44 protein-coding genes (1 of these 44 running past the window's edge) are annotated in these 57,671 nt (G+C 67.0%); 32 read left to right on the top strand and 12 right to left on the bottom strand.

Annotated elements, in window-relative coordinates; genetic code table 11:
• Both VHS75_RS13660 and VHS75_RS13655 read right to left on the bottom strand, forming a co-directional pair.
• Window positions 1–99, bottom strand: the 5' portion of a protein-coding gene (locus VHS75_RS13660) for an MFS transporter (RefSeq protein ID WP_329639166.1). Its footprint begins 1,104 nt before the window's first position; the window shows 99 of its 1,203 coding nt (coding positions 1–99); the start codon lies at window positions 97–99; its stop codon lies off the left edge, out of view.
• Window positions 100–172: 73 nt separating this feature from the next.
• A complete protein-coding gene (locus VHS75_RS13655) occupies window positions 173–1,540 on the bottom strand; it encodes an MmgE/PrpD family protein (protein ID WP_329639165.1) in 1,368 nt (455 codons plus the stop codon).
• Window positions 1,541–1,786: 246 nt separating this feature from the next.
• On the opposite strand from VHS75_RS13655, the gene VHS75_RS13650 reads away from it, so the two are divergent.
• From VHS75_RS13650 to VHS75_RS13620, 7 genes are all read left to right on the top strand, one after another.
• Window positions 1,787–2,782, top strand: coding sequence for an ABC transporter permease (locus tag VHS75_RS13650; protein ID WP_329639164.1), 996 nt, complete (start codon window positions 1,787–1,789; stop codon window positions 2,780–2,782).
• Window positions 2,783–2,828: 46 nt separating this feature from the next.
• Window positions 2,829–3,917 carry an ABC transporter permease gene (locus VHS75_RS13645; protein WP_329639163.1) on the top strand — a complete coding sequence of 363 codons (1,089 nt, stop codon included), beginning with the start codon at window positions 2,829–2,831 and terminating at the stop codon, window positions 3,915–3,917.
• A gap of 37 nt (window positions 3,918–3,954) precedes the next feature.
• Window positions 3,955–4,950 (top strand): ABC transporter ATP-binding protein, encoded by a 996-nt coding sequence (locus tag VHS75_RS13640; protein WP_329639162.1) that lies wholly within the window; start codon window positions 3,955–3,957, stop codon window positions 4,948–4,950.
• A gap of 14 nt (window positions 4,951–4,964) precedes the next feature.
• Window positions 4,965–6,011, top strand: a complete 1,047-nt coding sequence (locus VHS75_RS13635; protein WP_329639161.1) for an oligopeptide/dipeptide ABC transporter ATP-binding protein — start codon at window positions 4,965–4,967, stop codon at window positions 6,009–6,011.
• Between the two features lie 67 nt (window positions 6,012–6,078).
• On the top strand, window positions 6,079–6,486 hold the full coding sequence (locus tag VHS75_RS13630) for a hypothetical protein (RefSeq protein ID WP_329639160.1): 408 nt from the start codon (window positions 6,079–6,081) through the stop codon (window positions 6,484–6,486).
• A 177-nt stretch (window positions 6,487–6,663) separates the two neighbouring features.
• On the top strand, window positions 6,664–8,100 hold the full coding sequence (locus VHS75_RS13625; RefSeq protein ID WP_329639159.1) for an MFS transporter: 1,437 nt from the start codon (window positions 6,664–6,666) through the stop codon (window positions 8,098–8,100).
• A 289-nt stretch (window positions 8,101–8,389) separates the two neighbouring features.
• Window positions 8,390–8,764, top strand: a complete 375-nt coding sequence (locus VHS75_RS13620; protein WP_329639158.1) for a RidA family protein — start codon at window positions 8,390–8,392, stop codon at window positions 8,762–8,764.
• 602 nt (window positions 8,765–9,366) lie between these two features.
• Here the strand turns inward: VHS75_RS13620 and VHS75_RS13615 are convergent.
• Window positions 9,367–10,227, bottom strand: coding sequence for an IclR family transcriptional regulator domain-containing protein (locus VHS75_RS13615; protein ID WP_329639157.1), 861 nt, complete (start codon window positions 10,225–10,227; stop codon window positions 9,367–9,369).
• A gap of 946 nt (window positions 10,228–11,173) precedes the next feature.
• On the opposite strand from VHS75_RS13615, the gene VHS75_RS13610 reads away from it, so the two are divergent.
• Entirely contained in the window at window positions 11,174–12,364 is a 1,191-nt protein-coding gene (locus VHS75_RS13610; RefSeq protein WP_329639156.1) for a M24 family metallopeptidase, read from the top strand.
• Here the strand turns inward: VHS75_RS13610 and VHS75_RS13605 are convergent.
• Entirely contained in the window at window positions 12,361–13,143 is a 783-nt protein-coding gene (locus VHS75_RS13605; protein ID WP_329639155.1) for an IclR family transcriptional regulator domain-containing protein, read from the bottom strand. The genes VHS75_RS13610 and VHS75_RS13605 overlap by 4 nt on opposite strands.
• Before the next feature lie 413 nt (window positions 13,144–13,556).
• Here VHS75_RS13605 and VHS75_RS13600 point away from each other — a divergent pair, with 413 nt between their 5' ends.
• Window positions 13,557–15,638, top strand: a complete 2,082-nt coding sequence (locus VHS75_RS13600; protein ID WP_329639154.1) for an ABC transporter substrate-binding protein — start codon at window positions 13,557–13,559, stop codon at window positions 15,636–15,638.
• Between the two features lie 362 nt (window positions 15,639–16,000).
• Here VHS75_RS13600 and VHS75_RS13595 read toward each other — a convergent pair whose 3' ends face one another.
• From VHS75_RS13595 to VHS75_RS13580, 4 genes are all read right to left on the bottom strand, one after another.
• The gene (locus tag VHS75_RS13595; RefSeq protein ID WP_329639153.1) at window positions 16,001–19,570 is read right to left on the bottom strand and encodes a pyruvate carboxylase; all 3,570 of its coding nucleotides are present in this window, start codon (window positions 19,568–19,570) and stop codon (window positions 16,001–16,003) included.
• 139 nt (window positions 19,571–19,709) lie between these two features.
• On the bottom strand, window positions 19,710–20,141 hold the full coding sequence (locus VHS75_RS13590; RefSeq protein ID WP_329639152.1) for a hypothetical protein: 432 nt from the start codon (window positions 20,139–20,141) through the stop codon (window positions 19,710–19,712).
• Between the two features lie 109 nt (window positions 20,142–20,250).
• Window positions 20,251–20,766 carry a dual specificity protein phosphatase gene (locus tag VHS75_RS13585; protein WP_329639151.1) on the bottom strand — a complete coding sequence of 172 codons (516 nt, stop codon included), beginning with the start codon at window positions 20,764–20,766 and terminating at the stop codon, window positions 20,251–20,253.
• A 271-nt stretch (window positions 20,767–21,037) separates the two neighbouring features.
• Window positions 21,038–22,405: an MmgE/PrpD family protein gene (locus VHS75_RS13580; protein ID WP_329639150.1), complete on the bottom strand. Its 1,368-nt coding sequence runs from the start codon at window positions 22,403–22,405 to the stop codon at window positions 21,038–21,040.
• 460 nt (window positions 22,406–22,865) lie between these two features.
• On the opposite strand from VHS75_RS13580, the gene VHS75_RS13575 reads away from it, so the two are divergent.
• The 8 genes from VHS75_RS13575 (at window position 22,866) to VHS75_RS13540 (ending at window position 33,959) form a co-directional block, all read left to right on the top strand.
• Window positions 22,866–23,786: a LysR family transcriptional regulator gene (locus VHS75_RS13575; protein WP_329639149.1), complete on the top strand. Its 921-nt coding sequence runs from the start codon at window positions 22,866–22,868 to the stop codon at window positions 23,784–23,786.
• 283 nt (window positions 23,787–24,069) lie between these two features.
• The gene (locus VHS75_RS13570) at window positions 24,070–26,766 is read left to right on the top strand and encodes a TonB-dependent receptor plug domain-containing protein (RefSeq protein ID WP_329639148.1); all 2,697 of its coding nucleotides are present in this window, start codon (window positions 24,070–24,072) and stop codon (window positions 26,764–26,766) included.
• Window positions 26,767–26,866: 100 nt separating this feature from the next.
• Window positions 26,867–27,196, top strand: coding sequence for a hypothetical protein (locus VHS75_RS13565; RefSeq protein WP_329639147.1), 330 nt, complete (start codon window positions 26,867–26,869; stop codon window positions 27,194–27,196).
• Window positions 27,197–27,581: 385 nt separating this feature from the next.
• Window positions 27,582–28,814, top strand: a complete 1,233-nt coding sequence (chrA, locus tag VHS75_RS13560; RefSeq protein WP_329639146.1) for a chromate efflux transporter — start codon at window positions 27,582–27,584, stop codon at window positions 28,812–28,814.
• Between the two features lie 546 nt (window positions 28,815–29,360).
• Window positions 29,361–30,050: a metallophosphoesterase family protein gene (locus tag VHS75_RS13555; RefSeq protein WP_329639145.1), complete on the top strand. Its 690-nt coding sequence runs from the start codon at window positions 29,361–29,363 to the stop codon at window positions 30,048–30,050.
• A gap of 660 nt (window positions 30,051–30,710) precedes the next feature.
• Window positions 30,711–31,082: a helix-turn-helix transcriptional regulator gene (locus VHS75_RS13550; protein ID WP_329639144.1), complete on the top strand. Its 372-nt coding sequence runs from the start codon at window positions 30,711–30,713 to the stop codon at window positions 31,080–31,082.
• Window positions 31,083–31,384: 302 nt separating this feature from the next.
• A complete protein-coding gene (locus VHS75_RS13545; RefSeq protein WP_329639143.1) occupies window positions 31,385–32,290 on the top strand; it encodes a LysR substrate-binding domain-containing protein in 906 nt (301 codons plus the stop codon).
• Window positions 32,291–33,284: 994 nt separating this feature from the next.
• Window positions 33,285–33,959 (top strand): AraC family transcriptional regulator, encoded by a 675-nt coding sequence (locus VHS75_RS13540; RefSeq protein WP_329639142.1) that lies wholly within the window; start codon window positions 33,285–33,287, stop codon window positions 33,957–33,959.
• On the opposite strand, the gene VHS75_RS13535 is transcribed toward VHS75_RS13540, so the two are convergent.
• On the bottom strand, window positions 33,867–36,716 hold the full coding sequence (locus VHS75_RS13535; protein WP_329639141.1) for an ATP-binding protein: 2,850 nt from the start codon (window positions 36,714–36,716) through the stop codon (window positions 33,867–33,869). The genes VHS75_RS13540 and VHS75_RS13535 overlap by 93 nt on opposite strands.
• 301 nt (window positions 36,717–37,017) lie before the next feature.
• Here VHS75_RS13535 and VHS75_RS13530 point away from each other — a divergent pair, with 301 nt between their 5' ends.
• From VHS75_RS13530 to VHS75_RS13505, 6 genes are all read left to right on the top strand, one after another.
• Complete coding sequence (locus VHS75_RS13530) at window positions 37,018–37,893, top strand: pirin family protein (protein WP_329639140.1); 876 nt, start codon at window positions 37,018–37,020, stop codon at window positions 37,891–37,893.
• Between the two features lie 116 nt (window positions 37,894–38,009).
• Entirely contained in the window at window positions 38,010–39,467 is a 1,458-nt protein-coding gene (locus VHS75_RS13525) for a catalase (protein WP_329639139.1), read from the top strand.
• Window positions 39,468–39,679: 212 nt separating this feature from the next.
• The gene (locus VHS75_RS13520) at window positions 39,680–40,597 is read left to right on the top strand and encodes a LysR substrate-binding domain-containing protein (RefSeq protein ID WP_329639138.1); all 918 of its coding nucleotides are present in this window, start codon (window positions 39,680–39,682) and stop codon (window positions 40,595–40,597) included.
• 156 nt (window positions 40,598–40,753) lie between these two features.
• Window positions 40,754–42,271: a catalase gene (locus tag VHS75_RS13515; protein WP_329639137.1), complete on the top strand. Its 1,518-nt coding sequence runs from the start codon at window positions 40,754–40,756 to the stop codon at window positions 42,269–42,271.
• Window positions 42,272–42,304: 33 nt separating this feature from the next.
• Complete coding sequence (locus VHS75_RS13510) at window positions 42,305–42,886, top strand: ankyrin repeat domain-containing protein (RefSeq protein WP_329639136.1); 582 nt, start codon at window positions 42,305–42,307, stop codon at window positions 42,884–42,886.
• Between the two features lie 27 nt (window positions 42,887–42,913).
• Window positions 42,914–43,912, top strand: a complete 999-nt coding sequence (locus VHS75_RS13505) for an aldo/keto reductase (protein WP_329639135.1) — start codon at window positions 42,914–42,916, stop codon at window positions 43,910–43,912.
• Between the two features lie 178 nt (window positions 43,913–44,090).
• On the opposite strand, the gene VHS75_RS13500 is transcribed toward VHS75_RS13505, so the two are convergent.
• Together VHS75_RS13500 and VHS75_RS13495 are read right to left on the bottom strand one after the other, a co-directional pair.
• Window positions 44,091–45,488, bottom strand: coding sequence for a pyridoxal phosphate-dependent decarboxylase family protein (locus VHS75_RS13500; protein ID WP_329639134.1), 1,398 nt, complete (start codon window positions 45,486–45,488; stop codon window positions 44,091–44,093).
• A 170-nt stretch (window positions 45,489–45,658) separates the two neighbouring features.
• Window positions 45,659–46,681 carry an NADP-dependent oxidoreductase gene (locus VHS75_RS13495; protein WP_329639133.1) on the bottom strand — a complete coding sequence of 341 codons (1,023 nt, stop codon included), beginning with the start codon at window positions 46,679–46,681 and terminating at the stop codon, window positions 45,659–45,661.
• A gap of 75 nt (window positions 46,682–46,756) precedes the next feature.
• Between VHS75_RS13495 and VHS75_RS13490 the strand changes: the two genes are divergently transcribed.
• The gene (locus VHS75_RS13490) at window positions 46,757–47,182 is read left to right on the top strand and encodes a MerR family transcriptional regulator (protein WP_329639132.1); all 426 of its coding nucleotides are present in this window, start codon (window positions 46,757–46,759) and stop codon (window positions 47,180–47,182) included.
• A 111-nt stretch (window positions 47,183–47,293) separates the two neighbouring features.
• On the opposite strand, the gene VHS75_RS13485 is transcribed toward VHS75_RS13490, so the two are convergent.
• On the bottom strand, window positions 47,294–48,196 hold the full coding sequence (locus VHS75_RS13485) for a LysR family transcriptional regulator (RefSeq protein ID WP_329639131.1): 903 nt from the start codon (window positions 48,194–48,196) through the stop codon (window positions 47,294–47,296).
• A 143-nt stretch (window positions 48,197–48,339) separates the two neighbouring features.
• Between VHS75_RS13485 and VHS75_RS13480 the strand changes: the two genes are divergently transcribed.
• From VHS75_RS13480 to VHS75_RS13445, 8 genes are all read left to right on the top strand, one after another.
• Window positions 48,340–49,446 (top strand): HlyD family secretion protein, encoded by a 1,107-nt coding sequence (locus VHS75_RS13480; RefSeq protein WP_329639130.1) that lies wholly within the window; start codon window positions 48,340–48,342, stop codon window positions 49,444–49,446.
• Between the two features lie 3 nt (window positions 49,447–49,449).
• Window positions 49,450–51,069: an MDR family MFS transporter gene (locus tag VHS75_RS13475; protein ID WP_329639129.1), complete on the top strand. Its 1,620-nt coding sequence runs from the start codon at window positions 49,450–49,452 to the stop codon at window positions 51,067–51,069.
• 1 nt (window position 51,070) lies between these two features.
• Window positions 51,071–52,531, top strand: a complete 1,461-nt coding sequence (locus tag VHS75_RS13470; RefSeq protein ID WP_329639128.1) for an efflux transporter outer membrane subunit — start codon at window positions 51,071–51,073, stop codon at window positions 52,529–52,531.
• An 11-nt stretch (window positions 52,532–52,542) separates the two neighbouring features.
• Window positions 52,543–52,992, top strand: coding sequence for a DoxX family protein (locus VHS75_RS13465; protein WP_329639127.1), 450 nt, complete (start codon window positions 52,543–52,545; stop codon window positions 52,990–52,992).
• Window positions 52,993–53,488: 496 nt separating this feature from the next.
• Complete coding sequence (locus VHS75_RS13460) at window positions 53,489–54,469, top strand: LPD7 domain-containing protein (RefSeq protein ID WP_329639126.1); 981 nt, start codon at window positions 53,489–53,491, stop codon at window positions 54,467–54,469.
• Between the two features lie 123 nt (window positions 54,470–54,592).
• Complete coding sequence (locus VHS75_RS13455) at window positions 54,593–56,074, top strand: hypothetical protein (RefSeq protein ID WP_329639125.1); 1,482 nt, start codon at window positions 54,593–54,595, stop codon at window positions 56,072–56,074.
• On the top strand, window positions 56,074–56,886 hold the full coding sequence (locus VHS75_RS13450) for a C1 family peptidase (protein ID WP_329639124.1): 813 nt from the start codon (window positions 56,074–56,076) through the stop codon (window positions 56,884–56,886). The genes VHS75_RS13455 and VHS75_RS13450 overlap by 1 nt, the downstream gene beginning before the upstream one ends.
• 316 nt (window positions 56,887–57,202) lie before the next feature.
• Window positions 57,203–57,671 (top strand): tyrosine-type recombinase/integrase (locus VHS75_RS13445; protein WP_329639123.1); only part of this gene is annotated, 469 nt, incomplete at its 3' end.

Raw genomic sequence — 57,671 nt, 5'->3', positions numbered from 1 at the left:
CAGATAGACGGGCAACAGCAGGGCCGTGAAGCCGTCCCCGAAACCCCGGACGCCGCGCGCCGCGATGAGGGTGGCGGAATCCCGCGGCCCTGTGCTCATCGCCGACACTTGGCGACATCGGTGAGCGGGCCGCCTTCGCGCTCGGTCTTATCGCCGTAGATTACGGACCGCTTCAAGTCGGCCGCGGGGCGATGGCGGCGCGGAAGGCTGGCGTCTTCGCCAGACAGCTGAAGAGGGGCGATATGTCCGCAAGATGCTCCAGGTCACCGACGATCGACGTGAGCGTCTTCAGCTGGGCCGTGTCGGGCCCCTTGCCATGGAATCGGACAATCTCTTCCAGGTTTGTGTTGCGTAACAAACGGTAATCTCCTTCGGCACGGAGGATCCTCCCGTCGATGGTGTGGACTTCAATCTGCTGAAGGCCTTCGTTCACGCCTTCCAAGCGGCGGAACTCGACCTTTTTCGTGATGTCGAACACCTCTGGCACGTTGGGGTTCTTGAAGCGGTCCAAGGTGATACCGCCGTCGAGCAAGGTCGCCGCGAACGCAAACGGCATCGAGGAGCCCGCGTAGTCAAGGATGAACGGGCCCTTCGCATGCTTGACGGGATCGTTGGACTCAAACGCCCGGGACACGACGATCCGCCGTACCTGCTCGGCCGTAAGGCCATGCTCAGCGACGATGCGGGACATCAGGATCACGGCGACGCCGCTGTTAAGCGTTCCGGGCGCCGGTTTCAGGACCAGCCCCGTCAGGGCGAAGTCCACGCCCAGCGTGGCGAGCGCGGGTTCGAAGGTTTCAGGAGCGCCGCCGAGCTGAGCCTCATAGAACCCCGGTGAGCCTTCAAGTGCATCCCTCGGCGCGGGGGCTGCCGCCTGCCCAAGATAGGCTGCGGTCATGCCGTTGCGGGCCAGTACAGAGTACTGGTGATCCTCAAACCCCAGCTGGATCATAGCCGCGATGTTCCCGGCATAGGCGAGCGCCGTCGCCGTCTGCCCGATATCGAGTGCGAGAAGCCGCGCCGCGGCGATCGCGGCGGCGAACGCGCCATAGGTGTGGGAAGAGGTCCGGACCATGCGCTTCTCGGGCGCGGCGCGGTCCAAGACCGCAGCCACTTCACACCCCGCCACCATCGCAGTGAGCAGGTCGGCGCCGGATCGGCCGTGCTGTTCGGCGAGGGCGAGCGCCACGGGCAAAGTGATCGCCACCCCGTGTATCCCGGACGGCATGAGGCTGTCCTCTTGCCGAAGGGCCCGGATCATCGCCGCGTTGGCGTAGGCCGCATCGATGGGCGCTGCGCGCTCCGCCCGCCCAAGAACGCAGCAGCGGCCCGGAGAGCCCCCCTCGCCCTGGATGAACCGCAGCGCGCGCTCCGTCTGCCAGTCGTCGTGCGCGATGAGCCCCATGACCAGGTCCTGACCTATGGCCGTCTTCAGGCGCGCGACCACATCTTGGGGGATATCGTCGAACGAAAGCTCGCAGGCCCAGGTTGCAAGCCGTTCGCTGAGGGTCGGGAGTTGCGCGCTCAAATCGTCCGCCATCTATTCGTTATGGAGGCTGCCCTTCCGGCTCAGGAACCTCGCCTCAGCAGCTAGATAGGTGTCGCCAAGCCCCGTTGATAATGATCATTATTCAAGAGCTTGCCAGCAGCCGACATATTTGACTGGGGCCACGTAATCCCGAACCGTGGTTCGACTGGCGAACATTTTGTGCGGCCGCAGCGGCCGGGTCTTAGTGAGCCTGCCCGTCCAGTCCGGACGGGGTTTCGGAGTGTCGCTCGTAAGCGCATGGGGTCAGTTTCGAATTTCATCCTCCGCCGGCTGGCCCTCAGCGTGGTGACGATCTGGGTCATCTCAGTGATCTCGTATGTCATCATTCAGCTGCCGCCGGGGGACTTCGTCTCCAGCTACGTTGCTCAGCTTGCACAATCTGGCGCTATCGGCTCCGGCGACGACCTGGCGCGGCTGCGGGCGGACTACGGACTGGATCAGCCGATGTTCATCCGTTACGCCCACTGGGCCTGGGGCGTGCTGCGCGGAAACCTGGGCTGGTCGCTCGACTGGGGCCGCCCGGTGGCCGACCTGATCGGCGAGCGGATTGGCATGACGCTGCTGCTCTCGCTTACCGCGCTCGCGCTCTCTTGGATATTGGCCCTTCCGATTGCTGTGTACTGCGCGGCCAACCGGGGGACGCCCGGGGACTATTTCTTCGCGACCCTTGGACTCACGGGCGTGGCGTTGCCCAACTTCCTCCTTTCGCTTGGCGTCATGTACGTCGGGTACCGTTGGTTCAACCTCGACTTCAGCGAGGTGCATTCGCCGCAATACGCGACCGCACCGCCGAGCCTGGGAAAAGGGCTTGACCTGCTCTGGCATCTGCTGACGCCAGCGCTGATCCTGGGGCTCGCCACGACCGCTCGCCTAATCCGGGTGCTGCGGGCGAACCTGCTGGACGAGTTGGAGAAGCCCTACATCGTTACGGCGCGCGCCAAAGGCATGCGCGAGCTCAATCTGATCCTGAAGTATCCGCTTCGCGTGGCGCTCAACCCCTTCGTCAGCACTATCGGCATGACGCTTCCCCAGCTCGTCTCCGGCAGCATCATCGTCTCTCTCGTGATGAATCTGCCCACTGTGGGGCCCTTGCTGCTCCGGGCGTTGCAGGCTCAGGACATGTTCCTCGCCAGCGGCATCCTGCTCATTCTGGCCACCCTGACTGTCCTGGGGACACTGGTTTCAGACCTGCTCCTCGCGTGGCTTGATCCCCGCATCCGGCTCGCGGCCTAAAGCGATGTCGACACAGCTGCTCATTGCTCCGCTAGAACCGCAACCAATGGCTGAGCTCGTGCCCGGAGCTTCGCAATGGACGCTGATCCGGCGGCGATTCCTGAAGCATCGTCTGGCCGCCGTGAGCACGGTGGTGGTCGCCCTCCTCTACCTCGTCGTCGTGTTCGCAGATTTCCTGGCCTACGCGGATCCAGCCGCACCCAATCCCGGGCGCCCCCTCGTGCCGCCCCAGCCGATCCACTTGTTTGAAGACGGCCACTTTGCGCCACACGTGCATGCGCTCCACCGCTGGCGCGACCCGCAGACCTTCGAGATGCGCTACGCGCCGGACCCCGCCACGCGCATCCCGGTGGTGCTGTGGGCGCACGGTTACACGTATCGCATTCTCGGGTTCAAGGCCGATCGGCACCTTATCGGCGTGTCGGGACGGCCCGCCTCTGAAGGGGCGCTATTTATAATGGGCGCGGACTCGCTGGGCCGCGACCTGTTCTCCCGGATCTTGCTGGCGATACGCACGTCGCTGGTCATCGGCCTGGCGGCCGTGGCGCTGAGCCTGAGCCTTGGCCTCGTGATGGGGACCATCTCGGGCTACTACGGAGGTCTGGTCGATCTGCTGATCCAGCGGCTCATCGAGATCCTCCGCGCCATCCCCACGATTCCGCTCTGGATGGGGCTGGCCGCCGCCATCCCGGCCACCTGGAGCATCACCGCGGTCTACTTCACAGTCACCCTGATCATTGCCTTGATCGGCTGGACAGAGCTCGCGCGCGAGCTGCGCGGACGAATCATGGCGCTACGCAACGAAGACTACGTCCTGGCCGCCGAACTGGCCGGCAGTGGTCCTGGACGCATCATGCTGGTGCATCTGTTGCCCGCCTGCACCAGCCACATAATCGCCACAACAACCCTGGCGATTCCAGCGATGATCGCCAGCGAGACGGCGCTCGGCTTCCTCGGCCTCGGGCTACGGCCGCCTGCAATTTCGCTCGGCGTGCTGCTCAATGGCGCCCAGAACCTTGAAGCGCTGGCGCTGTCGCCCTGGCTTCTCTGGCCGGTCGCGCCCACAGCGGCGGCGATCCTCGCGTTCAATTTCATCGGGGACGGCCTTCGAGACGCTGCGGACCCCTATGCCTGAGCGAATTCCCCCCCCCCAGGGCGAGCCACTCATCTCCGTGCAGGACCTGCACGTTTCGTTCCGCACAGACGAAGGCGTCGTGCGCGCGGTGAATGGGATTAGCTTTGACCTCCGGCCCGGGCGCACGCTGGGCGTGGTGGGGGAGAGCGGCTGCGGCAAGAGCGTCACGGCCCGCGCCATCCTCCGCATCGAGGACAAGCACGCACGGATCGACTCCGGCCGTATCCTGCTGTCCCGCGACAACCAGGTAAGGAACCTTGCGACCTTGCCGAAGCACGGTCGTGAAATGCGCGGGATCCGCGGGCGCGACATTGGCCTGGTGTTCCAGGAGCCGATGACCTCGTTCAGCCCGGTGCACACAATCGGCGACCAGATCGTGGAGACCATCCGTCTGCACCTGCCGCTCGACCGCGCCGCCGCGCGTCGTCGAGCGATCGAACAGCTCGCCCAGGTCGGGACGCCTCATCCAGAGTTTATCATGGGACAGTACGCCTGGGAGCTGTCCGGCGGGCTGCGGCAGCGGGCCATGATCGCGATGGCGCTGGTCTGCGGGCCTTCGGTGCTGATCGCGGACGAGCCCACGACCGCCCTCGATGTGACCACCCAGGCCCAGGTGCTCGATCTCCTCAGGCAGCTGCGTGACAGCAGCGCGATGGCTCTGCTGCTGATCACCCATGACCTCGGGGTGATTGCAGAAACCGCGGATGACGTCGTGGTGATGTATCTGGGCCGAGTCGTTGAGCAGGGGGCGGCGGCCGCGATCTTCAGATCACCCAAGCATCCCTACACTCAGGCGCTGCTGCGCTCGATGCCCAATCCGCTCGCCAAACCCCACACACGGCTGTCCACGCTGCGAGGCTCGGTGCCGCATCCGCTTGCGCAGCCTTCGGGCTGCCCCTTCCATCCCCGATGCGCCAAAGCCATCAGCGGCCTGTGCGATCGCATCGAGCCCACGCCGCTGACGCTGGCGCCCGGCCACGCGGTGGCCTGCCACCTCTATACGGACGCGGCGCTGCGTCCCGAAGTCGCGTGAGCCCTGCCGTGGACATGAGCCAACCGCACCCCGGCGTTCGCGATCTCGACGCCTTGCCGGCGGACGTCGTCCTGCGCGTCACCGGGCTTGGCAAGACCTATGGCGCGAACCGACGCGACGCCGGGTCGGGCGGGGTCAAGGCGGTCGACGACGTCAGTTTCGACGTGCGTCGCGGGCGCACCCTGGCGCTGGTGGGCGAAAGCGGATGCGGCAAGACGACGATAGCGCGCTGCGTGCTGAGGGCGGTCGAGCCAAGTACTGGTCGGGTAGTCTTCCGCACAGCGGCCGGCGAATCCGTTGACCTCGCGGCGCTACCGGCTCGCCGACTGCGCGCGCTACGGTCCGAGTTCCAGATGGTCTTCCAGGATCCCTACGCCTCGCTCAATCCGCGGATGAAGGTCCGCGACATCATCGCCGAGCCTTTGGTCATCCACGGCTGGCGGGACCGCGCCCGGATCGATGCTAGGGTAGACGAGTTGCTCGTGCTGGTGGGCTTGCGGCGCGATCACGCGAACCGCTATCCGAACGCCTTCTCCGGTGGCCAGCGGCAGCGGATCGGCATCGCGCGGGCGCTCGCGCTCAGCCCGCGTCTGATCGTGGCCGATGAGGCCGTCTCAGCGCTTGACGTGTCGGTGCAGGCGCAAATCCTCAACCTGCTGCTCGACCTGCAGGACGCCCTCGGCCTGTCCTATCTCTTCGTCTCGCATGACCTCGCGGTGATCAAGCACGTGGCCGACGAGGTGGCGGTCATGTACGTCGGCCAGATGGTGGAGCAGGGACCCTGCGAGGACCTGTTCCAGCGCCCGCTGCATCCCTACACCGCCAGCCTCCTCGCCGCCGTGCCGAAGCCGGACCCAAGCCGGCGCGGCGGGCCCCGTCCCTTGGCCGGCGAGGTCGCCAGTCCGCGAAACCCGCCGAGCGGCTGCTACTTCCATCCGCGCTGCCCGTTCGCGGAAGCGCGCTGCAGGGACGTCGCGCCGACGTGGCGGGAGGTCGAACCCGGCCGTTCGGTGCGATGTCACCGGGCTGAGGACCTGACCTTGCCGGGGGTGGGCGCATGATCGGACGGAGCCGCGCGGCGCGGGATCGCCGCAACCTTCGCACCCCGTCGGGAGGGCGCGCCCAGACATGATCTACGTCAACTACATCCTGCAATACGCCCACGTGGTCTGCGCCGCCTTCTGGTTTGGAACGGTGCTCTACACAGAGCTCGTGCTGTGGCCGCGGCTGAGACGCATGGGCGAGCTGGAGCGTGTCCAGGGCGAACTTCGCAACACAGAGGTGCGCAAGATTGTCGGCCTGTTTGTCGTCGGCACCGTGGTCACCGGGGTCGCCCGAGGCGTCGCCAACGGCTTGCTGCCAAGGCTGTACACGCCGTATGGCGTCTGTTTTGTCGCGGGCGCGCTGGTGGGGATCTGGATGATGACCTGGTGGCTTTGCTTTCCGCCACGCAGCATGAAGCTGGGTTGGCGAACCTTCTATTCGAGCTTTTGGGTGGTGCTGGCGCTCATGTTCGGGATGCGGTTCAGCGCTTGAGGCCGTTGCGGCCGCCGCCGAGTCCCGGGCGCCCGATCGCACCCGCCGGCGCGCTCGCCGTGCGAACATGAGATTCGCCAGCCAAACACGTTGCCGCCGCGGGCCCGGCTCGGGGACCATCCTCGCATAAGGATCGGCGGCGTTTGTCCCGGGGTCCGTCCATCGGAATTCAACGTCATGACCGATATCCGAGGGTCCGAAGGATCGCGGAGGTCCGCGCCCGCAACGCTGATCGCCCTGGCGGTCTCCTGCGGGCTGTTCATGGAGCTGACGGACACGAGCGCCCTGGCGACTGCGCTGCCCACGCTCGTGCGCGAGTTCCACGTCGGCCCAGTCAAATTCAAGCTCGCGCTCACGGCCTATTTGATCGTGGCGGCCATGCTGATCCCCCTGAGCGGCTGGCTGGCGGATCGGTACGGCGCACGGCGCGTGTTCCTGACCGCGCTTTCGGTCTTCCTCCTGGGGTCGACCTGCTGCGCGCTGGCGAACAGTTTTGAACAACTCGTTCTTGCCCGGATGCTGCAGGGCCTGGGCGGCGGCCTAATGACCCCCGTCGGACGTCTGATCGTGGCGCGGACGGCGCCACGGAGCGAACTCGTCAAGGCCCTCAACTGGTTCACCATTCCGGCCATGATCGGACCGCTGATCGGCCCGCCGCTCGCCGGTTTGCTGATCGAGTTCGCCAGTTGGCGTTGGCTGTTCCTGATCAACATCCCGGTCGGCGTCTTGGGCTTCGTCATCGTCCGTCGCCTCGTGCCGCCGCTGGCGCTGCCGAACCCCGGCCGGTTCGACAGGGCCGGCGCGGCGCTCGCAATTTTGGCTGTGGGCTCCTTGATGGGCGTGACCGAGCTGATCGGGCGCGCCGGGGTCGAACTGCGCGTGTGGTTGCCGGCGACGGTCCTCGCGGCGGCCATCAACATCGTTATGGTTCGCCACATGCTGCGCACCGAGGGCGCCATTCTCGATGTGGCGCTGTTCCGGATTCCGTCGTTCCGCGCCACCATCCTGGGCGCGGGCGCGATCCGCATCGGGCTGGGGGCGCTGCCCTTCCTGTTGCCACTGCTTCTGCAAAGCGCGCTCGGCTGGTCGCCCTTCGAGAGTGGGCTGGTCATGCTCGTCGCCGCCGTGGGGTCGCTGCTCGGGCGCTTCGTGGGACCGACCACCATCAGGCGGATGGGCTTCCGATCCACGCTGGTGGTGTTTGCTCTGGGAAGCGCAATCTGCTCGAGCCTCCCGGGGTTCTACCGGCCGTGGACCCCCAGCATCGTCATCTTCGCGCTGGCGGCGGTCGGCGAATTCCTGCGCGTAACACACTTCATCGCGTCCTCGGCGCTCACCTATTCGGGCGTACCACCCGAGCACAGCGGTCGCGCTTCGACCTTGAGCGCCATGACCCAGCAGCTGACCCTATGTATCGGCGTCACCTTCGGAGCCGTCGCCCTATCGCTCGCGCGAGGGCACAGCCACGCAGCCTTGACGGCCAATGACTTCATCCTGCCCTTCCTGGCCATCGGCGCGGCAGGGCTGCTCGCGCTGCCGGAATACCTTGGCCTGCCGCGGGACGCCGGTGAGGAGATGCGTCTGGGAGGACGGTCACCGACCAGGGCGAGCTAGCAGATCGCCCGATTGTCGACGCACGATGATCATCGACGGGCGCCCGATCGGGGGGGCGGCATGGATTGGAATGCGACGGCCCGCCGCCCATCCTCAGCCTGCAGTTCCGCGCCTGAGGCCGCTGCGGCGCGCGGTCCTCAGAGCGACCAATTCCACCCGTCGAGGCGCCCGCGTAGCGAACACGCGGGACGCTCGCCAAACATTTTGCCGTGGCGGGGCCACCTCGGGAACAGTTCAGGTTTGAGGACCTGCGGGATCGTCCCGGGTTCCGTCGACCGGGATTGAAATCATGACCGCCATCCGCACTATCAAACGTGTGCCGCATCCCTGGCAGCACGTGAAGGGGCGCAGCGCTGGGAGCATCCTGGGCGACCTCGTCTGGCTCGCGGGCGTGGCCGACACCGATGCGCCCGACATCGAAGTGCAGACGACAGATCTGTTTGCCAAACTCGATCGGCTCCTGGCTGACGCCGGCGCTGATCGTACGCGCATCCTTTCGGCGTCGATCCACCTGGCTGACCTCAAGGACAAGCCCGTGTTCGACCGAGCCTGGGATCGATGGGTTGGCGCCGACCCGGCCCACTGGCCGCAACGCACCTGTGTCGGAGCCGAGTTGATCGGGCGTTATCTGGTCGAGATCATGCTGGTCGCCGTCAAGCGCTAGCCCCACGGCCTTGGGGCCGCGAGCCCTTCGGACGTCTGAGGCCTCAACGCTGACACGCACATCCTCTCCCGTGCTCCGATCGCCGAAGGACCACCAGGCGTGAGCGGAATCTCGAACCCGGAGTGGCGGCGGCGGGTAAGCGCGTGACGAGGACATGCAGGGAGGGTTCGGTCGCTGCGACAGCTGGCCGAGCCCTCCTCGCCGTTTGCACGCGCGGGCCTGAAGCTAGCGCTCCAGGGCGGCGGACCGGAGCTGGGGCTTGTGTTGACAGGATCCACAGGCTGGGCGCGTCCCGCTGGCGCGCGGGTTCGGACGTCGGAACACGCTCGGCATCAGGCGCGACGCCATCAGAAAGAACTCGCGGGTCGAAGCGGCAACGGGGCCTCGCGCGTCGGCCTGACTGAGCGCGGCCAGCCGCAGATAGCCAGCTTCAAACCCTCACGCGTGGCCAAGGCCGCCAGTCTGAGTCCTGTGAAATTGTTCGGCCGTGTCGTTTGCCGTCGGCGAAATCCGAAGTTCTCGCAACCCACAAATCGACCGCAGATGCAAGTTGACGGTCAGTTTTCGGACCTGTTCGACCACGCCCGACGACGCGGAGGCGTCTAGTTCGGCGTGAAAGCCGAAGGTTCCGACGCCGCGCCGCCTGCATCGCGAGCTGCGAGGATCTCTTCCGCAGCCTTTCTCAGCTGCGGCACCGCCACATCTTGCACGAACTCGTCCGTCGCGCGCGCAGCGGACATCACGACCTTTAACGCGGCGATCGTGGCGCCGAAATGGTCCGTCACGGGCACCGCGACGCAGGCAAAGCGTTCGTCGACCTCCGAGCGCTCCAGGCACCAGCCCTGGCGGCGCGCAGACTCAAGGCGGCGGCGCAGTTCGCTGATATCGGTCACCGTGTTCGGCGTGAACGACTGCAGACGCGCGGTGGCGAGGTAGAGATCGAGCTCCGCATCCGGCAGCCGCGCCAGAAGCATTCGGCCAATTGCCGTCGAGGCTGCCGGCAGGCCGATGCGACGCGCGATGACGAGTTGCACCACCTTCGGCGCGCGCGCGTGGACTTTGCAGACGACGTCCCCGCTGTCCAAGACCCCGGCCCAGACCGGTTCATTCAGGCTCGCCGCCACCTCATCGAGGATGGGCTGCGCGAGCTCCCAGATCGATTTGCTCTGGTGACCGGCGGCCAACTCGATCACGCGCGACGTGAGACCGAACAAGCGCCCCTCGGATCGCACATAACCGAGAGTGCAGAGGGTGTGGAGGAACCGCCGGGCGGTGGCGCGCGTCAGGCCGCAGGCGGTCGCCACCTGCGCCATGGTCATGCGTTCGCAACCTGGCCGGAAGGCCTCGATCACGGATAAGCCGCGGGCCAACGACAGGATAAAGCCGTCCTGGGTATCAAGGACGTCCTGAAGCGAGACGTCCGAATCGTCCGTCTGAACGACGAGAGATGTAGGCGGCGTCATCACTACCCAGCTTCGCGAAAAGAGGTCCAGGCTGTCCCGAGACGTTGAACTTCAACAATTTATGACACAGCGGCGACAATTACGGAACTGACTCCGGAATCCCGTTACGCGGACAGCGTCCGGTTGGCGTTTCCGCAAATGCGAGTTCGCTTATCGAACAGCTTGGCGCGCCCAGCGCGCCGGTGATCCTCGTCCTGTCACGAAGCAAGGCGTCGGCGACGGGGCGTGAACCTTGCGATGAGGCTCGGCTGCGGCCGCCAGAGACGCCACCGCCGAAGGCGGCGCCGGGATGAGCCGTCCGCTGCGCAGATGAGGCAGCCCATGCTGCCGGCGCTCGAAGCGACGCATGTGGGCTTGGTGGCCGCCCAGGTCGGCACGGAGCTCTTTCCGGCGATGCGGAATGGGTCTCATGGCGATCGGGACCGTGGTCGCCGGGCTGCGACGTGGCGTCACTAGGGAAGCGTTGCACCGGCTGCGCGAGACCTGCCCCGGGGTGCGCTGCAGAGCCGGTGTGATCGGCAGATGGATGAGGGTTTGGCGGCCCGCTCACCGCCGAAGACGCTGCGCTGGGGCTGGCGCGCCTGGCATTTCGGCTTCGTCCTGATCTTGGCGCACAGGGCGGCGCCGTGGGCGACTGCAGCGGAGCGGCGCGCGCGTACGCGTCCGGATAGGCCCCGCGCCAGCCTTCAGACGCTGAGCGCCGCGACGCAGATCCCACATCTACTTAGAGTAACTCAAATCAAGAACAGAATAAACTTAATAGGAAAGATCATCAGGGCAAATATCTGCTGCCAACGTGCCCATGATCTCTAGATGAACATAAGTTCGCCCGCCGAACATTTTGATTGAGCTGGTCTTGTGCGGTTCGACTGGGACACCAGCAGCAAAGAGGAGGTTGAACTTGCCTGGACTGAGCCGTGCCGTGAGGGCTTATCGTCATAAGCGCATGCAGTCGTTCATGCGCGAGTCTGACTGTGATGCGATCGCCTTCACCAGCGCCGAATGGGCTGAGTGGGCGTTCAATTTCCAGATCATCGAGAAGACCTGGGAGCGGCCCATTCTGGTTGTCGTCACCAAGGAAGGGCGGGCGCTTGCCTTCCTGGCCGACATGAGCGGTCCAGCGGCGACTGCGGCGTTCGATGCTGAGCAACTCTGGGTGGACGAGCTGGCCTTCTACGCGGATACGCCGCTCGCCGAGCGCCATAACCCGTGGAATACGGGCAACTGGGACGAGATGGTCGCCAAGGGTCTGGCCAAGGCTGGGCTCGGTCGGGCGCGCATCGCCGTCGATGCGCTCAGCGGTCCGATGAAGAAGGTGGCCGAGCGCCTTCCTGAAGCGACGCTCTATGCGGCCGAGGGATCGTTCCGCAGCCTGCGCTGGATAAAGCACCCTGAAGAGGTCGAAACCATGCGGGCCGGCGCGTCGCTCAGCGAATGGGCCATGCAGCGGCTTGGCGAGGAACTGCAGCCCGGCCGGCAGACCGGGGAAGCGGATCATTCGGTCGCCGCGATGCTCATGGCCGAGGCGGCGCGACGCCACCCCGATGCGGCGTTCCACGTGATGGGCATCCTCTCGCTGGGAAATCCCGACTCCGCCTACCTCAATCCGGTGAACTCGCGCGTCGACCGTCGGGTCGAACCGGATACGGTGCTCATCTCGCAGATCAGCACCCGGCTGAACGGAATGACGACGGAATTCACGCGACCCTTGTTGGTTGGATCGCCGAGCCGCGAGTTGGTGGGCTATGTGGAGTGCGTGCGTGAGGCGCAGGAGGCGGGTATTGCGGCGGCGGTCCCAGGCGCTCCGGTGAACGGCATCCAAACGGCCGCCCAGAACGTGATTGAACGCGCGGGCCACGGCGCCCATTGCCGGCTGCGAGCCGGCCACGGCATTGGCGTCATCATGCACGATTTTCCGGAGGACCTGCCTTTCGCCGAACGGCCGCTGCAGGTCGGTGAACTTTATTCAATCGAACCCGGAATCTACATCCCGCGCATCGGCGGTTTCCGATATGCGGACACGATCATGGTGCGGGAGGAGGGGGCCGAGCGCATCACCAGAGGGACCAAGGACCTCGACCAACTCAGGATCAGCACTGCGTCCTCCCGCGCACTGTCGTGGGCTGATAAGGCCTAGCCGGGCTGCGAACTGATGGCGGCGGTGATCACCGCCGCCGTTTGCGTCAGGATGGGGAGGATCTGCCCCTCGACGTACTCGGGGCTGGCCCGTTCCGTTGTCATGCTGACGTTCAGGGCCGCCAAGGTGGAACCTTCGTGATCGACGAGCGGAACTGAAACCCCGGTCGTCCCGGCCTCGAACTCCCCCCGCGCGATGCCCCAGCCCTGCCGCCGCACGAGCTGCAACCTCTCGGCCAACGCTTCCTTGCTGATGAGTGTTGTCCCGGTCAGCGGTTCGAAGCGCACCTGGCGCATGTAGCTCGCGAGGTCGACGGGCGGAAGGGCTGCGAGGAGCACCTGCCCCATGCTCGAGGTGTGCGCCGGGATGTGAGCCCCTGCGCCGAGGTCGAATTCGAAAATCTGCGGCCTCTGCACCCGCAGCGTGTAGACGAGGTCGAATCCGTCGAGCACGCCGGCCGAGACCGTCTCGTTCAGGGTGGCCGCAAGCTGCTCCAGCTGGGGCCGGGCGATTTGCCAAAGCGCCTGGCTGAGATAGCCGCGCGCCAAATCCCGCACCCGCGACGTCAGGTGAAACAATCGGCCTTCGACCCCGACATAGCCGAGCGACTGGAGGGTGAAAAGGATCCGTCGGGCGCCGGCCCGGTCAAGTTGCGCCGCCTTGGCCACGTCGGAAATCGTCAGCTGACTACGGCCCGGGCCGAAGGCCCGGATCACGGCGAGCCCTCGCCCTACAGACTGAATGAAGACGTCGCGGTCAGGGTCGAGGTGTGAGGTCATGAATGGCCAAGGGTCTACGCCGCCCACAATCTACCCCCACCAAGTCGACACCCACGCAATGCGACATATGAATCTAACACGGTGCAGACCATCAATATAGAAATGCAAAGCTTGGAGTGCCGAATTTTATGCGGCGTTGCTCAAGGTGCTCCACCATCAAGGGTTGAGGCGGCCTGCTCGACTTGACTTACGTCTGCGGGTCCATCGACTGCCTGTGGCGGGTGGGGAGCAGGGAGATTGGAATCCGGTCAGCTCGTTCGGCTGCCGAACTCTTTGCCGCCGACCTCGCGGTGCGTTTTCGTCTGCCCTCAATCGCGCTCGTCGCGCTGCAATAGGTCGAACATGAATCGGGACTGGATCCAGGGCGCGCCGGCCACGGCGCCTTACCAGCAGGGTGCTCCGGAACCCGTCCAATGATCCTGCGACGGACGGTGATCCTCGCAGGCGGCTCCGCGATCGGGCTCTCGGGCTTGGCCTGGCGCCAGTTGACGAATCCCGAACCCCTGCCCGGGCGCAAGGCCCCCTTGCCGGCCGGTGGGGCCACTGTCCCGATGTACCCGCTTGAGGGGCCCGTGGTCGTGCGCGACCCGCGTCTGTTCCCAGCGCGCTTCCAAGAGGCCCCGATGCTTGCCCGGGAAGTGCGCGCGGGGCGCCTGCCCCCCGTCGCCGAGCGTATCGGACTGGATCCCATCGTTGTCCGCCCGCTGCATGAGATCGGCAGCTACGGCGGGACGATCCGCCGGGCCTTCGTGGGGCCGGAAGACAGTCAGGGTATCGGACGGTTCGCGTCCGGCCCCGATGGCCTGCTTGCCTGGGACTTCGCTTGGCAGGAAATTCGCCCGAATATCGCCAAGGACTTTGCCTTCAGTCCGGACCAGCGGGTGCTTACATTGTCGCTGCGGCGCGGCATGAAGTGGTCCAGCGGGGCGCCGTTCTCCGCCGATGACATTCTGTTCTGGTACGAGCGAATGTATCTCGACCGCCGCATTGTGGGCGGCCCCAGCCTGACGCTGCAGATGGCGGACGGCGATGTGGTCGTTCGCAAGGTTGACGACCTGACTGTGGAGTTCGTCTCACCGGCGGCCTACCCACTGCTCGCCGATGTCCTGGCCAGTTACAGTGAGCTGGGCGGCCCTTCGTTCCTCGGTCGTAGCGGCATGGGGGGCTATGCGCCACGCCACTATCTCGAGCGGTACCATGCCTCTGCGCGTAGCGAGGACGAGCTGAATCGCGAGGCTCGTGAGGCCGGGTTCGCAAACTGGACCCTCAGGTTCAAGGCCCTAAACGACTGGACGCTGAATCCTGACCTTCCGGTGACATCGCCCTGGCGCGTGACCTCGCCGATCAACACCCAAAAACTCAGCCTGGCGCGGAATCCGTACTGCGTGTGGATCGACACCGCCGGCAACCAACTGCCCTACGTCGACCATATCGACCATGTGCTCTGCTTGAGCCCGGACGGGGTGGTGCTCAAGGCGGCCGCCGGCAAACTCGATTTCCAGGACCGGCACATCTACGTTTCGAAGCTCCCGTTCCTGTTGTCCAACCGACGCCGGGCAAACTACGTCGTCGGGATGAATCCCTACCAGGGGACGGACTTGGCCGTTCGATTCAACCTCAATCACAAGCAGGATCCAGAGATCGGCGCCCTGCTCGCCGACGTGCGCTTCCGTCGAGCCCTGTCGCTCTCCCTCAACCGTCCGCAAATCAACGATACGCTCCTGTTCGGAACGGCTTTGCCCTCGGCGTCCACGCCGGCGCCGGACTGCAAATATTATCCCGGCGAGGCCTGGGCGCAGCGCTGGGCGACGCACGATCCAGAGCGTGCGAACCGCATGCTCGACAGTCTGGGTCTCAGCGTACGTGACAAAGCGGGCTTCCGCCTGCGTCGCGACGGCGGCGGAAGGCTGCGGCTCGTCGTTTCAGTGACAAGATCCGGCTTCGACTACGCCGCACTCGGCGAGATGATCCGCGAACAATGGCGCGAAATCGGTGTGGACGTGGACCTGAGGGAGCTGGAGGGAACCCTGTTCGGAATGCGGATGATCTCCGGCGAACTCCAGATGACGCTGCAGAGCACCTTCTCGGAAGACCCCTTCATCTATCCGGATTTCCTCTTTCCGTCCTCGCCGTATGCGTCAGGGGCGCTATTGGGCGTGGAGTACGCTCAGTGGTTCAGGTCCAATGGCAGGCGTGGTCAAAAGCCGCCTCCCGAGCTGGTCGAAATGATGGAGTTGTGGCGCAGGGGCCGATCGTTGCCCGACGAGCAGCGGCTTGAGGCCGGGCGGGAGATCATCCGCCGGCACATCGATCTGGTCTTAACGGCTGGGATCGTCTCGGCCGGCCTTGCAAACAACGGTGTGCACGTCGCCAGCAACGACCTCGGAAACGTCCCGAAGCGGATCCTGAACACCGCGGTCCTGCGGTCGCCAAGCAACGTCCTGCCAATGACCTTCTATTTTCGGAATGTCGAACGCCGGCGCCTGACGGACTGAGACACCCAGGCGTTGGGCGCTCGCATCCGCTCAAGCGTTCAAGGCGATCCGGACGGGATTTTACCCGGCTGAGCGTCGCCCGATCTGGAGGGACGGGGAGGCCGTTCAGCGACGGCCGAACCGATGTGATCAAAGTCGCCGCAAGACGTCGGACATGCATCGCGTCCGGCTGACGGCGGGGCGCGGACAACGGCGGTTGTCCTTGCTGCACGTCGCCAGGTGACTGCGGCTCGCCCGGATCAGGATCGATGCCGGGCTGCGCAGGAGATCTGCGCCACCGGCCGTCGCGTGGCCGTGAGATCGGCCTCGCGCTGGACGCGTCGTATGGCCAACACGGGTCAACGGTCCGAAGGCGCGGCGGGTCACCCGGACGAATCCGCCGCCGGCGCGTCGGCGGCGCCGACCGACTCCAGCGTCAACAGCAGGTCCTTTGCCTCGACGACGGCGCCGACCTGAACCGTGACCTCGCCAACCGTCGCCGCGGACGGCGACGTGAGCTGGGTCTCCACCTTCATCGCCTCGATGGACAGCAGGATCGCGCCCGCTTCAATTCTCTGACCCGGCGCGACGCTCAGGGAGCTCACGATGCCCGGCATGGGCGCGGCGACATGAGTCGGATTTGACGGATCGGCTTTGCGCTGGCGGCGTTGGGGCGCTATCGCGCTGTCTTGGCGGACTTTGATCTGCCGCGGCTGGCCGTTGAGTTCGAAGAAGACCGACACCACCCCCTGGTCATCCGGCGTCCCGACCGCCAGCAACTGGATGAGCAGTGTCTTTCCGGGCTCGATCTCGACCTCGACCTCGTCACCCGCCGCCATGCCATAGAAGTAGACCGGGGTGGGCAACGCGCTCACAGGCCCCTGGGCGTGGCTGGCGCGACAGAAGTTGAGGAACACCTTCGGGTACATCAGGGCCGACGCGAATTCGCGGTCGTCGATGTCGCGTCTGCAAGCGGTCGCAGTGTCGGCGCGGCGCTTCGCGAGGTCGACGGGCGGCAACAGCGCCCCAGGACGGTCGCTGACTTCGGCGGCGCCCCGGAGCACCTTGTGCTGGATGGCGGGCGGCCACCCGCCTGGAGGCCGTCCCAGTTCGCCGCGCATCATCTCCGTGACCGATTGCGGGAAGGCGATCTGGCGGGCCGGGTCCAGGACGTCGTCGGCGGACAGCCCCTGCGACACCATCATCAGCGCCATGTCGCCCACCACCTTCGAGGACGGCGTGACTTTGACAATGTCGCCAAACAGATCGTTCGCGGCGCGATAGGCGCGGGCTACCTCATGCCAGCGATCGGCAAGGCCCAGCGCCCGGGCCTGTTCCCGGAGATTGGTGAACTGTCCGCCGGGAAGCTCGTGCAGGTAGACTTCGGACGCGCCCGCGCGCAAGTCGCCCTCGAAGGCGGCGTACTGCGCCCGGACCTTCTCCCAATACTCGCTGACAGCGCGGATGGCGGTGGGGTCGAGCCTGGTGTCGTGCGGTCCACCGCGCAAAGCTTCCACGAGCGAGCCCAGGCACGGCTGCGAGACTCCGCCGGACATGGAATCCATGGCTGCATCGAACGCATCCACGCCAGCGTCGACCGCAGCAAGCACCGTAGCGGCCGCGATCCCCGACGTATCGTGGGTGTGCAGGTGGATGGGCAATCCCACCGTCTCCTTGAGGGCCGTGACCAACCGGTGCGCGGCGCGGGGCTTAAGGAGACCCGCCATGTCCTTGATCGCGATTACATGGCAGCCCGCGCTTTCGAGCGTCTGCGCCAGACCGAGATAGTACTGGAGTCCGTATTTCTCACGGCTGGAATCTAGGAGGTCGCCGGTGTAGCAAATCGCACCCTCGGCGATTTTTCCGGCTGCTCCGACCGCGTCGATGGCGACGCGCATATTCTCGACCCAGTTGAAGCAGTCGAAGATGCGAAAGACGTCCACGCCGGCGTCGGCCGCCTGTTGGACGAAGTAGCGAACAACATTGTCCGGATAGTTGGTGTAGCCGACCCCGTTGGCCCCCCGCAGGAGCATCTGCAGCAGCGCGTGCGGCGTCCGGCGCCGCAGTTCCGTGAGTCGCTCCCAAGGATCCTCGTCGAGAAAGCGCATGGCGACATCGAAGGTCGCGCCACCCCAGCATTCGAGCGAAAAAAGGTCCGGCAGGCCGTCGGCGTACGCCCGCGCGGGCCGCACGATGTCGAAGGTTCGCATGCGCGTGGCGAGGAGGGATTGGTGTGCGTCCCGCATGGTGGTGTCGGTGACAAGCGGGCGACTCCGCGCGAGCATCCATTGCGAGAGCCCCTCGGCGCCGACCCGATCGAACACCGCCTTGGCGGGCTCAGACGCCGGATGGAGGGGCGTCACCGGCAGGTTTGGCAGGCGGACGTCACGGGGTCTGGGTCGTCCCCTGGTCTCGGGATGACCGTTCACCGTCACGCCAGCGATGTATGACAGCAGCTTTGTTCCGCGATCGCGTTTGCGCGGATACCTTAGGAGCTCAGGCGTCTCGTCGACGAACGTTGTCGTGTAGCTCATGTCGCGGAACCGAGGATGCGACAGAAGCGCGTCGAGAAAGGAGACGTTCGTCGCCAGCCCGCGGAGCCGGTACTCGCGCAAAGCGCGTTGCATCCGCGCGACGCACTCCTCGGGACTCCTCCCCCACGCCGTGAGCTTCTCCAGCAGGGGATCGTAGAAAGGCGTCACGACGGCGCCCGCGTAGGCGGTGCCGCCGTCGACGCGGATCCCGAAGCCCGAAGGCGCGCGGTGCGCGACGATGCGACCGTAGTCGGGGATGAAGTTGTTTTCAGGGTCCTCCGTGGTGATGCGGCATTGCAGGGCATGGCCGTCGACGCGGATTTCCGCCTGCGGGGGAACGCCGGTTTCGGCGACGAATCCGAGCCGTCCTCCTTCCGCAATCCGGATCTGCGCTTTCACGATGTCGATGCCGGTCACCATCTCGGTCACCGTGTGTTCGACCTGAATGCGGGGATTGACCTCAATGAAGTAGAACGCGCCATCGTCCTCGTTCAGGAGGAACTCAACGGTGCCAGCGCCTTCGTAGTGGGCGGCCCGGGCGATGCGCAGCGCGGCTTCGCACATGGCGACCCGAGTTTGTGGGGCCAGGAAGGCCGCCGGCGAGCGTTCGACAATCTTCTGTCGTCGTCGCTGAATGGAGCAATCGCGTTCGTAGAGGTGCAGCAGGTTTCCGTGTCGGTCGCCGAGAATCTGGATTTCGACGTGCCGCGCGCGTCGAACCAGCTTCTCAAGGTAGACCTCATCTCGTCCGAAGGCGGCGCGGGCTTGCCGTCGGGCGGACATCACCGACGAAATCAGTTCCTTCGGATGGAAGATGGGGCGCATCCCGCGGCCGCCACCGCCCCACGAGGCCTTCAACATGAGCGGGTAGCCGATCTCTGCGGCCAGCCGACAGATTTCGGCCTCATCATGGGGAAGCGCCGCCGTGGCCGGCACGACGGGTACGTCCGCCTGGTCGGCGAGACGACGCGCCGTGACCTTGTCGCCGAGCCGCCGAAGCGTCTCTGCCGACGGCCCGATGAAGGTGAGGCCGGCCGCCGCGCAGGCTTCTGCCAGTTGCGGGTTCTCAGAGAGAAACCCGTAGCCCGGATGCACGGCGTCCGCCCCGGCCTCCAGGGCCACGCGGATGACTTCGTCGATGCAAAGGTAAGCGTCGATCGGAGCCAGGCCAGCCCCGACTTGAAAGGCCCTGTCCGCCTTGAACCGGTGGAGGCTCAACCGATCCTGCCCCGCGTAAAGCGCGACGGTTTCAATGCCCATCTCCGCGGCAGCCCGGAAGATCCGGATCGCGATCTCGGACCGGTTCGCAACCAGCAGGCGACCTATCGCCATGCGATGCGCTTCAGGTGGCGACGGGGTGCGCACAACGCGGGTCCCGCGGCTCGTTGCATCATGATCGCTGTCGTCGAGGTCAGGCATGTTCCGAACCGGGGGCTGGGGAGGGCCGGGGTATCGCCAGGCTGGTCGTGGCGGGAATGGGTTCCCGAGCGCGGGTTCAGTGGGATGATCAACGCACGCGGGCGGCGACGCTTGCGCCCCCGGCGCCCGTGAGGGGAGGTCATGGCGTGAATTGGCCCGGCTCGGCGCCACGTGCTGAGCCCGACCCGTCCTGTGGCTCGGCGATGACGTAGTCCGCCACCACCCGACCCCCGATCAGATGTTCTTGGATGATCCGTTCAAGAACGTCGGGGCGGCAGTGGCGATACCAGACGCGGTCCGGATAGATCACGGCGACGGGACCTGCGCGGCAGACCTGCAGGCAATTGGCCTTCGTTCGCATGATCCCGCCGGCCCCGAGCAGTCCCAGTTCCTGGAGCCGCCTTTTCAGAAATCGCCACGACTCCAAGCCCTCGGCGTAGTCGCAACACTTCGGCTTGGTCTGATCTGCGCAGAGAAAGATGTGCCGCCTCACGGCCGTGACGCCCAGAGCCTTAAGCACCTCGCGCGCCAGTTGCGCTTCGTCCAGCGGCGGGGCGTCCGCAGGGCTCATCAGATATCCTTCGCAGATTGGGCGGCTCGGACATCAACGTTCCGACGGGGGGACACGTCCGCAGTCGTCCGGCAACCTTCGATGGGCGCGCCTAGGAGGTCTCCCGAACTCAATCGTCGCGGGTTGCGGCAGGCCGCTCTTCGAGCGTGTGCAGAAACGCCATCTGATCGGGGCCGATCTTAATTTGGGGCCGAGCCTGGCTTACGAGCTGCACGGCCTCGTCGAGCCCGGTTCCAGACAGGACAAGCAACCCGACAGCGGTGGTGGCCGCGCGACCGATGCCGCCCACGCAATGGACGTAGACCTTGCTGTCCGGGGCGCTGGCCTCAAACCAGTTCAAGACGTCATCAAGCTGATCAGCCGTTGGCGCGCCGAAGTTGGGGACCGGAGCCCGATGATAGGCAATACCCATCTGCGCGAGCCGCGCCACGTCCGCATTCAACTCCTTATCGACGCGTACATCGACGACGTGCGTTATCCCGGCGTCGCGAAGACGCTCGTAATCCTCGACGGCCGGTGCTCCGCCGAGGTGGAGCCACGAATTGACCTGATCGATCGTCTTGGTCGCAGCTGCGCCGTGGGCTTTGTCGTTCTCTGGCGCTCGAGCCGTTTCGTCCGGGGTCATCTCTGCATTCATCCTGTCAATTGGCGCTGGGCAGTGTGCCTGCGCCCCATCGAGGATGACCCGCCAAGCGCCGAACCCTAAACGAAAGCTAGTCGTGATCTTCTGCGCTGGGCGCATGAAGTTGTCCTGAAGCCGAAGAGCAGAGCTAGTGGGTCTCGCGCGCCGCTCGGCCTGCCCCGCCGGAGTTATCCGTCCAGGGTTTGCCGCGGGGGCGGCGACGACCGGGGCGGCGCCGCGCGCCGAAGATTGCAATCGAGGAGCGCCCGATCCTTCAGGCAATGGCCGCCGAGAGCGTGGAGAGGTCAGACGCCGCGTCCAGGCCCTCGACCGCGGCGCGGAGCCGTTCGGTCTTCTCGGTCCCGATCGCGGGGACGGCGTAGCGGGCCAGGAAGGCCTCCATGTCCGGGACCGGAATGTTCTCGATGCCGCCCTCGAATTTGAGCCTGCGCCCGTCCTGGGTTTCGATTTCCACTTCAGTCCATCGGGTGTCGGCGTAGTCCTGGAACGTGATCTCCACCTTATCCATCTCCGCGCAGGCCGGGGAGGCGTCGGGGTTTTCAAACGTCGCCGGCGTGATTTCACGGCCCAGCAGCAGGTTGGCGATGTTGAAGGGGAGCGAGGTGGTGGCGATGTACTTGCCTGCGGCGTAGCCGTGGCTGGGCCCGCCGAGGCGGACGTCGAACGGCCCTTTTCGGTTGGCGTTTGGATGTTTCTTCACAACGAGAGACCGAGTGACGCGAATGCGCCGGATCGCCGCGCCGTCCAGCCTGTGCTCGCGGAGAGCCCGACGGACCAGCTCGAGAGCAATTATGTTCAGACCCGTGCACGGGTGCGACTTGAGCATGGATCGCATGATGTCGAATCGGACGCCCAGGTCGCCCAGCAGCTCCGTCTCGCTGGGGCGAACCCCTCGCAGCTGCGTCGCGTAGAAGCCATATTGCCCCTCGAAGGCGTCGTCGGGGAAGGGCGCGCGAATACGGCCGAGGTCCGCGGCCAGCATGGCGTTGCGGCTGATAAGACCGAACTGCAGATCCTGGAAACCCTCCGGGGCCATCACCGCCAGATTGCTGGCGTGGGCGAGCGCGCCAGCCGCCTGGTCGATCTCCAGCCGCATGAGGCGCGCGGCGACCGCGGCGGTTCCGATCACACCGAAGACGTAGTGGGAAGGGCGGCCGACCACGTCCGTGGAGGCGATCCGCCCCGCGGCCCGTCCCAACAGGTCATACCCCACCACCAGCGCGACGAGCAGGTCGCGGCCCGATGCGCCACGGCTCTCACCCACCGCCAGCGCCACGGGAATGAGCGTGGCCCCCGGGTGGCAGAACGAGGGGGCGAGGTTGTCTTCCATCCGCGGGCTGCGGATGATCACGGCATTGGCGAGGACGGCGTCCCGCGGCTCCGCCCGAAGGTTCTGGCCGATGACCGTGACTCCGTCGCGGTCCGGACGGATCAAGTCCAGCGCCACCCGCGCCAATTCGGTGGCCCCCATGCTCAGCGCGATCGCCAGGTGATGCAGCAGGATCGCCTTGGCGCGCTCGACCACCTCGCTCGGGATCTCTTCGTAGCGCAAGCCAACGACGTGCTCGGCCCAGCCCCAAGCAACGCCTCTGCCACCCGGTGTCATGTCCGCCTCCGCCACGCCGCGTCGCACAGGGTTTGAGGGGCGAGACCGACTATGTCACGTGAGATGATCTCATGAGGTAAGGAGCCGCCGGCAAGACGCAGCCGCGCCCAGCGCTCATCGTTTTCCAGGTTCCGGTCCACGGATAAACAGCGTTGAAGACAGTGACGCACGCTCCTGCCGGCGCATCTCCGAGCAGGGTTTGGAACGCCGGCCCTGGGGAACCAGGTCAGGGCAGCCCCTGGCCCAGCCGTTCCACGTCCCCCGAACGTTCGTTCGGAGACCAAACTAATGGGCGATGCATCATACCCGACCTTACCCTGACATGCGGCTCGACTGCCGCAGGAGCATCACGTGGAAAAGGGCAGGGTTGCTTGGCGTAGCGCCGCAAGGGGCGGTCTCGGCGTCCGCCCCACCGGTTCCCTGGCGCAGGTTGTCAGGTCTGGCCATGATTAGACGGCGATTCCTGCCTTCGCCGGTGGCGCTGCAGGCGTTCGAGGCCGCGGCGCGCTACGAAAGCTTCAGCCGCGCGGCCGATGAGCTGAATCTCACCCAAAGCGCTATCAGTCGCCAAGTGCGCGGGCTCGAACTGGCGTTGGGCATCCGTCTGTTCGAGCTCGTCCGCCAGCGCGTTGTGCTGACCAAGGTCGGCCGGCTCTACCTGCGCGACGTTCGTCGAATGCTGATCATCCTGGAGACCTCAAGTCTGCGGGCGATCGAACTCGCCGGGGGGGATGAACCGATCGATCTCGCCGTCCTGCCTACGTTCTGCGCCCGGTGGCTGCTGCCGCGGCTGCCGGATCTTTACGGGGCGTGTGCGGACATCTCGGTCAACTGCCTATCATACGGCCATCATTTCGTGTTCGAGGACGAGATCTTCGACGCCGCAATTCTCTTTGGCGGCCCCACTTGGCCTGGCGCCGTGGCGGACCATCTGTTCGACCAGGCCGTAACGCCGGTCTGCAGTCCGGAATTCCGCAATCGCCACCGGATCCAGCACGAATCGGACCTTATCGACGCGCCGCATCTGCAGCTGGCGAGCCGCCCGACGCAATGGGCGGACTGGTTCAAGGCGGCGGGCCTCAGCGCGCCCTCCCCCATGCGATGCGCGCGCTTCGACGAGGATGCGATCCTCGCCCGCGCCGCGGTCCTCAGTCTCGGCGTCACCCTTCTGCCGGAGTTCCTGATCCAGGACGAGTTGCGGTCGGGCGACCTCGTGCGCGTGGGCGCCGCCCGCCGGGACGCTGACCAAGGCTACTATCTCGTGGTCCCTGAGGCCAAGCTCGGCTCCAAGCGGGTCGCGCGTTTCCGACGCTGGATCCTGGCGCAGGCAAAGGCCTTCGACAGCGGGCTGGCGCTTTCGGAAGGCCACCTTCGGCGAGCTGCGGCCAATGACTGACCGCCCCCGCGAACGTGTGTTTGAAGGGATGGCCGCAGGTTTGTGTCCCGGTCGTTTCTGGTCCCGCTGAACAGTTCGACACGTGAACACCTGTTCGTCCTCCAAACGTTTTGACCGCGTTCAGAATTCGAGGCCCCCTCAAGGCGCAACATCCAACGCCATTCGAGATCTAGCTGGACATCAAAGATCGCAGAGGTTTCGAGCCGACGTTGCACGAGAGATTTCGCACGCACCTTAGAGACCGCTCAACCACAAGCGGCAACCAAAAAGGGGGAAACAACAGATGACCAGGAACATTCAACGACTCTCACGAGCCTCCTTACTTCTTGCCGGCGGCGCGCTAGCCGCCTGGACCTCGCCGGTGTGGGCGCAGACCGCGCCGGCGACGGCTCAGGTCGAGGAGGTTGTCGTCACGGGAAGCCTCTTCAAGGAGAGCGTCGCGGGCTCCCAGCTCGTGACGACCATTACGTCGGAACAAGAGGCCCGTCTCGGCGCGACAAACGCCGTCGAGGCCCTGAAGACGCTGGGGCAAAATCAGCCCACCATTACGTCGACCGGCTCGTCGGGCACCGGTACGGGCTTCGCCTCCTATGCGAACCTGCGCGGGCTGGGCTCCGAGAACACCCTTGTGCTCTTCGATAGCAAGCGGGTCGTCAACAACCCCTATCAATCGCTTGGCGTCGACCTGAACACCCTGCCGCTCAATGTCGTCGACCGGATCGAGACGTTGTCGGATGGCGCGTCATCGATCTATGGATCCGATGCCATCGCCGGCGTGATCAATTTCATCCCGAAGCAGCAGCTCCAGGGGTTCTCCATCGCGGGCACCACGTCCCAGCCGGAACATTCCGGGGGCGAGAAAAATGAGCTGAGCGCCTCGGGCGGTCTCGGCTCGCTCTCGGAGGATGGCTGGAATCTCTACGCCGGATACACGTGGCGCCGGCAAGATGAGCTGAAGTTGACGGACCGGTCCTTTTCCGACGAGGCATATATCCCGGCGCGGGGTGTCAACCGCCTACAAAACACCACCTTTCCAGCGAATTGGTCGCAGGGAGCCCTGAGCCTGATCAACCCGTCACGGCCGGGGTGTGCGCCGCCATTGTCCATCTACATCGGCGCCGCGGCCTGCTGGTTCGATTTCGCATCGCAAAACCTGGCCCTTCCCCAACAGGAAGACCGTTCGCTGCTCGTCCACGGAATTACGCGGTTCGCAGGCCAGACCTTCACCCTGGAATATATGCGCGGTGCTGACGACCTGTTGTCCACACAGGCCACGGCGCAGGTGAACTCAGCGCAGATGTTTCCCAACAGTCCGTACTTCCCTGGCAACGGCATCACGCCCGGAGAGCCCGGACTCAATCCGACCCAGCCGGTGACGGTGAACTGGCGCGTGCTCGAAGCGGGCCCGATCGTGAACCAGGTCGCGACGCGGACAAGCCGGATTCTTGGAGAGCTCGACGGCAACGTCCTCGGCTTCGACTACCAAGCCTGGGCGCTCTATTCGGAATCGTCGCTGAATTACCGGGTCAAGGGAACTGTCGACGTCCAGGCGCTGCGAAACGGCGTGGGGGGCCTTGCCGGCGCCCCATTCCTCAACCCGTTCGGCCCTCAGAGCGCCGCGGGCGAGGCCTATCTCGCGAGCCATATTCTCAGCGGCGAGGTGCAGAACGCGGATTCGACGCTCAAGATGGTGGGGGTGCAGGCAGATCGCACGTTGTTCGAACTGCCGGCCGGACCCGTGAAGCTCGCCGTTGCCGCCGATTACAAGGAAGACACCTCCGAGTTCCACACCGATCCTGTGGCGGCGCTCAGCCAGCTATTTACGGTCGCTGACCTGCACGGCGCGCGAAAATCCGCATCCATCACTTCGGAGGTTAAGGCGCCCCTGCTGGACGGCCTGAACCTGGACGCCTCCCTTCGCTATGATCACTACAGCGACTTCGGGGGCACGGTGACCCCCAAGGTGCTGCTCAGCTGGCGGGCGCGGGACTGGCTCACCGTGCAGGCTTCGTACAACAAGGGTTTCCGAGCCCCAACGCTCTACAATCTCTTCTCGCCCATCACCACGACGACGACCCTCAATCGGCGGCCCGATCCGGTCCTCTGTCCGGGCGGGGTGGTGAACTCAGCGGCGGGGGGCGTTGCCATCCGGGACTGCGGCGGGCAGCCCTATCAAATCCTGATTGGAGGCAACCCGGACCTAAGCCCCGAGAAGTCGGACGCTTACACGGTAGGGTTTAGACTGCGCCCGACTGACTCTCTGAAGATCAATTTGGACTATTGGAACTATGTGCTGACCGACACGATCGCACCGCTTCCAGAGATCGCCATCTTCTCGGACCTCGCAAAATTCGGGAACCTGGTGGTTCGGTGCAGCACCGCGGACCCGAAATTGGCGGCGCTGGTGTCCAACTGCGCGCCCGGCCACGTCGGCGACCCCATCGCCTACGTTGAGCAACGCCCCCAGAACCTCGGCGATTCCAAGACGGATGGCATTGACGCCAACATCAGCTGGCAGGGGTTGGAGCACAGCTGGGGTCGGCTTCGCTTCGACTACTCAGGGACCTACGTTCTGAACTTCAGGTACCAAGAAGTTCCGCAAGGACCATTCTTGAGCCGCGATGGTGCGTACTCCGACGGGTCCGCACTCATGCGATACACCCATTTCGCCGCCTTGACCTGGACCCAGGGGCGGTGGGACATGCAGCTGAGCAACCGCTACCAAAGCAGCTACACCGACTGCAACGCCCAGTGCTTGATCAGCCCTCAGTTTTTCGACACCGTTAAGGCCTACTCCCTGTGGAACATCTCGGCCTCTACGCACCTCGGGCATGTCATGGTGATCGGCCGGGTCACCAATCTCTTGGACACCAACCCTCCGTTCACGAACAAGATCCTGGGGGTCAGCACCGGATGGGACGAACGCTACTCCGACCCCATCGGCCGCGCGTTCTCCATGACTTTGAAGTACGATTTCTAAGCGAAGGGACGTCATGGACGTGGGGGGTCGATTCCTAGGGGAGGACGCCCGCACGCGCGGGCTCCGGCGAGCGGTACGCATAGCGGCCGCCGCCCACCTCATGGCCATGGCGCTCCAGGCCGCGCTCGCGCTGAGCTTTCTCACCGGCAACTCTGAGGCATTTTCGGCGCATGGTTGGAACGCCCGCGTCCTGCTGGTGCTCGCTGTCCTGCAGGCGAGCCTCGCCTTTGCGCATGGCCCGCGCCGCACCGGCCTTTGGCTGACACTGTTCGCCGTTGCTCTCGTGGCGCTGGAGGGTGCGCAATTCCGGCTTGGGGCTCTAGGGTTTGCCGAAGCCCACGTGCTCAACGGGCTCCTCATCTGGGGCCTGAGCTTGGCCATCGTGATCAAGGTCGCAAATCCAGGCTGGGCAAAAGCCCCTCCAACGTGAGCCAAGGCGCCAGGCTCGCCATGTGAGGCCGCTGTTGAGACCCTGCGGGTCGGCGGCCGCCGCATGTGCGGAGAATGAAGTGCGCACGGGGAACTTCCGTTCGTGACCCAAACATCTTGCCGGGCGGACAAGGCTCGGCGATTCAAACCGTCAATGAACAGTCCCCGCCCAGTAGCTGAGCCGGCCTCCGGAGATCGGCTGCTGTGGCCCCGTGATGCAGATAGATCGCGGGTTCGAAACCGGCCGGCGCGGATCTCGCGGTCAAGCCGGCGACCGGCGGCGGAGCCCCCTTGGGAGGCGGACCTCTATCGGAAGAGGTGACGCCGCCCCGCGATCGCTTACTGGCGCGCCACGCGTCAGGAGTCCAAATTCTGAGAGGATTGTGATGAAGAACGTTCCCGCCGCAGGGGCGGCACAGGACGCCCGGACGCCCGCGCAGGGCTCGCCCCTGGAGGTGCTGCAGGTCTTCACTTGGCTCGGCATGACTTGCTTTGGCGGTCCCATCGCCCACCTCGGCTATTTCCGCCGGGAATTTGTTGACAGACGGAAGTGGCTTACGGAGCACGCCTACGCGGACCTGGTGGGCTTGTGTCAGTTCCTCCCTGGCCCCGCGTCCAGCAAAGTCGGCTATTCGCTTGGCCTCATGCGGGCGGGCTATCTTGGCGGGCTGGCCGCCTTCGTAGGTTTTACCCTTCCGTCAGCCATCCTGCTTGTCCTCTTTGCCTACGGTGCTTCATCGGTGGCTGCCACCGTGGTCGGACAGGGGTTGTTTCACGGTCTTAAGCTCACGGCCGTGGCCATCGTGGCGCAGGCGGTCTGGGGTATGGCCGTGAAGCTCTGCCCGGACCGGCCACGAGCGCTCATCGCGACGGCGATGACCGTGCTCGCGCTGCTCGCGCCGACCTCGATCGGTCAGATCGCGGGCATTCTGGTCGGCGGCCTGCTCGGGCTGCGCTTCTGCCGCAGCGACGCGGAATCGGTGCCGGAAGCTGTGCAATTCGGGGTTAGTCGGACCGTGGGTGTAGCGGCGTTTGTCGCGTTCGCGGCCTTGCTCGGCATGTCACTCTGGCCCCAGGGCCAGACCATTGCCGGCATGTTCAGTGCATTCTACCGGTCCGGCGCCCTGGTGTTCGGCGGCGGGCACGTGGTCCTTCCGCTGCTAACTGAAGCCATCCAGCGCCCAGGGTGGGTCACTCAAGGGACCTTCCTGGCCGGGTACGGCGCGGCCCAGGCCGTACCGGGGCCGCTCTTCACCTTTGCGACCTATCTCGGCGCCGTCATGACGCAGCCCCTCGGCGGACTTAAAGGTGCAGCGCTCGCGACCGTCGCGGTCTTCCTCCCCGGTCTTCTGCTGCAGACGGCCGCCCTGCCGTTCTGGAACATGTTCCGCGGCCGGAAGGGTGCGCAGGCGGCGATGCGCGGAGTCAACGCTGCAGTGGTCGGAATCTTGGCCGCAGCGCTCTACGCGCGGGTGTTTACGCCGACGGTGACCAGTTCGGCCGACTTCGCCATTGCGGCCACCGGCTTCGTCCTGCTCACGGCCCTCAAAACGCCGCCTCTGGTCGTGGTTGCGCTCAGCGCTCTAAGCGGCGTGGGTCTGGCGCTGCTGGGCGGATAGGGCAGCATCCGGGACAGGAACTCCATTCGTTAGGATGGTCCTGCGGCGTGAGACGTGAACCTCGGCGGCGGAAAAGCCGCTGGTTCGCGCGGTGCGGTTCCTGATCGCATTTTGTGCCATGTCGGAATGCGGGGGATCGGAGCAGAATTGGATCCCGGGGGAACTCGCCCGTCAAGCGCGTGAGTTCCCCCGTAGCGGCTCGCGGGAGCTGACGGAACGGGCTGCGCATTACTCCAGCCGGGTCATCGAGGCCTGAATTGGGTCGCCGGAAACCCCCATTTCGCCTGCCTGCCCACCTGCGCCGCTTTCCTGAAGCGATGCGCCGGCGCGCGCGTAGGTGTCCGAGCGGCCGGGAGCCGCTCCGCCAGGTCAAAACACAACAGGTTTTCTCTGCGCATGGCTGGCCGCCAACCTGCCAGCGCCGCGGCGCGCGCGCCCTGCTCGAGGCCCTAGTGAATATTCGTCATGACTACATGTGGAACCATCTAAGCGCTCCTATCCTGCCGTCTGCTAAGCACTTCTGCAGTCACGAGAGGAGAATCCCAGATGGTGGAAGCGCAGGCTACTGCAGATTCAGGCATGCCAGCGGTGATGAGCGTGTCCGCCCGCCGCATCGGACTGATCGCGGACGACCACAACGGACGGGAGGATGCGAGCGACCTTCCCGACAGCGTATTCGCGGCCTTGTCCGACGTAGATCTCATCCTGCATCTTGGCCATATGGGGGTGAAGGAGGTTTCCGGCCGCGGCGCTGTCGATCGCCTGGCGCAGCTCGCGCCGGTTCTAGGGGTTCGCGACTACCTCAGGGGCTCCGACGGCGAGCAACACCTGACCCCCGCGGATGGTCACCGGATCGCTGGACTCACCCGTGTCGTCGACATTGACGGTGTCAGGATCGGCCTGGTGCATAACCTCGAGATCGCCCCCGGACCCGCCATCCTTTCGCCGACCGGCGGCATCACGTACCCCGAAGGTCGTGATCTCGATTGGGTCCTGACAGAGAAGTTCGGCGGTCCCGTGGACGTTGTCGCCTTCGGTGGCAGCCATCGGGCGGTCACAATGAATGTCGGTGGCCGCCTCTTCGTGAACCCGGGAAGCCCGACCTATCCAAAGGGGCCGGGGCGCAGCAGCGGCCGGGGATCGGGCACGGTGGGCGTGCTCGAACTGGCAAATGGAACCGTCAGCTTTGAGCTCCTGGAGCTCTCGCTGTTCGGGACAGAACCGCCGCTCTCCTGACCCCGGCCGTGCGTGTGAAGCTGAACCTCTCGGGGCTGGCCCGCGACGGGCATGCCTCCCGCCGAGGCCGCGATTCAGAGCGATTGCCGGGGTTTTGCGGCCGCGCAGGTGTTCCCAGAGAATTGCTTGATCGACATCGCGATCACCGCCCGCCGGGCGCTGATCGTCAGCCCAAGGTTCATGGACCCGAAGGGGGCGAGAGGGGCGCTTCGCTATCGCCGGGCTCGATGCCGGGCTTCGTCGCCCCGTCCGGCATCGCTGCAGGTAACGCGATCATGCCGGTTTCGCGCTTCCAGACCCTGACCGCGGTACACGGCAACGACCGGTCGCTGGGGACCCTGCCGCCAGCGACGCGCGAGAGGGGCGTTCCGATCCGGATGAGGGCCTCTCCTGGCGCCCGGTTTGGCGTCTTGCCGCAGGCTCGCTCCGCTGGGCCGGCAGAGCACGAGGTCCAGGGGCCAGTCGCGACAATCGTCCTGCCTGGCGGGGTGAGGCCGACCGTCGCCGGCCTAGTCCTGCTCCCCTCGTTCTTCTGGCGGTGGGCCCGCGCCCGCTGGGCGGGCCGGGCGCGTGGGAGTCGGGGGCGGTGGGTGGAAATCGCGGGAAGCGGCCGTTCCGCGCCGCGGGACCCGCAGCGGCTCTAACCCAAGGAGTTGGGCAATGTTCAACATCGTTTTCAGCGATGAATACGGGGTCTTACCGCCCATGCTGGCCCGCCTCCGCCAGAGCGCCGGGCTGTCGCAGCGGGACATGGCCAAGGCCATCACGCGTTCGCAGGGGCACATCCACCGGATGGAAACCGGACAGCGGCCCATCGAACTGGTCGAATTCTGCCGCATGGCCCGGAGCGCCGGTGTCGACCCTGTGCAGGCGCTCGAGGCGGTCCTGCGGGAGTGGGCGAGCGTCGGGTGTCATTATCGGTCTTCGCTCCCCTCTCCCGTTTACGAGGCGCCAAGGGTTGAAGCGGACGGCGAAGCTCCGCCACGCCTTCAGGCCTTCCAATTCGGCGAGGCGAGTTCGGGCGCCACCTGACCGCTTAGGGGTGGGCGATGCTTGGCAAGCGTTCGCCGCGCTTGGCGCAACGCAACATCGCCGACCTGGCGGAGAGACGCCGCTCGAGCGCGATACCGGCGGCGGCAAGAACGCCTGCGACGACCCCGTTGGGAGCTTGGCGGGGTGGTGGATGCAAGAACCAAGTCTGAGGGGCGTGTCGGTTCGGGCCCGACCGCCCACACCCCTGTATGCCCGGTGGACAGTCTCCTCAGGGCGCGGATGGCATGATCTTGCCGCCGACCTGGCGAGATGGCACTCACTGTCTCGTCTATGGGATAATCATGGTCGACCTCAACGAGTTGGCGATCTTCGCTCAAGTGGTGGAAAGTCAGGGGCTCGCTGCGGCGGCGCGGGCGATCGGCCTTCCGAAATCGACCGTGAGCCGGAAGCTGCAACAGCTGGAGAATCGGCTGGGCGTCAGGCTGATCCAACGCTCGACCCGACGGCTCTCCGTCACCGAGGCCGGGCTGGGCTACTACCGTCACTGCGCGGCGATGCTGGCCGAGGCGGAGGCCGCTCAGGAGGCTATCGACAGGACCCAGGCCGAGCCGCGGGGGCGGCTTCGCATTACCTGTCCCGTCTCGCTGGTGGACAACCCGGTGGGTGGCATGGTGTCCCGGTTCCTGATCGCCCACAGGCGGGTCGCGATCGATCTTGAGGCGACCAACCGTCGTGTGGACCTGGTCGGCGAGGGGGTGGATCTCGCGTTGCGCGTCCGCTTCCCGCCCCTGGAGGACAGCGATCTCGTGATGAAGCAACTGGCCGTGAGTCGCCAGGTCATCGTCAGCGCGCCTTCGCTCATCGAGGCTCTCGGGGCGCCGGCCGAACCGGAGATGCTAGCGGCGTTTCCCAGCATGGCCTTCAGCCGAACCGAGGTCCGCCATGTCTGGCGTCTCAGCCACCCCGATCGCGGCGAGCGCTCAGTCGTGTTCGACCCCTGCTACGTCACTGAGGACATGGCCGCGCTGCGCCTCGCCGCGCTCGACGGCGTCGGCGTCGTGCAGTTGCCGTATTCCATGGTGCGGGAGCCTCTCCGCTCGGGCGCGCTCGTCGCCGTCTTGGCGGAATGGGCGCCGCCGTCGGGCGTTATCCATGCGGTCTTCCCCTCCCGCCGAGGCCAGTCCCCCGCTTTGCGGTGCTTTATTGAATTCGCAGCCGAAGCCATGGCGGCCATCGACGACGCCTGAGGGGGAGCCGCGACCGCCAGGATCATTCCGCTCCGCGGTCAAGGGTGTCTCGCCCTTGCGGTTCCGGGGGAGCTGGTCTTCACCCGGCCGGACGTCCGCCTGCCGACGCGCGGCTGCCCGCGGCCAGTGACAGGCGCTGGGGTCTGCATCGGCGCTCTACGGCTGGAGGCGTTGGGGCGGATCGATTTCGTCCAGGCGCGGGCGCCACAGCGCCCCTGTACGGTGAACCCAGTCCTCCCCGCGGGGGATTGTCCGCCGACGTCCGCCGCGCGGCGCGCGAGCTTGAACGGCTGCCGTAGATTGAAGGGGTGGGCGCGCCGCCGGGGGATAGCGGCGCGCCCGAGCGCGAGGCGGGGCATCGCGCCTCGCGCTAGCTGAAATCCAGAACCTCACGGCTGGGGGGCCGATCCGGGAGGGCGCCGGGGGGATCGCCGCTCATCGGTCGGGTCTCTGGCGTGGCAGCCGCCCCTTGATGCCCCGGCTCACGCGGGAGGTCTTGAACGGCTGTGCCGGAACCTGGGCGACCCCGCGACGGCGATCGGATCGTCCCCGCGGACCGGTCGCCGTTGACGCATCGGTCAACGCCCTGGACCGGCGTCGCCGAGTCGCCAAGCACCTGCCGCAGATGCTCCAGGGCGTGCTGCAGGATCAGGTTGGCCGCTTCATCATTCTGGCCAATCAGACAGCTGGCCGACCGGACCAGGGCTCCGAACCGGGCAAGATCGAGGATTTCTTGGCCCGTCCAAACATAGGCGTCAGGCATGTCTCGCCCCTTGCGGACACACGAGCCGGAAGGGCTCGTGCCTGCGCCAACCTGCCGAACTCCCGGCCCGGAGGTCTTGAACGGACGCTCCTTCCTTTGGGCGCGGCGTGTGGGCTGCGGCTCCCGGACAGGCGGACTGGCCTTTAGCGCAACTAAACACTCCCTAACTCGCGCCTCGCGAAGCCATGCGGCAGCCTGACCGCCACGTCGGAAGTTGGGGTGAAGCGAGCGATGAAAAGCACTACATCGGTGGCGGTTGTGGAGATGGCCCAAGCGCCGGCCTTCGGGCCCGACGGTGCGATGGGGGGCCTCGAGACCAGGCTTCCGATGGCGCTCGGACTGCTCGTCGAAGCCATGTCCCTGCTGGGCCACGATGGCGACGGCGTGCGCCGGCTGCTGGACCGGACGATGGCTCTGCTGGGGGATGACGACGCGGATGAAGAGCACCCGGCCATCGCCCGCCTCGCCGGCCTCGCGCCGTGGCGGGCCCAGCGGGCTATCGTTTTCGTGGAGCAGCGCCTGAGCACCAATATCCGCGCAGCGGAGCTGGCCCGCGACGCACGGCTCAGCCGGTCCTACTTCTCGCGGTCCTTCAAGATGACCTTCGGGGTGGCGCCCAATATCTACGTGCTGCGGCGTCGCGTGGCGCTGGCCCAGGAGATGATGCGGACGACCGATGAACCGCTCTGCCAGGTCTCGGCCGCCTGCGGTTTCAGCGACCAGGCCCACTTCTCCCGCGTCTTCCGTCGCTTCATCGGGACATCGCCGAGGGCTTGGCGTCGTGCGCAGGGCTGTGGTGGGCGAACGGCCGGCCTAGACCCGGACCAAGTCGCCGAACTCGTCGAGGACCCTTCGGGCCTCCGCCAGGGCTGGTACGGGCGGCTCGCCATGGAAGTCGCGGCATAGGGGCCCCAGCAGGGCCTTGGCCTCCGCGCCGCGACCGGATCGCCACAGCAGCCCAGCCAGGCTGGTGGCGGACTTCAGGCCCCAGTAGCGGGCCCCCTGTCGGCGGGCCACCGCCAGCGACTTACGAAGCAGCGCCTCGGCCTCGGCCGCGTCGGCGCGCAGGCCGAACTGCGCCAGGGCCTTGAGGCGAAGGAGTTCCGGCAGGCACCATTCGCCGCGCCCCCGCTCCGCCATCCCAGACGCAAACTCGACGACGTGCATCGCCTCGTCGAGGCGCGTGTCCAAGAGCAGGGCCTCCGCCACCACCAGCCATCCCTGCGCCTGGGTGGCGTTGTAGCGGCCGGCGGCCTGATAGGCGTCGAGGGCCGTCCGCATGGTCTCGACGCCGTCGCGCCGCCAGCCCTCACGAATCTTGAGCCACCCCTCGAAGTAGGGCCCGTAGAGGGTCATGAGCGGGTGACGGACGCCGACCTCCTTGAGCCGCGAAACCGCGTCGTTCGCGGCAGTTGCGTCCGCCAGCTCCAGCGCCGCCGGGCCGGCCCCGAGCCCAAAGGCCAGCAGAAGGGTCGGGCCGTGATCGAGCCGCAGCGCCTCTTCCGCGGCCGCCCGCGCATGCTCCATCGCGTCCCCGACGCGGCCTTCCAGCCAGAGCACCCGCGACATGAAGACCTGGGCCGACACCTGTTGGTCGAACCACCGCAGGCGATAGTTCCGCGGGCGCGCGCCGCTCTTCAACGTCGGCCCGATGTCGGCCCGCGCACCGGCCTGGTCCCCCATCATGTGCTTGACCACGCCCAGCATGGCGCGGCCCATTTCCCCCAGCGCCGGGTCGGACGCGCCGTCCGCCTCTGTGATGAAAGCCAGCGCCTCCCGCCGCGCGGCGCTATTGTCGTTCGTCAGGAAATGGCAGTGGCAGAGCCCCCAGCGTGTCATGAGCTTGAGTTCGATCAGCTCGCTGGCCTGCGCCAGCGACGACGCCTTGGACCACAGGTCCCGCATTTGCTGGGGCGACGGCGCCCGCCCCCAGTTCATCTCACCGGCGATCGCCAGGGCCGAGTAGAGCAGCGCCCGGCCGAGCGAGCACTCCGGCCCCTGGCCGGTCAGAAACGGCAGGGCCTGTTCGACCCGCTGGCAGCATTCGGCGGTGTTGGAGGCGCTGACCCACATCGGCGTGGCGGCGACCGTTAGCCTCACGCCCACCAAGGGTTCCCCTTCGGCCGAGAACGCCCAGTCCAGCGCGGCGCGGGTATCGTCGAGCAGTAAGGTGTGACGGGCGAGGAGCGCCGTCTCCGCAAAGGTGGCCACCTTCAGGTCCCGCTCCAGCACGCGCGCGAGATGCCTGGCGTGGCGTCGCGCCACGTCGCTGTGTTCTCCGCGCCGGAGGAGCTGTTCAGCGCCGTAGGCCCGAGCTGAATCGAGGAGTCGGCACCTCACCGACTCGCCCTGTACATCGAGGACGATCAGGGACTTAAAGGCGAGATCGATGAGGCCGTCGAGCAGGGTCCGGTCGCCGTGCGCCTGCACGTCGACCACGGCGCGGGCGTCCTCCGGCGAGAAGGGGCCCCGGAAGACCGACAGCTGCCGGAAGAGGGTCTGCAACGGCGGCGATAGGAGGTCGTAGCTCCAGTCCAGGGTTGCGCGGAGCGTGCGCTGTCGGGGAAGGGCCGTCCGGTAGCCGCGGGTGAGGACAGAGAACCGATCGTGCAGATGGTTCGCCAAGCCTCTCGTCCCTAACGTTTCCACCGCCGCCGCCGCCAGTTCGATCGCCAGCGGCAGACCGTCCAGCTGTCGGCAGATCTCGGCCACGACGGGGGCGTCGTCGTCGGCGAAGGCGAAGCTGTCAGAATGGGCGATGGCGCGCTCCACGAACAGCTGAGGCGCCGGAAAGGCCATGATGTCGCACGCCGTTTGAGCGGCTTCGGTCGGTGGCGATTCCAGAGGCGCCAGCCGGTAGACCCTTTCCGCCGCGATGCCGAGCGGTTCGCGGCTCGTTGCTAGAATCCGGATTCCGGGCGCTTCCCAGTGTAGCCTCTCCGCCAGCCGCGCGATCGCCTCGATGACATGCTCGCAATTGTCGAAGAGGATCAGGCCTTGGCGCTGCGCCAGGAAAGCGCAAAGCGCTGGCGCCAGATCGGCGGTCTGGGCCGCCACCCCGAGCGCGGCCGCCAGCGCGGCCGGCGCCAGCTGGGGATCGCCAAGTCCGCTCAGGTCGACAAAGGTCTGGCCGTCGGGAAATTCGTCGGCGATCGCGCGCGCCAAGGCCACCGCAAGAGTCGTCTTCCCGATGCCGCCGCAACCGACGATGCTGATCAGCCGCTCGTCGCGCGCGATCTCCATCAGGCGGGCGAGGTCCCCATCGCGCCCGATGATCTTGCGGGGCGGCGTCGGGAAGGGATCGCGCGGGGCCGCGGACGTGGGGCCTGGTAGTCCATGGACACCTCTGAAGCCCCGAACCACGGGCGCCACGAAGCAGTAGCCGCGGCCGCGCACGTTGAGGATGAAACGCCGGCCGTCGCGGCCGTCGCCCAGGGCGTTCCTGAGCGCCGCCATCTGCACCCGGACGTTCACGTCTTCGATGACGTGGCCCCAGACGCGGTCCAGTATTTCCTCTGACGTGACGACGCGGCCGGAGGCCCGGAGAAGGAGGAGGAGGATGTCGAACGCGCGGCTGTTGATCCGCACCGGCGTCCCGGCCTGGACCAGCAGCCGCTGATCCGCGATCAATCGAAACGGCCCAAATTCGAATGCTTCGCGCATTGATTGACTCTGTCGTTCCTTGCGAAGCCCTCCCCGGCCCCTCATACGACGGCTCGCATCGACTCGTCATCCCGTCCGGCCAACAAACTCGGACAACGCGTTACGAGTGGGCGACAGCTCGGTTACCCGGACGTCGGCCAATCGGGGTGCGGCGAAACTTGCGTTGCACCGCTGCCGTCATCTGCATCGTCCCAGGGGCGAGACGGTGCATCCCGAACGACGATATCCTAGCGGCTTCTCCGCGACCCTACCTCCGTTCCGGACGCGCCGGTCGATCCGCGCGAGGCCCAGGAGAGGCACGATGATGAAGAAGATCCATGGAGTCCTCAGCGCTCCCCATCAGCACTGGGTTGGCGACGGCTTCCCCGTGCGGACGCTGTTTTCCTACCAGGACATCGTCCAGTACATCAGTCCCTTCCTCCTCCTCGACTACGCCGGACCGCACCATTTCGAGCCTTCGCCCTCGCCTCGGGGCGTCGGCCAGCATCCGCATCGCGGGTTCGAGACCGTGACCGTCGTCTACGAAGGCGAGGTCGCCCACCGCGACTCGACCGGGGAAGGCGGCGTCATCGGTCCGGGCGACGTCCAGTGGATGACCGCCGCCAGCGGCATTCTGCATGAGGAATTCCATTCCCCGATCTTCGGCCGGACCGGCGGGTCGTTGCGCATGGTGCAGCTCTGGGTGAACCTGCCCGCGAAGGCCAAGGCCGCGCCGCCGCGTTACCAGGGCATCACCGCCGCCGAGATACCTTCGGTCGAACTCGGCCAAGGTGCGCGGGCGAGGGTGATCGCCGGCGAGCTCACGGGGGTGAAAGGCGTGGCCCAGACCTTCACTAAGATGAATCTCTGGGACGTGCGCCTGGAAGCCGGTGCCTCGATCGCCTTCGACCTTCCGGAGGGCCACAACGCCGCCGTCGCCGTCCTGTCGGGCGCGATCATCGCCAACAATGACGCCAGCGCCGGCGAGGCCGACGTCGTGATCCTCGATCGCTCGGGGAGGGACCTGCTGGTCGACGCCCTCGAGGACTCGATCCTGCTGGTGATGACGGGCGAGCCGATCGATGAGCCCATCGTGGGCTACGGCCCGTTCGTCATGAACACGGAAGCGGAGATCCGCCAGGCCTTGGCCGACCTGCGCAGCGGCCGCTTCGGTCGGCTCGCCGAGCCGACCGTCTAAGGCCCGCCGCCGTCGGCGAGCCGGAGTGCGAGGCACGCGAGGCCTCAGCACAGGCGTGCAAGACCGGTGCTGGGCGGCGCCGCACCTTCGCGCAGCATCAGTCAACAGAGGCGCTCATGGACAAGCCCACGACTCTGACCACCGCCGCCGGCATTCCGGTCTCCGACAACCAGAACAGCCTGACCGCCGGCCCGCGCGGCCCGCTGCTGGTGCAGGACCTGCACCTCTTCGAGAAGCACGCCCACTTCAACCGCGAGCGCATCCCCGAGCGCGTGGTGCACGCCAAGGGTTCGGCGGCCTACGGGACCTTCACGGTGACCGGTGACATCCGGCAGTTCAGCCGCGCGGAGCTGTTCTCCGCGGTCGGCAAGGAGACGCCGATCTTCCTGCGCTTCTCCACGGTGGCCGGGGAGCGCGGCGCCGCTGACGCTGAACGCGACGTGCGCGGCTTCGCGGTCAAATTCTACACGAACGAAGGCAACTGGGACCTCGTCGGCAACAACACCCCGGTCTTCTTCGTGCGCGACCCGCTCAAATTCCCCGACTTCATCCGCACGCAGAAGCGCGATCCGCGCACCAACCTGCGCAGCGCCACGGCGATGTGGGATTTCTGGAGCCTCAGCCCCGAAAGCCTGCACCAGGTGACGATCCTGTTCTCGGATCGCGGCTTGCCCAAGAGCTATCGCCACATGCACGGCTTCGGCTCGCACACCTACAGCCTCATCAACGCCGCCGGCGAGCGCTTCTGGGTGAAGTTCCACTTCAAGACCCAGCAGGGGATCGAGACCCTGACCAACGCCGAGGCTGCGGCCACGATCGCCGAGGATCGCGAGAGCCATCAGCGCGACCTCTTCGACGCCATCGAGCGGGGCCTGTTCCCGCGCTGGACCGTATGCATCCAGGTGATGCCGGAGGCCGAGGCGGAGACGACGCCCCTCAACCCCTTCGACCTGACGAAGGTCTGGCCGCACGCCGACTATCCGCTCATCGAGGTGGGCGTCCTCGAGCTCAACCAGAATCCGGACAACTACCACGCCGAGGTGGAGCAATCGACCTTCAGCCCTGGCAACGTCGTCCCCGGCGTCGGCTACAGCCCCGACAAGATGCTGCAGTTCCGGCTGTTCGCCTACGCCGACGCGCAACGCTACCGCTTGGGAACGAACTCGGACGCCTTGCCGGTCAACCGGCCGCTTGTGCCGGTGCACAGCTACCACCGCGACGGCGCCATGCGGTTCGACGACAACAGCGGCGGGAGGGTGAACTACGAACCGAACAGCTTCGCTGGACCGATAGAAGACGCGGCCTTCCGCGAGCCGCCGCTGAAGCTCACCGGCGACGCTGACCGCTACGACCACCGCGCCGGCAACGACGATCATGGCCAGGCCGGCGACCTCTTCCGCCTGATGAGCGACGACCAGAGGCGCCAGCTGATGGACAACATCGCCGCGGCCCTGGCCGGCGTGCCGCAGGGGATCGTCCGTCGACTGATCGGCCACTTCGCGAAGGCGGACCCGGCCTACGGGGCAGGGGTCGCGGCGCGGCTGGGGTTGGACGTCACAATGGCGGCGCAATGAGGTCGACGACCGACGGGGATGACGGCGCCCGGGGCCCCTTGCCGGCGAAGGACTGTCGTTCTGCAACCTCCTGTCCCGCGGCGGACAGGTCCGGCGGCCGCCGCCCTGACCGGATGCGCTGCCGCCCACCGCCGTCGAATGGATGAGCATGACGTCAACGCAGCCAGATCAAAGACCTGGACGCGCCGCGGAATGCCTTGGGAACGTGAGTTTTGACTCTACCGTCACTCAGACAGTTACAATACCTCGTCGCCTTGCACGCGCATCAGCACTTCGGCCGCGCCGCTGACGCTTGCAATGTCACGCAGTCCACCCTCTCCGCCGGACTCAAGGAACTCGAGATGGTCCTTGGCGTGCGCCTTGTGGAGCGGACCCGCCGGGTCATCGTGTTCACCGCCACGGGCCTCGGCGTCGTGCGTCGGGCGGAGGATCTCCTGCAGCAGGCGCGGGACCTGTCGGCGGTGAGGCATATCGGCCCGGAGCCCCTGGCGGGCGCCATCAGGCTCAGCATCACCCCGACCGTCGCGCCCTTCCTCCTGCCCAGAATCCTGGGATCTATCCGCCGCACCTATCCGGCGCTGGAGTTCGTGGTTCATGAGGAAGTGAGCCAGGCGGGTTTCGCCGGCCTGTCCAGCGGCGCCCGCGACTGCATGATCCTGGCGCGCCGCGACGATGGCGGCGACTTCGAATACGGGGCCCTGTTTGAAGACCCGATCATGGTGGCGATGCGGTCGGATGATCCGATCGCCCAACGCTCGTCCATCCGGCCCGAGGACCTCTCCAGCGACCGGCTGTTCCTGCCGCACGAGGTCGGCGGTCTTCTCGATTCTGCCCGGCTGGCCGGCCATCGGCTCGACGACGGACCCAAGGCAGCGCCTAGCGCGTCGATCCACACCCTCGTCCAGCTGGTCAATGCCGGGATGGGCGCGATGCTCCTGCCGCAGATGGCGGTCGAGTCCGGCGTCACAGCCGGAACCGAGGTCGTGACGCGCCCTCTGGCCGGCCCGCCCGCCCGGCGCGTCATTGCGTTGGCCTGGCGGCGGAACAGTCCCCTCCGCGAGGGGTTCACGCGCCTCGCCGGCAAGATCCGCGAGCTCTATCAGGGGCCGCCGCTCGTCGCGGCGGCCTAGCGGTCCGAGGGCGGCCATCGCTGGGTCGCGAGACCCCCGTCACTCATCGGAATCTTCGATCAGCCCGCCCAAATCAATTCGTTTCTTCGGCGAGAGTCCGCCTCCTAAACAGCCGCCGACGTTTCGCAAGGTTTGCGACAAAGGAGGCTCGACCCGATGAGATTCAGGATGCCGTTGACGGCGCTCGCCGTCCTCGCGATCATCGCGTCAGGCGCGATCGCTCAAACGCCGCCCATGACGCGCGACACCGGCGCGCCGGTCGGCGACAATCAGAACTCCAAGACCGCTGGCGCCGACGGCCCGGTGCTGCTGGAGGACTTCAACCTCATCGAAAAGCTCGCCCGTTTCGACCGCGAGCGGGTGCCCGAGCGGGTCGTGCACGCCCGCGGCACCGGCGCCGGGGGGGTCTTCGTCGCCAGCACTGACCTGTCGCAATACACCCGCGCATCCCTCTTCGCGGCCCCGGGGAAGGAGACGCCGGTCTTTGTGCGGTTCTCGACTGTCATGAACTTCCGCGGCTCGCCCGAAGCCGCCCGTGACCCGCGGGGCTTCGCCGTCAAGTTCTACACCGACCAGGGAAACTGGGACATGGTCGGCAACAACCTGCCGGTCTTCTTCATCCGCGACGCCATCAAATTCCCTGACTTCGTGCACGCCAACAAGCCGTCACCGGTGACCAATGTGCAGGACCCCAATCGCGCGTTCGACTTCTTCTCGCACCAGCCTGAATCCACCCACATGCTCACCATGCTCTATACGGACACCTACGGGATGCCGAAGAGCTATCGCACCATGGACGGCCACGGCGTCCACGCGTTTCGGCTGGTCAACAAGGACGGCAAGGTCGTCTTCGCGAAGTTCCATTGGAAGGCGCAGGCCGGCCTGCACGGCATGACGGCCGCGGAAACCAAGGCCGCCGACACCAACTACGCCACGCGAGACCTCTACGGCGCGATCAAGGCCGGCGACTTCCCCAAGTGGGACCTGATGATACAGACGCTCACGGCCGAGCAGGTCGCGCACCTGCCCTATGACGGCTTCGACGACACCAAGACCTGGAACGGCGTGCCGGAGACGAAGATCGGCACGATGACCCTGAACAAGGTGCCGGACAACTACTTCCAGGCCACAGAAGAAGCGGCCTTCTGCCCCTGCGTCATGGTCCCCGGCATCGAGCCGTCGCCTGACAAGATGATGCAGGGCCGCCTATTCTCCTACGCCGACACCCAGCGCTATCGGATCGGCGCCAACTACCTCCAACTGCCGGTCAACCGGCCCCTGACGCCGGTCAACAACAACAACGTCGACGGCCCGATGAACCTCGTCCCGAGGACGGGCGACATCAACTACGAGCCGACCGAGGCCCCGGGGACACCGGCCCAGCAAACCGAATACCGCTACAGCCAGTATGCGGTTTCCGGCCTGACCCAGCAGACCCGCATCGGCAAGGAAGACAACTTCCGGGAAGCGGGGGAATTCTATCGCGGGCTCGGCAAGGTCGAGCAGGACCACCTGATCTTGAACCTTGCGGCTGACATCGGCCAGGTCGGCGACGTCAGGATCCGCCAGACCATGGTCAGCTTCTTCTACCGGGCGGACCACGACTACGGAACTCGCCTGGCCAAGCTCGTCAACGTCGACATCGCCGCGGCCAGCCAGGTCGCCGACCGCTGATCCCCGGCGCCGCGCCATCTTGCGAGGTGCTGCATGCTCCAGCTGTTTTTCCCCGTGATCGGCGCGGGCCTGGCCCTGGCGCTCGTCACGGCGCCCTTGGCCCGGGCCGCCGATCCGGCCTCGGACCACGTGCGGACGCTCTATTTTGAAGCCGCCCGGCAAGGCCGAACGGACCTGCTCGCCGGTTTGATCCGGGCCGGCATGCCGGTGGATGTCCGTGACAGCCGAGGGTACACCGCCCTGATCCTCGCGGCCTACGACGACCAGCCGTCCGCGGTCGACCTGCTGCTCGAACAGGGGGCCGATCCGTGTGCGGCGGACCTCAGGGGCGACACCGCCCTGATGGGCGTCGCCTTCGAGGGCCGGCTGGCCATCGCCGAGCGCCTGGTCGCCCGTTGTGACGTCAACACGCGCAACCGCGAGGGCCAGACCGCGGTGATGATCGCCGCGCTGTTCGGTCACGCTGAAATCGTCCGCCTGCTCGCCAGGCACGGCGGGGACCTCGCACTGAAGGACGCATCCGGCAATTCGGCGAGCGCTCTGGCGCGCCAGCAGGGCAATGCCGCGATGGAAGCCCTGCTGACGGAATTGCAGGCGAGAGGGCGGTCCGGCTGAGATCGCCGCCGCGGAAAGGACCTGAACATGGAAAGTATGACGATCGGCGCCTCGGGCGTCACGACCTCCCGCATCGGCCTGGGGACCTGGGCGATCGGGGGCTCGATGTGGGGCGGCGCCGACGAGGCCCAGTCCATCGCCACCATTCGCTTGGCGGTCGAGCGCGGGGTGACGCTGATCGACACCGCGCCGGTCTACGGCTTCGGAGTCGCCGAGGAAGTGGTCGGCAGGGCGCTCGCCGAGGGTCGCCTGCGCGACAAGGTGCAGATCGCCACCAAGGGGGGACTGTTGTGGAAGGACGGCCAACCGTTCCGCGACTCCAGCCCCGCGCGCATCCGTCAGCAGATCGAAGCGTCGCTGCGTCGCCTGCGCACCGACGTGATCGACCTCTACCAGGTGCATTGGCCCGACGCCGGGACCCCCATCCCGCAGACGGCCGAGGCGCTGGAAAAGCTGCGCCGTGAGGGCAAGATCCGGGCGATCGGCGTCAGCAACTTCTCGCCGGCCCAGACGGCCGCCTTCAGCGCCGTGGCCGACCTTGACGCCGTCCAACCGCCCTACAACCTCTTCGAGCGCGAGATCGAGGTCGACGTGCTGCCCCACGCCAAGGTCGCGGGCCTGACGGTGCTGGCCTACGGCGCCCTGTGCCGTGGCCTGCTCGCCGGCCGGATCACTGCCCAGACCGCCTTCACCGGCGACGACCTGCGCAAACAGGATCCGAAATTCCAGGGCGAGCGCTTCCGGCAGTATCTGTCGGCCGCCGAGGCCTTGAAGATCCTGGCGCGCGAGCGGTTCGGCAGGTCGCTGCCCGCGCTGGCGGTGCGCTGGATCCTCGACCAGGGGCCGACGATCGCCTTGTGGGGCGCCCGCCGTCCCGCGCAGCTGGACCCGGTCGCCGAAGTCTCCGGCTGGCGCATCGATGAAGCCAGCAAGGCGGACATCGACGCGATCCTCAAGCGCTGCATCGAGGAGCCGGTCTCCCCGGACTTCATGGCGCCGCCCGCGCGCCAAGCCTTGAGCCATTGAGCCCGCGGACGACGCGCCGCCGCCTCGCACTGGAAGTGGCCTGAAATGCGCTGCATCCTTCGCGTCGCGGCGCCGCGTCGGTCGTGACGACGGATCTCCCGCGGCCGCTTCCAGCGGCGATCGTCGCGTCTGGGCGCCGCCTGGCGGGCGGCGAGGGCGTTCGACGACGTCGGCCGTTTCAACTTTCCCGCACCGCCCGCCAGGCGGCCAGGATGGCGTCGCAGGCGCGTTCCGCCTCTTCCGGGGTGGTCGCCATGGAGCTGACCGACAGGCGCATGATGGCGCGCGCGCGCCAACGGGCTTCACCGGCGAAGCATTGGTTGTCCGCCTGAATCCGCCGCACGGTCTCAAGCGTGAGGCGGTCGCCCACCGCGCCGGGCGCCGCCGGGCCGAAGCGGACGGCGACCTGGTTCAGCCCGACATCGTTCAACACGCTGACCCCGGGCTCGCGCGACAGGCGCTCGGCCATCCGCGCCGCGATCCGGCAATGGCGCTCGACCAAGGCGGCGATGCCGCTGCGGCCGAGGTGGCGTAGCATCGCCCAGGTGGCGAAGCCCCAGGCGCGCCGCGACTGCTCGGGCACGAAGTGGGAGGGATCGCGCTCGCCCGCGCCGGCGACCGGCAGGTAGCTCGCCGTGATCCCCATGGCGCGCCGATGTGCGTCCGCGTCTCGCACGATGACGTAGCCGCAGTCGTACGGCGTCTGCAGCCACTTGTGGCCGTCGGTCGCCCAGGAGTCGGCCGACTCGAAGCCGGCGGCGAGATCGGCCCTGGACGGGCAGGCGCGGGCCCAGAGGCCGAAGGCGCCGTCTAGGTGCACCCAAGCGCCCTTGGCCTTGGCCTGGGGGATGAGCCGGGCCGCCGGATCGAAGGCGCCGGTGTGGAGTTGACCCGCCTGCAAGATCAGCAGAGGCGGGGAATGGACGTCATCCAGCGCTGCGGCCAGGGCCTCGGGCAGTATGCGGCCTTCAGTATCCGTGGCGAGCCGGGTGACCCGGCGCTCGCCCAGGCCCAGGTATCTCAGGGCCGCGAAGACGGTCGCGTGGGCGTCGTCGCCAATCAGCACCTCGATCGGCGGGGCGCCGAACAGGCCGTCGGCCTCCACGTACCATCCTGCGTTGCGCAGCAGTGCGCCGCGCGCGGCGGCCAGGCCCACGAAGTTTGCGAGCGTGGCGCCCGTGACGAACCCCACCGACGCCTCGCGCGGCAGGTCCTGAAGGTCCAGCAGCCATTTCCCGGCGACCGCCACGGCGGCGGACGCCGCCGGCGTGCGCAAGGCGTTTCCGGCGTTCTGACCCCAGGCCGAGGTGAGCCAGTCGGCGGCCACGCCCACGGGATGGGAGGCGCCGATCACCCAGCCAAAGAAGCGCGGCCCGACCAATTCGCGCAAGCCGGGCCTGGCCAGCCGGTCCAGGGCGTCGATCACCTGCAGGGCCGGTTCGCCCGCCTCCGGCGTGGGGCCGGAGAAGGCCGCGATCGCTTCGGCCAGGCTCTGGGGCGGCGACTGGTCTGGTGCGCCCACGCCTTGGCGATAGTCGAGCGCCCGGCGCAGGGCCGACGCGAACAGCGGCTTCATTTCCGCACCCAGCGGCCCAAAATCTTCGCGGCCCATGGCTTTTAAAGTCCCGTCCGGGTGTCCCATGGGGCGCTGCGGCCCCGAGCGGGACAAACAGTCCCCCCGGGCCAGATCCCGCGTGCTTGCTCCGGGGCCAATGAGATCAAAAGGAATCCGTGGAAAACCGACATTCACAATCGAGCGGGCGACGTCGGCTGGACGACGACCACTTTCCCCTTGGCGCGGCCGCGTTCCAGATAGTCGAGGGCCTCGGCGATGTCGGCGAACGCGTAGGTCTTGTCGACGACGACCCGCAGTCGTCCCTGCTCGATCAACCCCGCGAGTTGAGCCAGATCGTCGCCGCTCGGATGCATGAACAGATATCTGTAGCTGACGCCCGCCAGCCGCGCCCGCCGCCGGACGCCGTAGCTCATCACCCAAAAGACCGCCGCCAGAGCTCTGCGGCCGCCGAGATCCCGCAGCGCCGTTTGCGGCTCTGGAACGGCGGCGACCGAAACGACCTTGGTCCCAGCCTTCATGATCCGGAACATCTGATCCAGGGTCTCGCCGCCGACCAGATCGAGGCCCGCGTCAAAATCCGTCCCAACCCTGGAGAGATCGTGGGTCGTGTAGTCGATCACCTGGTCCGCGCCGAGCGAGCGCACCAACGCCTCTCCCTGCTTCGAAGCTGTCGTCGTCACATGGGCGCCCAGCCACTTGGCGATCTGGATGGCGAAGGTGCCGACGCCGCCGGCGCCCCCGGAAATGAACACCTTCTGCCCCGGCTTCAGGCCAAGTTCGTCCCTGAGCGCCTGGAGGGCGGTCAGGCCCGCAAGCGGCACGCCCGCCGCGGCGATGAAATCCAGGTTCGCCGGCATGTGGGCGGCGCAGTCTTCGCCGACCGTCGCCTGCTCCGCGAAGGCGCCGAGCCGATCCTTCTCGACCCGGGCGAACACCCGGTCGCCGACGGAGAACCGCGTGACCTGATCGCCGACCGCGACCACCTGGCCCGCCAGTTCGTTGCCGAGCATAAACGGAAGCTTGAATCGGTAGATGGGGCGTAGCCGTCCCTGTCGAAAACCGATGTCCACCGGATTCAGACCCGCCGCACGCACGTCGATGCGAATGTCGCGCGGCCGCAGCACCGGCGCTGGGACCTCCACCAGCGACGCGCCATCGGGACCGCCGTAACGCCTGAGCACATAGGCAAGCATGGGTGTTTCCGCTCCTGGACCATCATGCTCCTAACCTTTAAGCAAGGTTGAAGGTCAAGCGGCGAGGATCGCGTCTTGCAGATCGGGGAACTGGCGACGCGAAGCGGCCTTAGGGCGTCCCGCATCCGCTTCTACGAGGCCCAAGGGCTGATCAGCGTCACCCGCCGGGCCAACGGCTACCGCGCCTATTCGGCCGAGGCGCTCGTGGCGTTGAATATCATCACCAGCGCCCAGGACGCCGGCTTCACGCTCGGAGAAATCCGTCGCCTCATGCCGGGCGACCTGTCGGGCTGGCGCGAGGGCGAACTGGTTGGCGCTCTGCGGAAGAGGGTCGACGACATCCGGGCGATCGAGAGGCGCCTGGCGCAGACGCGACTCCAGATCGAGGCCTTGATCGCCGACATCGGTGACCGGCCTGATGGGATGACCTGCGAAGCGAACACCGATCGCGTCCTGAAGCAGTTCAAGAGCGTTCGGCCGATCGAAGCCCTGGACGAGTAGGCGACCGCCGTCGCCAGCCCGCCGCCGCCCCGGCGACGCCAGGGGCAGCTCGCCGGTCATGTCTGGCCGGTCTCAGCCGGGCAGGGCGCCGGTTGGGTCCCGGCTGCGCGCCTAGGCCACGTCGCGCCCTGTGAGCCCGCCCACCACGAAATCGATGAACAGGCGCACTCGGCTGGGAAGGTGGCTGCGCGTTTGGTAGATCACATAGAGGTTGAGTTCGTTGTCGCTGAATGGCGCCAGGAGCTCGAGGAGGCGCGCTTCTGCCAGATCGTTCTCAACGTCCCAATGCGCCTTCAGGCCGATGCCCCGGCCCGAAAGGATCCAGTCGTGCACGACCTCGGCGCTGTTGGTGGCGAGCGTGCGGCGGACACGCACCTCCACAGGTCGGCCGTGTTCGATGAAGGTCCAGCGATCGAGCGGTTGGTGGCCGCGCAGCAGCTGTATGCAGTCATGCTGTAGCAGGTCGGCTGGCGTCTCGGGACGGCCGCGCCTCTCGATATAGTCCGGCGAGGCGCAGACGACGCGACGGCTGGGGAACACCAGGCGGGTGACGATGTCGCCGTCGAGCGGCTGGTCGGTGTGTAGCGCGAGATCCAGGTCGTTGCCGACGACATCCGCTCGCGCGTCGCTGAGCACCAGTTCGACGGTGACGTCGGGATATTGCCGGGTGAAGGCGTCGATCAGCGGCGCGATGCGGCGACGCCCGATCTCCAGGGGCGCCCCCACTCGGAGGTGCCCCCGCGGGGTCTGGGTGCGGGCGCCGACCTCGGCCTCGACCTCATCGATGTTCGCCAGAATGAGCGCGCCCCGTTCATAGAGAAGGGCGCCCTCCTCCGTCAGGGCGAAGTGTCGGGTGCTGCGGTCGATCAGCCGCGCGCCCAGCCGGTGTTCCATCGCTGAAAGGCGGCGGCTCATCGCTGGCGCCGACCGGTTGAGCCGCCGCGCGGTCTCCGAGAGGCTGCCGGCCGCGACCATGCGGACGAACAGCCGAAGGTCGCTGATGTCATCGTTCATGACGCCTTATCCTTCCGAAAATCGGAAAGATACGATGCGAGGTCTCCGACTACCAACTGCGCCCGCTCCGGCAGATTTAGGACACTGACAGCCTAGCGGACCAGCGCGCGTCTCCGACGCCGCTCCAGCAGAACGAGCCGGACATGACAGTCGCCGAACTTGCACCAGACACCAGGGCCTCGGGCGCGCGGCGCGGTATGTCGCATCGCCTGCTGGCGGCCGGGGCCGCGGGCGCGATGGTCCTGGCGGGCGCCGCCTGGGGCGCCAATTACTGGACGATCGCCCGCTTTTTCCAGGCGACCGACGACGCCTACGTGAAGGCGGACTCCAGCGTGGTGGCGCCCAAGGTCGCCGGATACATCGGCGAACTGCTCGTGCAGGACAACCAGAGGGTCAAGGCCGGTCAGGTCCTGGCCAGGATCGACGACCGGGACTTCCGCGCGGCCCTGGACGAAGCGAGCGCCAGCGTCGAGGCGGCCAAGGCGTCCGTGGCCAACCTCAACGCCCAGATCGCCGCACAAGGCTCGATCATCCGCCAGGCGGACGCCAGCGTCACCGCCGCGGGCGCCACCCTGGCGCTCGCCCAGCGCAACGACGCCCGGCGCGCCGAGATGGCCAAGGTGGGCTACGGCTCGGACGAACAGGCCGACAACGCCGCGACCGATGCGAAGGAGAAGGGCGCCGCCTTGACGCGCCTGCAGGCCGGCGCCACGACCGCGCGCCAGCAGGTGCAGGTTCTGACCTCCCAGCGCCAGCTCGTCGAGGCGCAGGTCGCCCGCGCCGAGGCCGCGCAGCATCAGGTGGAGCTCAATCTCGGCTATTCGAGCATCGTCGCCCCGATCGACGGCGTCGTCGCCGCGCGCACGACGCGGCAGGGCCAGTACGTCCAGGCTGGGACGCAGTTGATGGCCATCGTCCCGCTGCAGCAGACCTATGTGGTGGCCAATTTCAAGGAGACCCAGCTCACCGACGTGAAGCCGGGCCAGCGGGTGCGGGTCAAGGTCGACGGCTTCCCCGGCCACGACGTGGAAGGTCGCGTCGATAGCCTGGCGCCGGCCACCGGCCTGGAGTTCAGCCTGCTGCCGCCGGACAACGCCACGGGCAACTTCACCAAGATCGTGCAGCGCATCCCGGTGAAGATCGTCTTCGATCCGCGCAACCCGCTGGCCGGCCGCCTGCGCCCGGGGATGTCGGTGAACGCCGCGATTGACACGCGACCCGGCGCCGCCGTCGCGGTCCAGGGGCGCTGAGCCATGCCCAGCATCGCCGCCGCGCCCGTCGCGGCCCGGCGTCCCGACCTGGCCGCGCCCGCCGCCCGGCCCGTCGAGGACCTCGTCTCCCTGAAGACCTGGATCGCCGTGGTGGGCGCCGCGCTTGGCGCCTTCCTCGCCATCCTCAACATCCAGATCGTCAGCTCCTCCCTGGCCGACATCCAGGGCGCCCTCGGCGCCGGGGCGGACGAGGGCGGCTGGATCACGACGGCCTATCTGGTGGCCGAGATCATCGTCATCCCGATCAGCGGCTGGCTGGCGCGGGTGTTCTCCGTTCGCCGCTACCTGTTGGTCAACACCTTCGCCTTTCTGGTGATGACGGTCGCCTGCGCCTTCACCGCCAATCTCGGCCAGATGATCGTGGTGCGGGCCCTGCAGGGGTTCGCCGGGGGCGTGCTGATCCCGCTGGCCTTCTCGATCATCATGACCAAGCTGCCGCCGTCGAAGCACGCCGTCGGCCTGTCGATCTATGCGATCTCGGCGATCTTCGCGCCGTCGATCGGCCCGGTGATCGGCGGCTGGTGTAACGAGACCTTCGGCTGGCAGGCGATCTTCTTCGTCAACCTGCTGCCCGGCGCGATCATGTTCGCGATGCTGTGGTTCTCGCTCGAGGCGGAACCGCTGCAGCTCGACCTGCTGCGGCGGGGCGACTGGTTGGGCATCGCCACCATCGCCATGGGTCTCGGGTCCCTGGAGACCGTGCTGGAGGAGGGCGAGAAGGACGACTGGTTCGGCTCGACCTTCATCGTGCGGCTGGCCATCGTCGCCGCCGTGTCCCTCACCGCCTTCGTCGTGCTGCAGCTGACGCGCAAGGCCCCGCTCCTGAACCTGCGGCTGCTCACGCGGTGGAACTTCGGCCTGGGCACCGTGGCCAATTTCTTCTTCGGCTTTTCGATGTACGGCTGGCTCTACGTCGTGCCGCTCTACCTGGCCCGCATCCAGGGCTACAACGCCGAACAGATCGGCGGCGTGCTGATCTGGATCGGCCTCCCGCAGCTTGCGCTCATCCCGTTGGTCCCGCGGCTCATGAAGCGGGTGGACCCGCGGCGGCTGGTGATCGCCGGGTTCGTCCTGTTCATCATTGGTACCCTGCTGGCCACGAACCTTTCCGACAATTTCTCGGGGCCGCAGTTCATCGGGTCCAGCCTCGTGCGGGCCGTGGCCCAGGCGCTGATGATGACGCCGCTCTCCGCCATCGCCGTGGCGGGAATCGAGCGGGAGCAAGCGGGCTCCGCGGCGGCCCTCTACAACATGATCCGCAACCTCGGCGGCGCGATCGGCATCGCCGTGCTGCAGACCGTCCTGAGCAAGCGCGAGCAGTTCCACTCCGACGTTCTGACCAGCCAGATCTCGGTTCTGGACGCGGCGTCCCGTTCGCGGATCGACGCCCTGGCGCAGCCGTTCATGGCGCACGGCGTGGCCGACTCCGCCCTGGCTCACCATGAGGCGGCGGTCGCGGTGGCCCGCCTCGTGCGCCGGCAAGCCTACATGTTGGCCTACAGCGACGCCGTCATCCTTCAAAGCGCTCTTCTCGGCCTGGCCCTGGTGCTGGTGCTGCTGCTGAGGAAGGCCAACACCAGCTCCGCCGGGGAGGCGCACTGACATGCCCAAATCAATGACAAACCGGATCGCGATCCTGCTGGCGACAGCGGCTCTTGGGGGCTGCGCCGTCGGGCCGGACTTCAAGGCGCCGGCCCGTCCAACCGATCAGGCCTACTTGCCGCCAAGCGCCAATGACCTCGGTCCGATGACGGCCGGAGCGGTGACGCAGCGGGTCGAGATGGGCCGAGCCTTGCCGACCGACTGGTGGACGCGCCTCGGCTCTCAGGCGCTGAACGACACCGTCCAGATGGCGCTCGCCAACAACTGGTCGCTGGCGGCGGCCCAGGCCAACCTGGCCAAGGCAAGCCAACTAGTCAGGGCGTCGCGCGGCGCGCTCTATCCGCAGGTGGACGCATCCGGCGGCGCCGAGCGGCGCGCCTACGGGGCTTATTTCCTCGGCCCCAGCGCCTTCACCTTCCCCACCTTTTCCGCCTACACCGGCGGCGTCGGCGTCAGCTACGACCTGGACGTCTTCGGGGGCGCGCGCCGGCGCATCGAATTCGCCGCTGCAGACGCCGACGTGAACAGCGAGGCTCTGCACGCCGCGAAGCTGGCCGTCGCCGGCGGCGTGGTCATGACCGCCCTGCAGATCGCTTCCACCCGCGGCCAGATCGCGGCGGTCCAGGACATCATCGCGTCCGACCAGAAGACCCTGGATCTGGTCGGGGCCGCGCGGCGGACCGGCGTGGCCAGCCAGATGGACGTGACCACCGTCCAGAGCCAGCTCGACCGCGACCAGGCCTCACTCCCGCCCCTGCGCCAGCAGCTGGCCGTGGCCGGGGACGCTCTGGCCGCGCTGGCCGGGAAATCGCCGGCCGCCTGGGCCGCGCCGGATTTCGACCTGGACACGATGCGCCTTCCCGCGGAGGTCCCCCTGGTGGTGCCTTCGGAGCTGGTCCGCGCGCGGCCCGACATCCGCGCCGCCGAGGCCCAGCTGCACGCGGCCAGCGCGCAGGTGGGGATCGCGACGGCGGACCTCTATCCCCGGATCAACCTCAGCGCCGGCGTGGCGGGCGAAGGCCTGATGTCCGGGGGGTCGAGCACGGCCTGGAGCCTTGTCTCCGGCCTGACGGCGCCGATCTTCCACGGCGGATCGCTGACCGCCCGCCGCAAGGCCGCCGAGGACGCCTATCAGGCGGCGTTCGCGGACTATCAGCAGACGGTGCTGTCCGCCTTCCAGCAGGTCGCGGACAACCTGCAAGGGCTGTCCAACGCGGCCGACGGAGTCAGGACCGAGCAGCAGGCGATGGACTCGGCCACCTCGGCCCTGCGCCTGACCCGGCTCGGCTATGGCGTCGGCAACGCCGGAATCGTGCAGGTGCTGGACGCCCAGCGCCTCCAGCAATTGGCCGCGCTGAACCTCGTGCGCGCCCGAAGCGCCCGTTTCCTGAGCACGGTGAACCTGCTCCTCGCCGAGGGCGGCGCTGCGGAGGACCCCCTGCCGCCTCCGGCGCGGGATTGAGGATACCGGTCATGAAGCTCAGTACGATCCTTCCGGAGCAGGCGCCGCGCTGGGCCGACGCCATCCTCGATTGGCGGTGGACCTGGCCGATCACGCGCCTGGCCCTAATCTCGCTGTTCCTGGAGGGCCTCGCCGTCGAGTTCGGGGACCTGCCGGGCGCCGTGGCGACCCAGGCGCATTTTGGTCTCCATCCGGCCTGGCTCTGGGCGGGCGCGACCATCGCCGTCCAATTGGCCGGCTCGCTGGTCATTCTGTCGGGTCGCTACGTGTGGCTCGGGGCCGGGATGCTGGCGGTGTTCACCGGCGTCACGGAGGTCGTTGCGCACCGGTTCTGGGAACTCAGCGGCGCCGCGGAATTCGCCGCCCGGAACGAGTTCTTCGAGCATCTCGGCCTCATCGCCGGTTTCATCATGGCGGCAAACGCGGCGCGGGCGCGCCACGGGGCGCGGTATGACGACTAGGACAGCCGGGCTCACGACGAATCTGAGGATCGTGCGGGGCGGCGGCGCGTCGGCCATGGTCGACGACATGCGGACCTGGGCCGAGCCTTTCGGGACCATCGCTTTGCCCGCCTACGAAGCCCGGGACGCCCCTAGCGTCGCAACCATCGTTCCCTGAGGGCGCAAGTCGAAGCCGGCCACCCATCGTCGCCGAAGAAGACTCTTTGGCCGCAAGTTCAAGGACGCGGTCAACAGTCCCGGCGACTGGGGTCGTGAGTGGGTCACCCATCCGACGCGCCGGGCGGCAGCCGTCGGTCCGCAAGCAGCGTCGGCCTGCCATCGGATTCTCCGCCCGGTGGCACGCCGTTTCCCGACGCCGCCCTCGCTCGCGTCCGCGTCGCCGGATCCGATCGCGATGGTTCGGGGCCCCTGCGTGACGACCCCGCCGGAGCGGACGGCCGGCGTTTCGCGCCGCGAATCAGCGCGGCCCGGACGTCGTTGAGGTCTGCGTTCGCCGATGGCCGGGATGGGGCTTCCACGGAGGTTTCCGCAACCAGGTTGCGGAGGGCGTCGCTCGGATTGCGGAACACTGCGCCGCACGGCTCGCCGCGCAGATTTCCCCACATGGAAAGCGCCGTCGAAGCTTGTCCGCGAGCCGGATCGTGTAGAACCAGAAAACAACCAAGGGTTGTGTAAAGCGAGTTCGATGGGCAAACCCACACCGGTCGTTCCGTCCCGCAGCGAGGCCCTGGGTCAGGCGCTGAAATCGCTCCGTTGGCTGAGGGGGCGTCGCCCCGGCGAGATGGCCGACCTCATAGGCATCTCTCGGCGGTCGTACGAGTATTTTGAAGCCGGGCGCGGGCCCTTGAACGTCGATCGCGTGCATCGCTTCGCGCAGATCCTGGACGTCGATCCCTTCGCCATCTTGGCGGCCATGGAGATCCGCTCGCCGCAGTTCGCGGTTCGCTGCGCGGAGCACAAGCTGATGACGGTCATGATGGTGGCCGTCCAGGAGTTCGACGCGGCCGTCACCACCCGGACCGACCCCAACGTCATCCGCCACCTGACGGCCATCGCCCGTCATCGCGGCCGGACGAAGGTCACGCTCACAGGCGCGCCCGCGTTCCGGCGGGAGGCCTGGCTGATCGCCCGCGCCGAGGGCCTGGAGGTCCGCGGCTACCGGCCCACCGCCCGCGATGCGCAGGACCTCGCGCGTCGCATCGACGCGCAGCGCCGGCGGGAGGCGTGGGCGAAGCTGAACCAGGACCTCGACGCGGCGCGGGCCCATCCGGACCGGGACCGCCGCCGCGCCGGCGCCAAATCCCGGCTGGAGGTGGTGGACGCCGTCGTCAAATCGCGCATTCCCGACCCGGCCGTCCAGGCCCGACTCCTGGATCAGGCGCGCGCCCGCATCGCCGGTTGGCTGGAACGCGGCGCCAAGTTCGACCAACTCGATCTCAACGGCCGCCGAGCGTCGTCCCGAGACCGGCAGCGCTAGGCGAGTTCGCCCAGGACCCGTCCAACACGCCGCGGGCGCCAACTGATGCGTGTGTTTCGCCGAACAACGATCTATGGTTAAGCTAAGGGTTGGGCGGACAGTCCGGGGCTGCTGGGGGCGGGAATGGAACGTTGGCAAGCTGCGGCGACGCTCGGCGTCGCGCTGATGGCGTCGGGCTGCGCGAGCACCATCAAGGTTGACCGCTTTGACGGCTCGCCCTCGACGATGAAGGGCGTTCCGTACAATCTTCCGATGACGCAGTTCACCCTGACGGTCACCCGGCATTTCACGGGCTGCGGCGCCGCCGTCACCGGATCGATGGAGGTCGCGATTGCGGCGGCCCAGGCGCTCGACCCCAGCGGCATGTTCACGCTCAGCTCCGACGGGTGGTTCGCCACGAGCGACATAAAATCGACCTACGGAACGGCCGGTTTCAGCACCGGACTGAACACGGACTTCGCCGATCAGACCGGCACGGTGATCACCGACGCGGTGAGCGCCGTCGCCGCCATCGCGCCCTTGGTGTTGGCCGCCGGAGCGGCCCCAGGCGCCGCGCCTCCGCAGGGCTGTCAATCGGGCGTGCCGCAAGCGGTCTCAGACGTGACCACCCTCACGCCAAAGGTCAGCCAGGAGGCCGACGACCTCGCACAGGCCACGGCCAAGACGGCGTTGCTGACCAGCGAATTGGGCGTGCTGGGCGACAAAGCCGATTTCGCGTTCCGCCAATCGGTGGTGGCGCAGATGAAGGCGCAGAGCGCTATCGCAACTCAGCTTGCAGCAGACCAGAAAGCGCTCGCCGACGCCGTCAAGCTGACGACCGCCGTTCAGACCATCACCTGGCCCAAGCAGGGCGACGATCCGCTGACGGCCGGCCCTTTCAAGATTCCCGACGCAGATCTGAAGAAACTCGTCGTCGTCGCGGCTCTGCGCGTCGCACCGCCCAATCCAGACCCCAAGGCCCTGCCGCCCCCCTCGGAAGGCGACAAGTTCAATATCTTCGTGAAGCTCGAGCGCGACGGACCGCTCGGCGTCGACCCCGCGAAGGCCACGGCGCCCGCACAGCTGGATGTGACGGGCGGCATTCCCGTCCGATTCCCCGTCCCCGGGACCCTGAGCGTTTGTGGCCCCTTGCCCTGTTCCCCGGACGCGCCACCGCTGAAAACTCTGGACGGCCAGGTCCTGCAGCTCGGTCTCGCCTACTCGGTTCCGATCAAGGGCGGCCAGTTCCAGTCGGTCACCGGAGCCCTCGCGATAGATCCCGTGACCGGCGCCCCGCAGTCGGTCCAGGTCACCCACAAGGCCTCCGCGGCCACCGCCCTCTCCGGCGCGGTCAAGGGCGGGGCGACGACCATCGCCGGCGTCCCAGCTGCGATCGATGCGGCCAAGCTCGCCAAGCTCAAGGCGCAGTCGGACTACGATACCCAGGCGTCGACGCTGGCGACGGCCAAAGCCACTTTGGCGGGCGGCCCCGACGCCGCCGCCAACGCTGCGGCGCTCGCGCCGATCCAGGCGGAGACGGCGCTGGCGAAGGCCAAACTCGATCAGATCACCGCAGACCAGGCGCTGGCGGCCGCGTCCACCACCCTCACCAAGACGCCGTCCTGATGGCGGACAACGCCGCCGCCAACCTCGACGCGCTCTCCATCGCGTTGCGAGCGGCGACCGCCCGATACGCGGCGCCGGCGCGCCGTCCGACTGCGAGACCCCCAATCTGGGCGCGGGCGCTGAACGCCATCGTTCGCGCGTTCAATCCGCCGCCGCCGGCGTGGGACTGGCGCTCGCAGAATGTCATCGGCCCGGCGCGGTCCCAGGTGCCGTGCAACAGCTGCGCGTCCTTTGCGATCGGCGCCGCGATCGAGGCGCTGGTGCGGATTCGAGGCCATCCCCCGATCGCTGTCGATCCGGGGTTCATCCACACCTGCCTGGTCCATCAAGGTGCGGTCGGCGACCCCACGACAGACTGTCAGGCCCCCGCCGACTTGTTCACCGCGCTCACCGCCATCAAGGCTCGCGGTTATGCACTCGATACAGGACAATACCCTTTCCCTGCAGCCGCCTGCGCCGCGGTCGCTGACCTCCAGCCCATCGCAGGCTTCGGTGTGCTCGGCGTCGGAGCCCTTCAGTCGGCGATCGTGCGCGGCGGCCCCGTCGTCACCGAAATGTGGGTCTGGGAGAACTTCTTCGACTATCGCGGTCAGACGCCGACCTACATCCCAGACCCGACTTCGCCCGGTTCCCTGGGGCATGTGGTCTGTATCGTAGGATTCGACGCCACGGGGTGGATCATCAAGAACAGCTACGGGCCGGGCTGGGGCAGGCAAGGCTTCGCAACCATCCGGTACGGCGATTGCGGGATCGGCGCGCCACCCCCGCCAAACCAATACGCCTGCGCGGCCTATTCGATCGCTCTGCCCTAACGGCTTGTCGCGCGTCGCGAGGGCCACGGCGACCCTTCTCCCCTTGTGGGAGGTGAGGTAACCATATCATACTGTTTTAACTTGATAAATTCAACCAATAACCTGCTGTGCAGGACCTGTGCAGAGACGTAACGGATTTAAGCGCGAGATGCGCTCTGCTTGGTACTCCGGCGGGTCGCTGGTCTTAGGCCGACTTGCGCCGTCGTACGAACCCGCTAGCGCGGGAGGAGTGCTCGCATCGGATGTGGGAGCGGGTTTCTCCTGTCTGAAGAGGATCGTGGGTGGGCCACGACCTCCTCAAGACAGGAGATGCGTGATGACAGAAGAGGTCATCAACCCGCTGCGCCGCAGGATGATCGAGGACATGACCATCCGCAACTTCGATCCGCGGACCCAGCAGAGTTACATGCGTTCGGTTCGGGCCTGCTGCCGGTACCGCGACAGGGGGCCGGCCGAGCTGACGTTCGAGGACGTGCGGCAGTATCAGTTGCATCTGACGCAGAGCGGATTAGCGCCCGCCAGCGCCAACGGCGCGATGGTGGCGCTGCGGTTCTTCTTCCGGGTGACGCTGCAGCGGCCCGAGGCTGTCGACTACATCCCGATCGTTCGCGAGCCCCAGCGGCTGCCCGTGGTGCTCACCCCCGCCGAGATCGCCGGCCTCCTGGAGTCAGCGCCAGGGCTCAAGTGGCGCACGGCGCTGAGCGTGGCCTATGGCGCGGGTCTGCGCGCCTCGGAGGTCGTCGGCCTCAAGGTCAGCGACATCGACAGCCAGCGCATGCGGATCC

Source organism: Phenylobacterium sp. (assembly GCF_036264965.1).
GTDB lineage: Bacteria > Pseudomonadota > Alphaproteobacteria > Caulobacterales > Caulobacteraceae > Phenylobacterium.
Note: the sequence above shows the minus strand (reverse complement) of the source record. Positions and strands in the feature narration are given on the sequence as shown.

Bases quoted from the DNA above. Each gene is read 5' to 3' on its own strand.
- VHS75_RS13655 (WP_329639165.1), bottom strand. From the start codon at position 1,540: ATGGCGGACGATTTGAGCGCGCAACTCCCGACCCTCAGCGAACGGCTT.
- VHS75_RS13650 (WP_329639164.1), top strand. From the start codon at position 1,787: ATGGGGTCAGTTTCGAATTTCATCCTCCGCCGGCTGGCCCTCAGCGTG.
- VHS75_RS13645 (WP_329639163.1), top strand. From the start codon at position 2,829: ATGGCTGAGCTCGTGCCCGGAGCTTCGCAATGGACGCTGATCCGGCGG.
- VHS75_RS13635 (WP_329639161.1), top strand. From the start codon at position 4,965: ATGAGCCAACCGCACCCCGGCGTTCGCGATCTCGACGCCTTGCCGGCG.
- VHS75_RS13630 (WP_329639160.1), top strand. From the start codon at position 6,079: ATGATCTACGTCAACTACATCCTGCAATACGCCCACGTGGTCTGCGCC.
- VHS75_RS13625 (WP_329639159.1), top strand. From the start codon at position 6,664: ATGACCGATATCCGAGGGTCCGAAGGATCGCGGAGGTCCGCGCCCGCA.
- VHS75_RS13620 (WP_329639158.1), top strand. From the start codon at position 8,390: ATGACCGCCATCCGCACTATCAAACGTGTGCCGCATCCCTGGCAGCAC.
- VHS75_RS13615 (WP_329639157.1), bottom strand. From the start codon at position 10,227: ATGACGCCGCCTACATCTCTCGTCGTTCAGACGGACGATTCGGACGTC.
- VHS75_RS13610 (WP_329639156.1), top strand. From the start codon at position 11,174: ATGCAGTCGTTCATGCGCGAGTCTGACTGTGATGCGATCGCCTTCACC.
- VHS75_RS13605 (WP_329639155.1), bottom strand. From the start codon at position 13,143: ATGACCTCACACCTCGACCCTGACCGCGACGTCTTCATTCAGTCTGTA.
- VHS75_RS13600 (WP_329639154.1), top strand. From the start codon at position 13,557: ATGATCCTGCGACGGACGGTGATCCTCGCAGGCGGCTCCGCGATCGGG.
- VHS75_RS13595 (WP_329639153.1), bottom strand. From the start codon at position 19,570: ATGCCTGACCTCGACGACAGCGATCATGATGCAACGAGCCGCGGGACC.
- VHS75_RS13590 (WP_329639152.1), bottom strand. From the start codon at position 20,141: ATGAGCCCTGCGGACGCCCCGCCGCTGGACGAAGCGCAACTGGCGCGC.
- VHS75_RS13585 (WP_329639151.1), bottom strand. From the start codon at position 20,766: ATGACCCCGGACGAAACGGCTCGAGCGCCAGAGAACGACAAAGCCCAC.
- VHS75_RS13570 (WP_329639148.1), top strand. From the start codon at position 24,070: ATGACCAGGAACATTCAACGACTCTCACGAGCCTCCTTACTTCTTGCC.
- VHS75_RS13565 (WP_329639147.1), top strand. From the start codon at position 26,867: ATGGCCATGGCGCTCCAGGCCGCGCTCGCGCTGAGCTTTCTCACCGGC.
- chrA (WP_329639146.1), top strand. From the start codon at position 27,582: ATGAAGAACGTTCCCGCCGCAGGGGCGGCACAGGACGCCCGGACGCCC.
- VHS75_RS13555 (WP_329639145.1), top strand. From the start codon at position 29,361: ATGGTGGAAGCGCAGGCTACTGCAGATTCAGGCATGCCAGCGGTGATG.
- VHS75_RS13550 (WP_329639144.1), top strand. From the start codon at position 30,711: ATGTTCAACATCGTTTTCAGCGATGAATACGGGGTCTTACCGCCCATG.
- VHS75_RS13545 (WP_329639143.1), top strand. From the start codon at position 31,385: ATGGTCGACCTCAACGAGTTGGCGATCTTCGCTCAAGTGGTGGAAAGT.
- VHS75_RS13540 (WP_329639142.1), top strand. From the start codon at position 33,285: ATGAAAAGCACTACATCGGTGGCGGTTGTGGAGATGGCCCAAGCGCCG.
- VHS75_RS13535 (WP_329639141.1), bottom strand. From the start codon at position 36,716: ATGCGCGAAGCATTCGAATTTGGGCCGTTTCGATTGATCGCGGATCAG.
- VHS75_RS13530 (WP_329639140.1), top strand. From the start codon at position 37,018: ATGATGAAGAAGATCCATGGAGTCCTCAGCGCTCCCCATCAGCACTGG.
- VHS75_RS13525 (WP_329639139.1), top strand. From the start codon at position 38,010: ATGGACAAGCCCACGACTCTGACCACCGCCGCCGGCATTCCGGTCTCC.
- VHS75_RS13515 (WP_329639137.1), top strand. From the start codon at position 40,754: ATGAGATTCAGGATGCCGTTGACGGCGCTCGCCGTCCTCGCGATCATC.
- VHS75_RS13510 (WP_329639136.1), top strand. From the start codon at position 42,305: ATGCTCCAGCTGTTTTTCCCCGTGATCGGCGCGGGCCTGGCCCTGGCG.
- VHS75_RS13505 (WP_329639135.1), top strand. From the start codon at position 42,914: ATGGAAAGTATGACGATCGGCGCCTCGGGCGTCACGACCTCCCGCATC.
- VHS75_RS13500 (WP_329639134.1), bottom strand. From the start codon at position 45,488: ATGAAGCCGCTGTTCGCGTCGGCCCTGCGCCGGGCGCTCGACTATCGC.
- VHS75_RS13495 (WP_329639133.1), bottom strand. From the start codon at position 46,681: ATGCTTGCCTATGTGCTCAGGCGTTACGGCGGTCCCGATGGCGCGTCG.
- VHS75_RS13485 (WP_329639131.1), bottom strand. From the start codon at position 48,196: ATGAACGATGACATCAGCGACCTTCGGCTGTTCGTCCGCATGGTCGCG.
- VHS75_RS13480 (WP_329639130.1), top strand. From the start codon at position 48,340: ATGACAGTCGCCGAACTTGCACCAGACACCAGGGCCTCGGGCGCGCGG.
- VHS75_RS13475 (WP_329639129.1), top strand. From the start codon at position 49,450: ATGCCCAGCATCGCCGCCGCGCCCGTCGCGGCCCGGCGTCCCGACCTG.
- VHS75_RS13470 (WP_329639128.1), top strand. From the start codon at position 51,071: ATGCCCAAATCAATGACAAACCGGATCGCGATCCTGCTGGCGACAGCG.
- VHS75_RS13465 (WP_329639127.1), top strand. From the start codon at position 52,543: ATGAAGCTCAGTACGATCCTTCCGGAGCAGGCGCCGCGCTGGGCCGAC.
- VHS75_RS13460 (WP_329639126.1), top strand. From the start codon at position 53,489: ATGGCCGGGATGGGGCTTCCACGGAGGTTTCCGCAACCAGGTTGCGGA.
- VHS75_RS13455 (WP_329639125.1), top strand. From the start codon at position 54,593: ATGGAACGTTGGCAAGCTGCGGCGACGCTCGGCGTCGCGCTGATGGCG.
- VHS75_RS13450 (WP_329639124.1), top strand. From the start codon at position 56,074: ATGGCGGACAACGCCGCCGCCAACCTCGACGCGCTCTCCATCGCGTTG.